Here is a 57,671-nt window from a genome sequence, read left to right on the forward strand (position 1 = left end):
CCCCGCCGCCGCCTCCGCCGCCCCCGCCGGTTGCAGAGTGCCAGCCGGGACCGTACATCGTGTTCTTCGAATGGGACAAGTCGGACATCACGCCTGATGCCGCCACCATTCTGGACAACGCGGTTTCGGCCTACAGCAGCTGCGGCAGCGCCCAGGTCATGCTTGCCGGTCACGCGGACAAGTCGGGTTCGGCGTCGTACAACGTCGGTCTTTCGCAGCGTCGCGCTGACGCGGTCAAGGCCTACCTGGCTTCGAAGGGTATCCCTGACGGCGTGATGACGACCCAGGCCTTCGGTGAATCGAAGCCCCGCGTCGAAACCGCCGACGGCGTCCGCGAAGTGCAGAACCGTCGCGTGGAAATCACCTACGGTCCGGGCGCAGGCATGTAATCGGATCGTCCTTCCTTCGGGATGGACAGCAAAAAGGAGGGGCCGGTCGAAAGACTGGCCCCTTTTTTGTTGGGGTTGGGGTGTTGTTCGGGCGGGGTTTTGGTGCGGTGGGTTTTGTCGGGGTGGGTTTTGGTCTGGTGGGTTCTGGCGTTTTGGGCCAACGGGGTGCAACTCGCCTAGGCGCTGAGACCGGCTCTAGCCGCTGACCGAACTAATCACTCTAATGGCCCATCTATGAACGGCTGGGCTGTAAAGACAGGCCTTTCCGGTCGTGGAGCAATGACGGGACGATCACGCAGCATTGCAAGCTGGTCGGGGCCATCACAGGGCCGCGCCGTTGCGGACTCCGGACTTAAGATACGGGAAAGGCAGCGATCGGAAAGAGCAATCGGCACCGACTTCATCCTCTCACCGCCTCGGCCCCGGTCCACCATCGAAGATCCGTGACTTGGCCATGGCGACGAAGGACGTCCTCAATCGCAGTCGCCAGTCGCTCCACCACCTCGACAGTTGATATCCGCTTCACCATCCAGCGCCGAACATAGGGTCGGCACGGCTCGATGAAGCAGAGATGACCATTTGGCCATTCTTCGTAATGGCCACAGCCGATCCTGAGCGGGAACGCGCTGTTTGCGATCTGCACGCATCAACCCTACTCTTCCCGATAAACGCGTTCAATTTGGTATCCGTGCCTGGGTAATCCTGCCGCCATCAGAGTAGCGACGGCCTTACCCTTTGGGGCAGACCCGTCTCCTGCCTGGTCAGACACTATGGTTGACCGCAACTCACAATGTGATCGCATCTGGTCGGCTTGCACCAGTCAGGCATCACCCGCAACTTGATGACGTCACATCCCCCCGGTTTGGCGAAGCGATGCCTTATGATTGCAGCACGGCGACGCCCTCGCCTTGATAGGCCGTTTCGTCCAATATGCCTTCGCGCTTGGCGACGAGGGTTGCGACGAGCACTTGGCCCGCGACATTGACGGCGGTGCGGCCCATGTCGAGGATGGGGTCGATGGCGAGCAGCAGGCCGGCGCCTTCGAGCGGCAGACCCAGGGTCGAGAGGGTGAGCGTCAGCATCACGATCGCGCCAGTGAGGCCTGCGGTCGCCGCGGACCCCAGGACCGACACGAAGACGATCAGCGCATAGTCGATGAAGTGCAGCGGGATGCCGTAGAAGCCGGCGACGAACATGGCGGCGAGCGCGGGGTAGATGGACGCGCAGCCATCCATCTTGGTCGTGGAGGCGAGCGGAATCGCGAAGGCGGCATAGCCCTTGTCCACGCCCATGCGTTCGGTGACGGTTTCCGTGACGGGCAGCGTGCCGACCGAGGAGCGCGACACGAAACCCAGCTGGATGGCGGGCCAGGCCTTGGCGAAGAAGGGGCCGGGGCGCAGGCCGTTGGCGATCAGCAACGTCGGGTAGACGACAAGCAGCACCAGCGCGAGGCCAAGATAGATGGCGGCGGTGAAGACGCCAAGCTGGGCGAGCGCGCTCCAGCCATAGGTCGCGATCGCGGTGCCGATCAGCGCGGCCGAACCGATGGGCGTCAGGCGGATGATCCAGCCCAGGATCGCGCGCACGACAGCAAGCAGCGAGCGCACGAAGGCGAGGAAGGGTTCGGCCTTGTCGCCGACCTTGAGCGTGGCGAGGCCCACGACGATCGAGATGACCAGCAGCTGGAGGATATTGAAGGACAGGCTGGTGGTGGCGGCGCCGTCGGTGATGCTGGTGCTGCCGGTCAGGGCCAGGCTGTTGCCGGGGACGAGGCCCTTGAGGAAATCGAGCCAGCCGCCATAGCTGTCGGGCTTGCCGACGGCGAGCGCGGTGCCGCGCAGACCCGCGCCGGGTTCCAGCAGCAGGCCGATGGCAAGACCGATGCTGACGGCGATCAGGCTGGTGATGGCGAACCACAGCAACGTCTGCCCGGCAAGGCGCGCGGCATTGTCCAGCGCCCGCAAATTGGCGATCGACGCCACGATGGCGGCGAAGACCAGTGGTGGCACCACCGCTTTCAGAAGCGAGACGAATATGGACCCGGTGGTCTTGAGCGCGGTGGCGAGCCAGTTGAGATCGCCGCCGGAACCGGCCCCCATTTGACGCGCGACGAGGCCCAGCAGCAGGCCGACGACCATGCCGACCAGAACCTGAAACCCGAAACTGCGAAAATTGAGGGCCATGACGCGTTCTTCCTTGGGGCAACCGGGCGTCTATATCGGCAAGCGGCATGGGGATTGCGCGCAAGCAATTCTTTCAGGGGGGTGAAGCTGGGTGATTGGCTGGACCCGATGGCTGTGCCAGACAGGTCTGATGATTTCGGGGAGCAGATATATGGGTTTGGGCAAGGCGTGTCTGGGACTGGCGCTGGCGATGGCGCCGCAGATGGCGCAGGCGGCCGCGGATGCGGGGGTCGCCAAGGACATATTGATGCGATCGGTCGCGTTTCGCACGGTCCAGGGGGCGGGGCAGGTGCCCAAGCTGGCGGGCTATTATGCCGACATATTGAAACAGGCGGGCTTTGCCGACGATGATGTGGTCATCACCCCGATGGGTGAGACGGCGACCTTCGCCGCGACCATCAAGGGGCGGGATGCGGCGCTCAAGCCCCTGCTGATGATCGGGCATATGGATGTGGTGGAGGCCGATCCCAAGGACTGGACCCGCGACCCGTTCGTCCCGGTCGAGGAAAATGGCTATATCTTCGGCCGCGGGGCGGAGGACAATAAATATGATGTCGCGATGATGGTCGCGACTCTGGCGCAGTTGAAGAAGGAAGGCTGGAAGCCGCGTCGGACCGTGACATTGCTGTTGTCGGGCGACGAGGAAACCGACATGGCGACGACGCGCGCGCTGGCTGCAAAATATCAGGACGCCGAAATGCTGCTCAACGGCGATGGCGGCGGCGGATTGCTGAGCGAAGAGGGGAAGCCCGTCCTGTATCAATTGCAGGCGGGCGAGAAGACCTATGCCGATTTCGAGATCGGCTTTACCGATGCGGGCGGCCATAGCAGTGCGCCAACGCCGGGCAACCCCATCTATCGCCTGGCGAAAGCGATCGACCGGATTGCGGCCTTTCAGTTTCCGCTGATGCGCAACGAATTGACCAAGGCGTCGCTGACCCTGTCCGCCGACCGGATCGGTGGCGAGGTGGGCGAGGCGATGCGCCGCTTTGCCGAAACCGGCGATCCAAAAGCGGCGGAGATATTGTCAAGCCGCCCGGAATTTGTCGGGCAGGTGCGCACGACCTGCGTCGCGACCATGGCGCAGGCCGGCCATGCGCTCAATGCGCTGCCCCAGAGCGCCAAGGTCAGCGTCAATTGCCGGATCTTCCCCGGCGTGGCGATCAAGGATGTGAAGGCGCAGCTGACGAAGGTCGTCCATGATCCGAGCGCCACGATCACGACTTTGGGCGATCCGACCGGCAGCGATGCATCGGCGCTTCGGGAGGATGTGATGCAGGCGGTGCGGGACGCCGTTCTGGCGCGTGCGCCGGGCATTGCGATCATGCCGGGCATGTCGGCAGGGGCCACGGACAGTGTCCATTTCCGCGCGCTGGGGGTGCCGAGCTATGGCGTGTCGAGCCTGTTCATGCGCGCGGAGGATGGCTTTGCCCATGGGTTGAACGAGCGTGTGCCGGTGGCGGGCATCCGGGAATCGCTGGAGCAGTGGGACCGGGTGGTCCGGGCGCTGGCGAGGTAGTTTTCATCTTCAAAAAAAATCCCGTCATTCCCGCGAAAGCGGGAACCCATCTCCTGACCTCGCCACCGAAGTTGACTTTCGGGAGATGGGTTCCCGCTTTTGCGGGGATGACGGCAATATTCAGCTATGGGTTTTACCCGCGGACGGCGATGCCGTTGGCGGCTGACAGGATCGCCTTGACCGAAGCGGTCGCCACGTCGCTGTCCGTGCCGATGCCGAAGACCGTGCGGCCGTCGGGCGTGCGGCATTCGACATAGGCGGCGGCGTTGACGTCGCTGCCCGCGCCGATGGCGTGTTCGCTATAATCGGCGATTTCCAGCTGGACGCCAAATTCGTCGCGCAGCGCCGCCAGCACCGAGGAGAGCAGGCCGTTGCCGCGACCGGAAATGCTGCGTTCGCCGCCCTTGTGACTGATCTTGCCGGTAAAGATGCGATCGCCCGCCTGGCCGCCTTCCTGATAGTCGATGAGGGCATAGGGCTGATCACTGGTCAGGCAATAATGAGCGTCGAAGGCTTCGCTGATGTCGGCGGCGTTGAGTTCGCGGCTGGAGCTATCGGCCAGGGCCTGAACCACGCGGGAAAAGTCCGCCTGCATCCGCTTGGGCAGCTTGTAGCCCTTGTCCTGTTGGAGAACCCAGGCGACGCCGCCCTTGCCGGACTGGCTGTTGACGCGGATGACCGCTTCATAGTCTCGGCCCAGATCCTTGGGATCGATCGGCAGGTAGGGCACGTTCCAAATCTGGTCGTTGCGCGCATCCTGCGCGGCAAAGCCCTTCTTGATCGCGTCCTGATGGCTGCCGGAAAAGGCGGTGAAGACCAGTTCGCCGGCATAAGGATGACGGGGGTGGACCGGCAGCTGGTTGCAATATTCGACCGTCTGAATGACGTCGTCAATATCGCTGAAATCCAGGCCAGGGTTGATCCCCTGCGTATACATGTTGAGCGCGACGGTCACGAGGTCGCAGTTGCCGGTGCGTTCGCCATTGCCGAACAGGCAGCCTTCGACGCGATCCGCGCCCGCCATGATGCCCAGCTCGGCGGCCGCGACGCCGGTGCCGCGATCATTATGGGTGTGGAGCGAGATGACGACACTGTCGCGGCGCGAGATGTTGCGGCAGATCCATTCAATCTGGTCGGCATAGATATTGGGCGTGGCGCATTCGACCGTGGCGGGCAGGTTCAGGATCAGCGGCCGCTCCGGCGTGGGCCGGAGTATCTCCATCACCGCCTCGCAACATTCCAGGCTGAAATCCAGTTCGGCGGTGGAGAAGGTTTCGGGCGAATATTCGAAATGCCAGTCGGTGTCGGGCTGGGCGGCGGCATGGTCGCGCAGCAGCTTGGCGGCGTTGACGGCGATGTCGCGAACCTGGCTGCGCTCCATCTGGAACACGATATTGCGCCAGGCCGGCGAAATCGCGTTGTAGACATGGACGATCGCCTGCTTGGCGCCGCGCAGGCTTTCAAAGGTCGTGGCAATGAGGTCGGCACGCGCCTGTGTCAGCACCTGCGGCATGACGTCGTCGGGGATGGCGCCGCCTTGCGCCAGGCCGGAGATGAAATCGAATTCAGTCGCGCCGGCGGAGGGGAAGCCGACCTCGATTTCCTTGACGCCAACCTTGACCAGCAGGTCGAAGAAACGCCGTTTCTTTTCGACGTTCATCGGATCGATCAACGACTGGTTGCCGTCGCGCATGTCGGTCGAGAGCCAGCGGGGCGGCGCGGTGATGACCCGGCTGGGCCACTGGCGGTCGGGCAGATCGACCTGGGGGAAGGGGCGATATTTCAGCGAAGGATCGGTCAGCATCATGGGATCGGATATTTCCTGCGGCGGACGCGCCTGTGCGTCCGGGGAGCGACTTGACTGTGATGGATGCCCTTAGGCGGATCAACGCTGCCCTCAGCCGGGAGGCAGCACAAAAGCCACGCCTAAGGGCGTGTAAGTCGTAGCAGGGGAAGGCGCGCGACGCTCTGCATGATGCGCGGTGCATACGCAAAACGGGGCCGACATGCAAGCCAGCCCCGTTTATCGGACATTTTATGTCGCGGCGTTACTGTTTCTCGAAGCCGGCGATGATCTTGAGTTCGATCGCGTCTCCTACCACCGGCACACCATAGCCCATGCCGAATTCGCTGCGCTTGATCGTGCCGGTCGCAACGAAGCCGACATTTTCCTTCTTGCTCATCGGCTGGATGCCGGCGCCGTAGAGTTCGGCGTCGAGCGTCACGGGCTTGGTCACGCCATGCAGGGTAAGGTTGCCCGTGATTTCAGCGCCGGTCGCGCCGTCAGGCTTGACGCTGGTCGAGACGAAGGTTGCGGTCGGGAATTTCGCGGCATCGAAAAAGTCGGGCTTCATCAGATGCTCGTCGAGCTTGGTGACGCCGGTGCGCAGGTTGGCGACCTGGAATTCCACTGACACCTTGCTGTTGGCCGGGTTCGCCTTGTCGAGGGTAAGCGTGCCGGTCGGCTCGGCGATGGTGCCCATATTGTTGGTAAAGCCCATATGGTCCCAGGCGAAAACGACCTGGGTATGGCCGCCATCGACCTTGTAGGTGCCGCCGGTGACTTTCGCGACGTCCTTCGTGCCGGGGGCAGAGGTCGGCATCTGCGCGACGAGGGCGGTGCCGCCGGCCAGCGCGATCAGGGCGGCGGCGGGGATCAGGAATTTCTTCATGGGGACAGACTCTCCGAAATGCTCAAGGGCGCGGCCATGATAAGCCGCGCCCCTGGCAAGTTCCAGAGCCATGAAGCGGAACGGATCGTTTCGATAAACCGCCGGTCCGCTTCACGATCTTCTCCCCAAGGACTGGGAAGAGTGCCGGATCAGTTCTTGTCCTTGTCCACCAGCTTGTTGGCGCCGATCCAGGGCATCATCGCGCGCAGCTTGGCGCCGGTTTCCTCGATCGGGTGGCGCTGGGCGGCGATTCGGCTGGCCTTGAGTTCAGGCTGGCCGGCGCGGTTGTCGAGCACGAAGTTCTTGACGAAGCGACCCGACTGGATGTCGGCGAGCACGCGCTTCATTTCCTTCTTGGTTTCTTCGGTGATGATGCGCGGGCCGGTCTTGATATCACCATATTCGGCCGTGTTGCTGATCGAATAGCGCATGGTGGCGATGCCGCCTTCATACATCAGGTCGACGATCAGCTTGAGTTCGTGGAGGCATTCGAAATAGGCCATTTCGGGCGAGTAGCCCGCTTCGACCAGCGTTTCGAAACCGGCCTGCACCAGCGCGGTGGTCCCGCCGCACAAGACGGCCTGTTCACCAAACAGGTCGGTTTCGCATTCCTCGCGGAAATTGGTTTCGATGATGCCGCTGCGGCCGCCGCCCACGCCCGAAGCGTAGGAGAGGGCGATGTCATGCGCGTTGCCGGTCGCGTCCTGATGGACGGCGATGAGGCAGGGGACGCCGCCGCCGCGCTGATATTCGCCGCGCACGGTGTGGCCCGGACCCTTGGGCGCGATCATGATGACGTCGACGTCCTTGCGCGGCTCGATGAGGCCGAAATGGACGTTGAGGCCATGGGCGAAGGCGAGCGCTGCGCCGGGGCGCAGATTGTCATGCACGTCGGCGGCATAGATGGCGGCCTGATGCTCGTCGGGTGCGAGGATCATGAAGACGTCGGCCCAAGCGGCGGCTTCGGCGTTGGGCAGCACCTTGAAGCCCGCGCCTTCGGCCTTCTTGGCGCTCGGCGAACCAGCACGGAGTGCAATGCAGACTTCGGCGACGCCGCTGTCGCGCAGATTCTGCGCATGAGCGTGACCCTGGCTGCCATAGCCCAAAATGGCGACCTTCTTGCCCTTGATCAGGCCGATGTCCGCGTCGCGATCGTAATAAACCTTCATGTCTCGTCTCTTCCCTCGAACAAATGCCCTCGCCCCGCTGGGAGAGGATATGAAATCTTGGTTCGGCGACGCCGGACCTAGATGATGATGGAGGAGGGGGCTTTGCCGATCGATGGCTCCCCCTCTCGCTGCTGCGACCAGGCGGGCAGGCCGCCAGGTCTCCGCAATTCTCTCCCCGAGGGGAGAGGCAATTCGGGTCAGTTTGCTTCCTTGCCCCGCATGAGGCCGACGACGCCGGTGCGGCCGACTTCGACAAGGCCGATCTGGCGCATGAGCGCCACGAAATTGTCCACCTTCTCGGTCGTGCCGGTAAGTTCGAAGATGAAGCTTTCGATCGTGGTATCCACCACCTTGGCGCGGAACACGTCGGCAAGGCGCAGCGCCTCGATGCGGTCCTCACCCGTGCCCGCGACCTTGACCAGCGCCAGTTCGCGTTCGACGAAGGGGCCGGCGTCGGTCAGGTCCGTCACCTTGTGCACCGGCACCAGCCGGTCGAGCTGGGCAATGATCTGGTCGATTACCTTGGGCGGGCCGCTGGTGACGATGGTGATGCGGCTGATCGCATGATCGTCGGTAATGTCGGCCACGGTCAGGCTGTCGATATTATAGCCGCGCGCGGTGAACAGGCCGGCGATCCGCGCCAATATGCCCGCTTCGTTCGAAACGGTCAGCGACAGGACATGCCGCTGGCTGAGTTCTTCCTGAATATGCATCAGATGGTTCCGTGATCCTGATGGTCTTCGGCCTGCCCGTCGGGCGCGGGCTTGTCATGGCGCTGCGAAATCATGGCGACGAAGGCGAAATGCCATTCGCCGTCCTGCCGATGGGCAAGGCGTGCGGGGAAGCCCGATACCGCGTCGAACATCCTTTCCAGCCTTTCCCCTACATAGCGGGGAGCGACCAGCAGTGTGCCGATATGCCGCTTGTTGAAATCGAACCCATGGTCGAGATGCACTTCCCATTCCTCATTTTCGGGATCGGCATGGTCCGTGGTCCAGCCGGTCAACTCGGCCGTGCCAGCCTGCCGTTCGAAATCCCATGGCTCCGACACATGAATGCGGAGCTTCAGATGCTGCGTCACATGCCTGTCCTTACACCAGCGCCTTGGCCTCATCGGACATGATGCCGGCGATCTGGTTGGGATCAAGCAGCATGTCGGTATGCGCCGCGCCCGACGGGATCATCGGGAAACAATTGGACAGCTTGGCCACGCGGCAATCGACGATCACCGGGCCGGGGGTTTCGAGCATCTGGCGGATGCCGCTTTCCAGATCATCCGGACCTTCGATCCGGATGCCGGTCCAGCCATAGGCCTCGCCCAGCTTCACGAAGTCGGGCAGACTATCGGAATAGCTGTTGGAATAGCGGCTTTCATAGGTCAGTTCCTGCCACTGGCGGACCATCCCCATATATTCATTGTTGAGGATGAAAATCTTGACCGGCAGGCGATATTGGATCGCGGTGCCCAGTTCCTGGATATTCATCTGAATGGAGGCGTCGCCCGCGATGCAGATGGTGATGCTGTCAGGATTGCCCATCTGCGCGCCGATTGCCGCCGGAAAGCCATAGCCCATCGTGCCCAGACCACCCGAGGTCAGCCATTTGTTGGGGGCTTCGAACCCGAAATGCTGGGCGGCCCACATCTGGTGCTGGCCGACTTCGGTCGTGATGATGACATCCTTGCCGGTCGAAATGCAGGCCTGATACAGGTCGGCGATCGCGCGTTGCGGCATGATTTCCGGCCCGGTTTCGGGATAGGACAGGCTGCGCTTGGCGCGCCATTGCGCAATGCGGGACCACCAGTCGGACAGATCCTGCTGCTGATGCCCGCGCTGTTTCCAGAGCGCGATCATATCGTCGAGCGCGCTGCCGACATCCGCGACCACCGCCAGGTCGACATCGACCGTCTTGTTGATCGAGCTGCGGTCAATGTCGATATGGATCTTGCGGCTATTCGGCGCGAAGGCGTCGAGCCGGCCTGTCACCCGATCGTCGAAACGCGCGCCGATGCACAGGATGAGGTCCGCCTGGTTCATCGCCCAATTGGCTTCATAGGTGCCGTGCATGCCAAGCATGCCGAGCCACTGGTCCGACGAAGCCGGGAATGCGCCCAAGCCCATCAGCGTCGACGTGACCGGCGCGCCGGTCAGGGCCGCGAGTTCGCGCAGCAGCGCGCTCGCCTGCGGGCCTGAATTGATGACACCGCCGCCGGTATAGAGGATCGGGCGTTCGGCCGCGGCCAGCATTTCGACAGCCGCGTCGATCGCAGCGGCGTCCGCCTTGGTCTGCGGACGATAGCTGGCGTGAACCTTGAGTTCCGGGCGCGCATAGGGCGCGGTCGCGATCTGCACATTTTTGGGAATGTCGACGACGACCGGACCGGGGCGGCCGGTGGTGGCGATATGGAACGCCTCATGCACGACGCCGGCCAGCTTCGCCGGGTCCTTCACCAGATAATTATGCTTGCTGCAATGGCGCGTGATGCCGACCGTATCGGCCTCCTGAAAGGCGTCGGTGCCGATCAGTTGCGTGGGAACCTGCCCGGTGATGACGATCATCGGGATGGAATCAAGCAGCGCGTCGGTGATGCCGGTGACGGCATTGGTCGCGCCGGGGCCGGAGGTGACGAGCACGACGCCGGGCTTGCCGGTCGAGCGCGCATAGCCCTCCGCCATATGCGTCGCGCCCTGTTCATGGCGAACGAGGACGTGACGGATCGTGGGGTGATTGTAGAGCGCGTCATAGATGGGCAGCACCGCGCCGCCCGGATAGCCGAACACGACTTCGACGCCCAGATCGACCAGGCATTCGACCAAAATGTCCGCGCCGCTCTTTTCGGCCACGATGAAACTCCTCTTGTTGCTGCAAGCCGCCTGTTTGCGCCGTGGTGAGGGCGATGGCAAGGCGCCTGCCTCTAGTGGACATAAAATGGCTGGTCAAGCGTTAATAGTGTAATAAAGTTGCTAATTCCTCAATAATATTGTCATCTAAATATCTCTCCTCGCGTCGCCAGCTTGCCGGGGGCTGGCGCGCGAACCAGGTATATTGCCGTTTGGCATATTGGCGCGTGGCGCGTTGGCCGCGCTCGATCATGGTGTCGCGGTCCATGTCGCCGTTCAGCCATGCGGCGATGTCCGGCACGCCGATCGCCCGCATCACGGGCAGGGCGGGATCGAGGTCGCGCGCGAGCAGGGCCTTTACTTCCGCCACGGCGCCCTGATCGAGCATCTGCATGAACCGCCGATCGCACCGGTCGACCAGCCACGGGCGAGGCGGCAGCAGGATAAGAGGGGCGAGGGCGATGCGATCGCCTATGCCGCCGCTTTTTTGCGCCTGCCATGCCTTGAGCGTACGGCCGGTCGAGCGGATCACTTCGAGCGCGCGGGCAACGCGCGCGGTGTCCGCAGGCGCGAGACGCGACGCAGCCTCCGGGTCTTCGTGGCGCAGCGCCTCATGCGCCTGCGCCACGGGCAGGGCGCGGACGGCAGCGCGGATGTCTGGATCAATGTCCGGCACGGGCGCGATTCCGTCGAGCAGGGTGCGCAGATAGAGGCCGGTGCCGCCAACGAGGATCGGAAGCTTGCCCTGGTCATGAGCCGCGTCGATTTCCACGCGCGCGTCGGCTGCCCAGCGCGCCGCCGAGCAGGCCTCCGCGCCGTCGATATGGCCGAACAGGCGGTGAGGCACGTCACTCATCTCCTCCGGCGAAGGGCGGGCGGACAGAATGGAGAGGTCCGCATAGACCTGGCTGGCGTCGGCGTTGATGACGATGCCGTCGGCCCGGCGGGCAAGGCGGATGGCGAGCGCGCTCTTGCCGCTGGCGGTCGGCCCGGCAATAAGCGCGACCCGTGGGCGGGATTCGCCGCTGCCTGTTTTTGGTTCGGGAGTAAGCATGTTCGTCGCGACCTTAGTGGCTAGTGGCTCAATGGGGCAGGGGGATATTGCCGAGGCCGCCGACCGGCTGCGCGATGCGGGCTGCGCGCCCAGCGATTGCTGCTGGCTGGACGTGGACAAGGCGGCCGACCTGTTTTTCAGCGTTGATCCGGCTGCCGCCCGCGCTGCGCTGGCCGCGGCAGGCAAAAGCATCGACGTCATCGTCCAGGCGAGCGAGACGCGCGCCAAGTCATTGCTGATCGCCGACATGGATTCGACCATGATCACCGTCGAATGCATCGATGAGCTGGCCGATTATGCCGGCATCAAGCCGCAGATCGCCGAGATCACCGAGCGGGCGATGCGCGGCGAACTGGACTTTGCCGGTGCGCTGCATGAACGAGTCGCGTTGCTGAAAGGCCTGTCCGACAGCGCCATTGACCACTGCCGCGCCGAGCGGGTGCGGATCATGCCCGGTGCCAAGGCGCTGGTGCGGACGATGAAGGCGCGGGGCGCGCGGACATTGCTGGTGTCCGGCGGCTTCACGCGCTTTACCGGACCGGTTGCAGCCGAGATCGGGTTTGATGCGCATGTCGCCAATGTGCTGGATATCGCCGACGGGGCCTTGCTGGGCACGGTCGAGACGCCGATCGTGGACGCTGCGCGCAAGCGGGCTGAACTGGACGCCGCCATTGCAGGGGGCGTCGATCGGGCGCTGACGCTGGCGGTCGGCGATGGCGCCAACGACATTCCTATGATCGAGGGCGCGGGGCTGGGCGTGGCCTATCATGCCAAGCCCCGGACGCGGGAAGCCGCCGCCGCGGAGATCGTTCATGGCGACCTGTCGGTGTTGCTCTATGCGCAGGGCATCGCGTCCGGCCAGTGGGTGGTTGCGTAGTCGGACCGGCGGCTCGGGTCGGATCAGTGGCCCGGCCCGAACAGCATCCAAAGCGCCATCGCCATCATCATCAGATTTTCGGTCAGGGAGAAAAAGCCCAGCGGCACATTGCTGCTGCCCCCGACGCAGGCGCATTTGAGTTCCCGCTTGTCGAGATAGACGGCCTTGAAAACGGATGCCGCGCCGATGCTGCCAATGAATAGTGCCACCGGGATGGAAAGCCAGTCCAGCGCCTGCGTCAACATCAGCAGTCCTGCGCCCAGCTCCAGAAACGGGTAAAGTTGACCATAAGGCGGCAGGCGGCGGGCCAGCAGGTCATAATTCAGGAACATGGTGGAAAATTGCTCCGCATCCTGCAATTTCAGCATGGCGAGCAGGACCATGGCGATAGCGATGAATCGCTCCACCGTCACCAGCGACAGGAATGGCAGGCCCGTGAGCCAGTCAACCGCCAGCGCCAGCAGCCCCGCGATCGCGAACACGGTGAGCACGGGCACATAGCTGGTGGCGTCGGGATCGCGCACCTTGAGGCCCAGATAGCGTCGCAGATCGTCATGGCCGCCGATACGCTGGCCATCAATGAAGGTCTGCGGCGTCGTCTTGACGCCGTGCTGCGCCTTGAAGGCATCGGTTTCTTCGCGGGTTTTGAGCCAATGATCCTCGACCCGATAGCCATGGCGTTTCAGCAACCAGCGGGATTTGATGCCATAGGGGCAAATGTGGCTGGGCATCACCATGCGATAAAGGCTGGCGGTTTTGTCTTGGTGCTGGGCCATGGCGCATCCTTGCATTGAGAGGGGATGGATGCTCCCCATATAGGGTCCGTACCATGGTACGGAGTCAAGGCATGGGTGAAACGATTTCCGGGCTCGCTCGGTCGGCCGGTGTAAACGTGGAAACGGTCCGCTATTATCAGCGCCGTGGGCTGATCGCGACGCCGCCGCGCGGTCGAGGCGTACGGCGCTATGGCGCACAGGATGTGCGGCGGCTGGGCTTCATCCGGTCCGCGCAGGCGGCCGGTTTCACGCTGGATGAAATAGCGGAATTGCTGGAACTGGACGCTGGGCAGGATCGTGCGAGGGCGCGCGAATTAGCCGCCGAGCGGATCGCCGCGCTGGACGCCAGGATCACGGCGTTGCAGCAGGCGCGGTCCGCGCTGGAGCGGCTTGCCCGGCAGTGCCATGAAACGGAGGAGGGACCGTGCCCGATCCTCACGGCATTCGAAACGTGAGGGAATGGGAACGGGCCGTAAGACGCCTATTCCAGTCCCGCGACCAGCCCGTCGATCGCGCCCTGAAGAATATAGCTGGCGGCGAGTTTATCCACCAGCTCGTCGCGGCGCGCGCGGCTGGCGTCGGCCTCCAGCAAGGTGCGGGTGACCGCCTGCGTCGACCAGCGCTCGTCCCAGAGCAGGATGGGTAGGCCAAGGTCGGCGATATTGTGCGCGAAGGCGCGGCTGGCCTGCGCGCGCGGTGAAAAGCTGCCGTCGAGGTTGAGGGGAAGGCCGATGACGACGCCCTTCACCTGCTGCTGGTCGATGAAGGCGGCCAGGCCGATCTTGTCCTTGCCGAATTTGCCGCGGGTAACGGTGTAGGCGGGGCTGGCGATCGTCCAGGCCGCGTCGCAGAGTGCTAGGCCGATGGTCTTGGTGCCCACGTCCATGCCGATCAGCCGCCCACCATGGGGTAAAGCCTGTCGGAAGTCCGCGCGATCTGTCGTCACCATTGTCATGCCGGTGCCTGTGTCACCGATCGCGGCGAATGTCACTCGCCGCGAAAGGCCGCCAGCCTTTTTAGCGCATCCTCCCGCACATTGCCCCAGAACAAGCTATAGTCATAGACGTGGTAATTATTGCCCGGCAGGGTGAAGGGCCCCATGTCGACCGGCTCCCCGATCATCAGCACGCCACTGGTATCGCAGCGCGCCGGCACGATGCCGGGGACCAGCTTGGGCGGCTGACCTTCTTCGCGCGCGTCGAGCGTTCCCTTGTTCGCGCTGGCCGGCGCCTGGCCGTTGAAGGCGCCGGTAATGGGATTGGTGCAGAGCATGTGCGTGCCCTTGCGCGGGCGGCCGGTATAGCCGCTCTTGCGTTCAAAGCTGTCGACCACGGCGGAGGGGTCGGCCGGTTCGGCGTAGCTTTGCCAGCTGACGATGCAATGCGCTTGGTCGCGGCGCGCGCAGGCGGGCAGGCCGAGCGCAGGCAGGTCCGCCTCCACCGAAACGGGCCAGCCCACGACATAGGCGGCGACGATCCGGTCCGCAATCGGCTTGCCCGCGACTTGGTTCCGCAGCAATTCCAGCAGGTGACGCGAGCCTTGGCTATGTGCGGCAAGGATGAGCGGGCCTTCCGGGTTGGCTTTGAGGAAAGCCGCAAAGGCCTGGCGCACATCGCCATAGGCGGCCGCCAGCGCCTTGTCGCCTTCCGGTCCCTGCGTCAGGAACGCGCCATAATTGGCCTGGCGATAGCGCGGCGCCCAGATGGCGCCCGCGCCGTTGAAGGCGCTGGCCTGGCCGGCGACGAAGCGGCGCGCGGTGGCATTGGCCTCCACATTATCCAGCGCCGCGTTCCAGTGCGCGCTGCCGAAGGTGGTGATGTAGCTGGTGGGATGGATGAAAAAGACCGCAGCCTGGCCCCTTTCCTTGGAAACGGGCGTGCCCGCAGGCGTCCAGAGCGCCGGATTGTCCTTCGCTATGTCCGGTCGCGCGATCCACATCGTCGCGTCGGCATAGGCATCGGCCGGCAGGGGCTTGAGCGGTTCGAAAGGCTCGCGTGGCACCATCACGGCGCGGATCAGCGCATTTCCCCAAAGTGCGTAAACCGCGCTCGCGCCGATCGCCAGCACGACCAACGCCGCGACGACATAGAGGAATTTGCGCGCCACCCTTTTCTCTCCGCCCTTTTGGAACATTTCGCTCCCTTGCCGCCTCATGTCTGGCGCAAGGACGGCACCCGCGCAAGAGGCGCGAAAGCGGCTTGATGGCGGGCGGTGCCGATGGTAGCGGCAACCCATGTCGATAGACCTTCAGACCGTGAAAAAGATCGCCAGCCTGTCGCGCATTTCCGTGACGGATGCCGAGGCGGAGGCGATGGTGCCCGAACTCAACAACATTCTGGGCTGGGTGGAGCAACTGGGCGAGGTGGACGTGACCGGCGTGGAGCCGATGACGGCCGTCATCCCCAACCAGCAGCGCCTGCGCGACGATGTCGTCACCGATGGCGATGTGCGCGACAAGGTGCTGGCCAACGCGCCGCAAGCCGAACATGGCTTTTTCGCGGTGCCCAAGGTGATCGAGTGACCTTCTTTGTCGCCATTCGCCATGAACTGGTCGAAGGGCTTCACTTCTCTTCAAGGAAGGACTGGGCTTCGACAGGCTCAGCCCGAACGGGGTTAGAGTTTTGACTGATCTGACTGATCTTACCGTAGCCGACATTCGCGACGGATTCCGCGCCGGCGATTTTTCGGCGCGCGAGGTGGCGGAGGCGTTCAACGCCAATGTCGCCGCGGCCAAGGCGCTCAATGCCTTCATCGTGGAAACGCCGGAAAAGGCGCTGGACGCGGCCGATGCCGCCGACAAGGCGAAGGCCGCCGGCGAAACGCTGGGTGCGCTTGCCGGCGTGCCGATCGGCATGAAGGACCTGTTCTGCACCCAGGGCGTCCAGACCACGGCGGCCAGCCACATGCTGGAAGGCTTCGTGCCCACCTATGAATCGACCGTGTCCGGCAAGCTGTGGGCGGCGGGCGCGGGGATGCTGGGCAAGCTCAACCTCGACCAGTTCGCCATGGGGTCGTCGAACGAGACGAGCTATTATGGCAATGTGATTTCGCCCTGGCGGCGCGGCGGAGGCGACAATGCGGCGCTGGCACCCGGTGGCTCTTCGGGCGGTTCTTCGTCTGCGATTGCCGCGCGGCTGTGCCCGGCGGCGACCGGCACCGACACGGGCGGTTCAATCCGTCAGCCCGCCGCCTTTACCGGCATCAGTGGCATCAAGCCGACCTATGGCCGCTGCTCGCGCTGGGGTATCGTCGCCTTCGCTTCCTCGCTCGATCAGGCGGGGCCGATGGCGCGGACGGTGCGCGACAACGCCATCCTGCTGGAGGTCATGTCGGGCTTTGACCCCAAGGATTCGACCAGCCTTGACCTTCCCGTCCCGCAGTGGGAGGCGAATTTGTCGAGCGATCTCAAGGGGAAGAAGGTCGGTATTCCCAAGGAATATCGCCCCGAAGGCCTGAACCCGGAAATCTCCGCCTTGTGGGATCGCGGCATCGAATGGCTGAAGGATGCCGGCGTCGAAGTCGTGGACGTGTCACTGCCGCATACGCAATATGCGCTGCCGACCTATTATATCATCGCGCCAGCCGAAGCCTCTTCCAACCTCGCCCGCTATGACGGCGTGCGCTATGGCCAGCGCGACTTGCCCGATGGGGCGGGCTTGCAGGACATGTATGCCGCGACCCGCGCCGCCGGCTTCGGCCCGGAGGTCAAGCGCCGCATCATGATCGGCACCTATGTGCTGTCGGCAGGCTTCTACGACGCTTATTATACCCAGGCGCAGAAGGTCCGGGCGCTGATCGCGCGCGATTTCGACCTGGCGTTCGAAAAGTGCGACCTGCTGCTGACGCCGACCGCGCCGAGCGCCTCCTTCGCGCTGGGCGAGAAGCAGGCCGATCCGCTGGCCATGTATCTGAACGACGTCTTCACCGTGCCGGCGTCGCTGGCGGGGCTGCCGGCGATGGCGGTGCCGGGTGGGCTGGATTCGGCGGGGCTGCCGATCGGGTTGCAGGTGATCGGCAAGGCGCTGGACGAGCAAACGGTTTTGAACGCATCGCTGGCGCTGGAAGAACGGGCCGGCTTCACGGCGCGGCCGGACAAGTGGTGGTGACCTATACTCCCGTTCGCCCTGAGCGTGTCGAAGGGCTGCACTTTTCTTCAAGAAAGGACTGGGCTTCGACAAGCTCAGCCCGAACGGAAACAAGACCATGAGTGACTATCGCATCCAGGGCGCAACCGGAGAGTGGGAGGTCGTGATCGGCCTGGAGGTCCATGCGCAGGTGACGTCGAACGCCAAGCTGTTTTCCGGCGCGGCGACGGCGTTCGGCGCGGAGCCCAACACGCAGGTCAGCTTGGTCGACGCGGCCATGCCCGGCATGCTGCCTGTGCCCAACCGCGAATGCATCCGCCAGGCGGTGCGCACCGGCATGGCGATCGACGCGCAGATCAACAAATGGTCGCGCTTCGACCGAAAGAATTATTTCTACGCGGATCTGCCGCAGGGCTATCAGATCAGCCAGCTCTATCACCCGATCGTGGGCGAGGGCGCGATCGATATAGTGCTTGACGAGAAGAACCCCGAAACCAGCACCAAGCGCATCGGCGTCGAGCGCATCCATATCGAGCAGGATGCCGGCAAGCTGATGCATGACCAGCACCCCACCAGTTCCTATGTCGACCTCAACCGGTCGGGCGTGGCGCTGATGGAAATCGTGTCGAAGCCCGACATGCGTTCGCCTGCCGAAGCCGGAGCCTATCTGTCGAAGTTGCGGACGATCCTGCGCTATGTGGGGTCGTGCGACGGCAATATGGACCAGGGTTCGATGCGCGCTGACGTCAACGTCTCCGTGCGCAGGCCCGGCGAGCCGTTCGGCACGCGGACCGAGACGAAGAATGTGAACTCCGTCCGTTTCGTCATGGCCGTGGTCGAGCATGAGGCGAACCGGCAGGTCGACGTGCTGGAGGCCGGCGGCAGCATCGTGCAGGAAACGCGCCTCTACGACCCCGATCGCAACGAGACGCGCTCGATGCGGTCGAAGGAAGATGCGCACGACTATCGCTACTTCCCCGATCCTGACCTTTTGCCCTTGGAACTGGACGACGCGTTTCTGGAGGAATGCCGCCAGTCGCTGCCCGAACTGCCGGACGCCAAGCGGGCGCGCTATGTGAACGATCTGGGCTTGTCCGCCTATAATGCGACGACCCTGACCGCCGACGCCGACACCGCCCGCTGGTTCGAAGCGCTGCTGGCCGAAGGCGCACGCATCCAGAAGAAGAGCGAGGGAGAAGTCGCCAAGGCCTCGGCCAACTGGCTGCTGTCGGAGCTTTATGGCGCGCTCAATCGCCTGGGCAAGTCGCTGGACGAAAGCCCGGTCGGGCCGGAAGAGGGCGCTGAACTGCTGGCGCTGGTGGCAGACGGCACGATCAGCGGCACCATTGCCAAGCAGGTGTTTGAGATCATGCTGGAAACGGGCGCGCGCGCGCCGGCCATCGTCGAGGAAAAGGGCCTGAAGCAGACGTCCGACACGGGCGCGATCGAGGCCGCGGTCGCCAAGGTGCTGGCCGACAATGCTGACAAGGTCGCGCAATATAGGGGCGGCAAGGAAGCGCTGTTCGGTTTCTTCGTCGGCCAGACGATGAAGGCGATGCAGGGCAAGGCTAATCCTCAGGTCGTCAACGAAATGGTGAAGAAGGGTCTGGCTGGCTGAGCCGGCCCGATCATTCGGAGCAATGCCAAAGGGGCGCTTGGCCGGGCGCCCCTTTTTTTATGCCCACGCCAATGGGCAAAGAGAAGGGGCGCCGCCGGGGGACCAGCGACGCCCCTCTTTATGTTCGGCGCCCTTGGGGAGGGATATGTGCCGAAGCGGAAGCGGCGGACCGGGAGGGTCTGTGGGGTGTGGCCCGCCGCTTCAAAGGTCAGACGTCACAGGACGAAGTTAACCGTCGCGCGAAATGAGATGGCGACGTGATTTTGTTGTTCCTCCGCGCCAAATTCGCCGCCGACGCGGAACGTGTCCGTGCCGCCATAGAGGCGCGCGCGGCCGGTCCAGCCATTGGTGCGATCTTCCGCCACCAGCGTGAACTGGTCACCATCCTTGAAATAGGCGGTGGTGTCGCCGAGCGATCCGCCGATGATCTGGCGCCGGCCGCCCTCCAGCTCCAGCCGGACCCAGCCGTCAGCCGGATCAAGACTACCGAAATCATAGCCGGCCGTGATCGTGCCGTTGGCAGTGGTTTCGTCGCTCGTGCGGCCAAGCACCGTCAGATTGAAGGCGTCGCCACCCCCGGTTTCGGCATAACCATCTTCCTTGAGCCGGTAATAGTCGATGCCGACTGCCGGACGCAGGCTGAAACGGTTGAACTGCATCTGATAGGAGAGGCCGGCTGTCGCGGAATAGAGATCGCCATCCCATTCGCCGTCAGCGGTGCGCGTCACGTCGCCATTTTCGAAATGGCGGCTGCCCGAGAAGTTGATCTTGGCCGCAGACAGGCGGGCAAAGGCTAGCAGCGGCCCCCATTGGCCGCGCCAGTGCGCCGCCAGTTCATATTGATCGGAATCCACGGCATTGTTCGAACCGCTGGAATCGCTGCCATGAATATAGGCGAAGGACCCGCCAAATGCGCCCAGATCGGTCAGATATTCCACGCCGCCGCCAGCGCCCCAGCCATTGATGTCGTAGGACGCCGTGCTGCCCACGCTCTTGGCGCTGCCGAAGGCGACCTGTTGCAGCCAGAAGCCCAGGCGACCGTCCTTGGTGCGGTAGATGCCATTGGGGTCCGACAGGATACGGGCGGTCGCGCGCGATCCCGACGTGACCGCTTCAAAGGTGCCGCCGGCATGGTCAGGCAGCATCTGGCGCAGATTGGCGTTCAGCGTCGTGCCGTCCGCTATGCCAAGATAGGCATCGGCAATGTCGCTGTCATTATCGAGCGCGTTGAAGATCGCGTCATAGGCGCGGGCCACCGACCCGCTCAGCCCCAGTTCCGCGACGCTTTTTGCTGCAATCGACAGGGTGACGGTGCCAGCGGACCTATCGCCCGTCACGCTGCCCTTGAAAATATAGGGTAGCAGGGTTTCGGTATCGAGTGCCGGCGCGCCACTGAGCGATCCGGCGCGGACGATGACATAGTCTCCCTCCGATCCGCTGACCTGAGCCAGGTTGACCTTGACCTGCGATCCGCTGGCAAAGCTTGCCGCGCCCGCCACGTCGTAGAGCGTGCTGGTTCCTTCCCCTGCATCAATGGTGACGCCGATGGTGGATGTACCGCTGGCGGCGAGGGAGTTCAGCGCGATTGTTCCGCCGTTGGTGGCGTTCAACATGCCGCCATTCAGCACCACGTCGATATTGCCGGCGTTGCTGATCGCGCCGGACAGGCTGGACGTGCCCCCCATCGTCAGCGTGCCGGAGCCGTTGCCGAAGTCGACGGCGCCGACGATCGCGGCGGTGTCCGCCAAGGTCAGGTTGGCCGATCCGGTCCCGAAGCTGGTATTGCCGGTCAGCGTAGTGCTGCCCGAAAGCGCCATGCTGTCATCCCCAGCGCCCAGCGCGACATTGCCGGTGATGGTGCCGGCCGACACCATCACGCTGTCATTGCCGGCACCTAGGCGAACGTCACCGATGATGACAGGCGCGCTGGCGTCCTCGTCCGCCCGGCCTTGGGTCAATGTTACGCCGTTGTCATTGGCACTCAGGTCAATTGCAACGTTGGAAGCGCCGCCCGACGCGGAGATGGTTCCACTGTTGCTGAGATTGGAAACGGTGCCGGAGTTGTCCACGATGGCGATGGCCGTGCCGGCTTCATCATCCAGCGCCGCTGATGCCACGGTTCCACTGACGATCAGCTGTTCGACATTTGCGCCCGCATCGATCACGATGGCACGCGCGGCGGTATTTTCTTCCGACGAGCCCGTCGCACCGATTGCGCCGCTGACTTCGATCGTCCCGGCACTGGCTCCTGACCCTAGTCGGAGGGCCGTGGCGTTGCTGTCATAGGACACCGCCGCGATCGTCCCGTCTACCAATATGCCTTTGGCTATGTCGACATTGCCGCCCAGCCCGCCGATGACGAGGCCATTGGCGTCAACGCCGTCATAGATGCCATAGCCCGCTATGGTGCCGTTGACGATCAATCCATAGCCCGATCCACCTGCGGCCACGGCGCCGATCGTCGTGTCCACATCCACCGCGCCGACCTGAACCGAAGCGGATGATCCATAGGTCACGATCGAGGCCGACCCTTCGGTGCTGTCGGTCAGGCCGTCATCGTCGATGTCGGTGTCATCTTCATCATCGTCGTCCCCTGCGACCGGCGGCACGTCGAAGATGACGCCACCGCTGACATTGCCGGCGATCACGAGAGCCGATCCGCCCTGAAGCAAATCATCGTCGTCCAGAATATCGGTGTCACTGGGCCGGGTGGTGTAGCGATAGCCGTTGCTGACGATCGATCCCTGGATCTTGACCGCGCCGTCCACGTCGCCCAGCAGCGCCGCGCCGACGCTGTTTTCGCCTGTCGCGCTGATGGCGCCGCGCAAGGTGACGTCACCGATCACGTCATTGGCGATCACGCCATAGCTGTTGTCGCCCACCACCGTGATCGAGCCGCTGGTCGCGAGGTCGCCGGTGAGCGCGCCATCCAGACGGATGCCGGCCGAATCATTGCCTTCGATGCTGATGGTGCCGCTATGGGTGATGTCGCCGTTATGGCCAGCGCCCGATTGCACCCAGATGCCCTTCTTGTTGCTGCCCTCTGCAAAGGGGCCATCCGTATCGCCGTCGTCATCATCGTCTTCGGCCGTATAATCCTCTGTCAGCGTGATCGTGCCGCTGTTGGTGATGTCGCCGGTGGTGCCGGGCGCGATCAGAATGCCGGTGACGTTATCAGCGTCGTTGATCGTGATCGTGCCTGCGTTTGATATGTCGTTATTGCTGTCCACCGTTACCCCGGTGCCGCTGGTCAGCGTGACCGACCCGGCCGATGTGATGGTGATGTCGTCCGCCGATCCGTTGGCCACGGTCGACGTCCTGACAGGTGCGGTGGTCGCTGACGTGATCTGGGTTTCCGCCGCTGCGTCCGCGCCGGCCAGTGCCACCAGAACCGGGGCGATGGCCGTACAGGCCAAAAGATGTCGCATGATGTCTCCTCTGCGTGCCGCGCTGCAGTTGTTGTGAAAGGCGCGCGTGCGCATGGGACGTCGCCGAAGCGGGCTTCCCGTCCGGCGCTGCGATGAATGGATGTTCAGGCTATCGTCAGAAGGCGAAATCAAGCCCCAAGCGCACGCTTCGCGGACGCAGCGGGGTATAATAGTCCGACCGTAGGTCGAAAGGCGTGCCAAGTGAGAAGCGATTGCCATTGCTGTCGAGCAGGTTGGTGATCGACAGCGAATATTGCAGCGGACCGTGCCGAAGGCTGGCGGTCAGGCTGGAGTCGACATAATCGCCCTGCGTCTGACCCAATATAGGCCCGACGCCCAGTCTGGATTTCCCGACATAGCGCGCCGCGCCATTGAGATGCAGGGCCATGTCGCCGTCCAGGACCATCCGATAATCGACCGCCAGACGCCCCCCCAGATTGGCGACATTGGGCAGCGACAGGGATTCGCCATCAAACGACAATGCGCGGAGGAATTGCGCGGGCCGGCTGAGTTTGCTGTCATTATAGATGAAGCTGCCGTCGAGCGTCAGGGCCGTCAAAGGCCGCAGCACGATCCGGCCTTCCACCGTGTAAATCCGGCCATCGCCGATGTTGGCGGTCGTCGGCAATCCGATCCGGTCCGTCACGTCCGCCTGGATATCGCGCCAGTCGGTATAGGCGACATTGGCGCTGAGCGCGAGCGGATCGCGACCGGGCATTCCCTTGCGAAATCCCAGCTCCACGGTGGACACGCGGTCATTCTGGTAACGGCGCACCCTCTGGTCATCGACGGCAAGGCCGCCGGGCCGAAAACCCTGCTGGAACCGGGCATAGAGCGTGACATCGGGAATGGCGTCCGTCAGCAGCGATGCCGAGGGCAGGAAGATCGTCTCATTGCGATCCGCCTGTGCCTCGGCGCGGGCGAGGTCGGCCGATGACAGGGCGGCAATCGGGTCCAGAGCCTCACCCGACAGCCGGCTGTTGGTCAGCCGACCGCCGACCGTAGCGATCAGCCCCCGGATCGGTTCAAACGACGCTTCACCGAACAGAGTCGCTTCCTTAACCCGATTGCGCACACCGGTCGCGGGCGCAGGCATGCCGCGTCCGAATACCGGCACGTTCGGAATAATTTCCGGCAGGACCGGGGCTGTTCCAAAGGACGTCAGTGACCGGTGAATGTCCGACGTGCTTTGCAGATAGGACGCGCCCAATATCCAGCCCAGACCATTGTCGAGGTCGCGAACCAGCCGGTTTTCGGTCGAGAAAATGTCGACCTTGTTATCCTGGCGGAACAGCGCCGGTGCGCCGCCGGGTTGGGTGGCGTCATAGCTTTCGGCGAGGTCATGGCGGACAAGCCCGGTGGAGGATACGAAGCGCAGATTGTCCCACTGGCGTTCGATCCGCACATTGGCGAGCAGATAGTCGGAGGAATAGGGCTGGGTGACGGCCGACGCGCGTTTCAGGCGGCCAACCGAGCGGGTCGCATATTGCGCATCGTCGCCGGCAATATGTTGATAGACGCCGCTGAGGTCGATGGTCCAATTCTCGTCCGGCGCAAAACGCAGCGCGGCGCGGCCGCCCCATGTCCGCACCCGGTTGACGTCTTCCTTGTCGCGATTGACGTCATCGATATAGCCGCCTTCCTGCACGCCATAGCCGACCAGTCTCAACGCCAGCTTTTCCGCGACGATCGGGACGTTCAATGTCGCCGACAGGTCGCCCCCGGGATCGCCATGCTGCGTGGCCGACACACCTGCCGACATCTGGCCGCCATATTCGCCCAGATTGGGCGCATTGGGCATGATCCGGATGATGCCGCCCAAGGAACCAGCGCCGTATAATGTGCCTTGCGGCCCTTCCAGCACTTCCACCCGGCCGACATCGTAAAGTTTGAGGTCGGGGTCGGGCGCTGCGTAATTGAGGCGCATGTCGCCCAGATATTGGCCGGTCGTCGCCTGGGTCGGGCCAGCCACGCCGGAATCGGCGATGGCCCGGATGAAGAGCTTGTTGCGGCCATTGCCGGCGTGCGTGGAGCTGAGGCTCGCGATCCGAGCGAGCAGCGTCGCACTGCCATTGGCGGCTTCAGCGCTCGTGAAGACGCTGTTGTCCAGCGTTTCGACCATCCCGGCATAGCGCGGCAGAGGCGTGTCGCGCTTGGACGCGGTAACGATGATCTCGACCGGATCGGCTTCGGGCGCGGGCAGGGCGGGTATGGCAGGCGCTTGAGGGGGGCGTGAGGGCGTTTGGTTCGGCTTGCGCTCCAGGCGCCATGTGCCGCCGGCAATGCGGCGCGCCCTGACGTTCGTGCCGTCGAGCAGCCGTCTGAGTGCCACCTCGAGCGACATCTGTCCATTCAGACCTTTTACCGGTAGCCCGGCCACCGACTGGTCCGACATGCCGATGCTGGCCCCGGTTTGACGGCCGAGCGCGATCGCTGCCTCGCCCAGCCTGCCGGGAGCGATGCTGATCCTGTGTCTCTCCGCCGCCTGTACGGGCGTTGCGGTCGCCGTAACGGCGGCGGCGACGAAAAGGAGGTCAGTCTTGCGGCGCATTCCCTTCCTTGGACGATGCCGGCTTCAGCACCCAACCGCCGTCTTTTGGAACGGCGGAAAGCCCCATCAATGGCGCGGCACCGGAAAAGAACCGTGCCGGATTTTTGTCCAGCTCGATTGTCCCGGTAAAGCGCATCGCCTGCGCAGAAGCGGTCGTCATTACGCGAATGCCGAGCGATCGGCCGATATCCTGGCCGATGTCGCGGATGGTCGCATTGTTGTAGACCAAGCGCCCTTCGCGCCAGCTCGCGACCGCAGCGGGCGCGACATCCATGACCCGCAAGCCCTCCGCATCGTCTGCAAGTGCGCGGCCGGCCGGCAGGGCGATCGCCTCTGCCTGCGGATTGTAGATCACCTTGCCCTCGGACACGCCAATGCGGGTCGCCTTGTCGGTATGGACAATGTTGAATATCGTGCCAGCGTCCTCAAAGACAGCATCGCCGACGCTGACACGGAAGGGATCACTGGCGTCGTGTCGGACGGTGAAGGCGGCCTCGCCCCGGTCCAGCGCGGCGAAACGTGCGTCGTTGCGATCAAGGCGCAGCTGGGTATCGCCGTTGAGATCGATCGTCGTGCCATCGTCAAGCGCGACACGGCGCGTTTCGCCGGGCCGCGTAGTCACGCTATAGATATCGGCACGGTTCATCATGCCGATCGACACGGTGGCGACCAGAGCGGCGGCGATCGCCCCGCCAGCCGCCCAGCGCCAGACCGGACGGCGCGGCTGCGCTATGTCATTGGCGGGGCGGGGCAGCGTGACCGGATCAGCAGGGATGATGGCGTGCAGTTCCGCGTCCTGGACCATCAAGGCGTCATAGGCTTGGCCCCGCGCGGGGTCGCCCTCCAGCCAGATGGTGAAGGCCTCCCAGTCGTCAAATCCCGGATCCCGCGTGCGGATCACCCACGCGAGCGCCTCCTCATTCACCATGGCTCCAGCCCTGTTCCTATTATGCCCCTTGATAGGCCTGACGCCGCCGAGCCGCTCATTCCGTATCCAGTTTCTGCTTGAGCGCGATCATCGCACGATAGGCCTTTTGCAGGTCCTTCTCCACCGTGGTTAGACTTACACCCAATTCTTCGGCGATCACCTTCTGCCCGACGCCTTCGATCCGGAAACGACGGAAGACGAGTTCGACCCTTGGCCCCAGTGCGCGCAGAACGCTGCGTGCTTCATCCAGCCGCTGGTTCAGGATCAGCCGGTCGTCCACGGGGACGTCATCGCTCGGGTCGGCCATGACGCCGCCTGCGCCCCCGGCCCAATCCTGCTCACGCCGTTCCCGCCGGGTCGAGGACCGGTACCGGTCGAGCATCAGATTGTTCGCCATACGGTAGAGATAAGGCAGCGGGTCGGCCACCGGACCAAGATCCTTGGCCTCCAGCTTCATCCACATATCCTGCAACAGGTCTTCAGCGTCGTCGCCCGCGCCGCGCGCGCGCAAAAAGCGCAGCAGCGCGGCGCGGTGCGTCATGAATATCGCGGAAAGGCCGGTGGCCATGCCTGTTCTGGGTCCAATGCGTGCGATCAGGCCGGATGCCATAGAGGGGGCGACGGGGTGTTGGCAATCGCCAAGCTGTTTACGTTGCCGCAAGCGTGCTTTAGCGCCGCAGGTTATGGCAAGGCGATGAGGGATGCGGATGCTTGACGGGTTGGACAGGGCGGCAGCGCTAGCAGCGGGCATGGACGCGGACCGGCTGGATGCGCTCGTGACGTTTCTCGATCAACACTATGTCCAGAGCGGCAAGCTGCCCCACATGCAGTTTTTTCTGTCCCGCGATGAGGCGCCGCTGCTATCGGTGACGCGCGGCGCGGCGCGGGAAGACGGGACCCCGCTGCACCCCGATGCCCTGTATCGCATCGCGTCAATGACGAAGCCGGTCACGTCGGTCGCCTTCATGATGCTGGTGGAGCAGGGACTGGTGGCGCTGGACACGCCAGTCACGGACGTCATTCCCGAATTTGCGGACTTGCGGGTCGGCGGCGCACGCGAAAGCCGGCCAGCGCGGCCAATGCAGATGATCGACCTGCTGCGGCATACATCGGGCCTGACCTATGGGTTGCAGCGCCAGACTGCGATCGACGCGCGCTATCGGGAGATGGGACTGGACGAGTTTCAGCAAAAGCGCAGCTCCGACCAGTTCATCGCCGATCTTGCGAGCTTGCCGCTGGAATTTTCTCCGGGAGAGAGATGGAATTATTCGGTGTCGACGGACGTGCTGGGCGTCGTGATCGAGCGTTTGACGGGGACGGACCTGCAAAGTCATTTCGAGCGTGCCATCTTCACGCCGCTGGGCATGACAGATACCGGCTTTGTGCTGCCGGCCGATAGGGCTGCCCGCATGACCGACGCCTGGCGGCTGGAGGAAAGCGGCCTGCGGGTTCCGGCCGATCTGGGCGCGCGCAGCAATTGGCGACGGAGCGGATGCTTTTTCTCAGGCGGGGGAGGGCTGGTGTCGAGCGTCGCCGACTATCACCGGTTCGCACGCATGTTGCTGCGCGGCGGCGAACTCGATGGCCAGCGCTTGCTGTCGGAGGAGACGGTCGCGTCGATGCGAACCAACCAGTTGCCCGGCGGCAGCGATCTGGCGGGCATGTCCAGCGCGATGTTCAGCGAAGCGGACTATCAAGGCGTGGGCTTTGGCCTGGGCTTCGCCATGGGACTGGAAAAGGGCGAATATTATTGGGGCGGCGTGTTTTCGACCTATTTCTGGATCGATCCGGTAGAACGGCTGATCGGGATATTCATGACCCAGCTCCTGCCATCCAGCGCCTATCCCGTGCGGGCACAGATGCGCGCGGCCGTGTCAGAAGCGATCGTCCGGTCACGGCGCGACTGACGGATCAAAAGGTCACGTGACAAGTTCTTGCTGCACCGCCGAAATGCTGATGGCGCTGGTCCTGCGGCTATGCCATCATCATGGGTGATTCAGCAGGGGGACGTCACGCCATGAACCTTGAGGGCCAGACCAAACTTCCCAGGCCCGCGCCGCGGCAGGTCGATCCCGAATTGCTGGCCCGTGAAATCGTCGAGCGGCTGACCTATCGCATCGGCAAGGATGCCGCTGCTGCCAAGCCCCATGACTGGCTGCATGCCGTCATCCTGGCAATCCGCGACCGGGTGATCGACGCCTGGATCGAATCCACCCATAAAACCTATGAGGCGCAGGGGCGGCGGGTCTATTATCTCAGCCTGGAATTTCTGATCGGGCGATTGATGCGCGATGCCGCGTCCAACATGGAGATGTTGGACGATTTACAGGCGGCACTGACTTCGCTGGGTGTCGACCTCGACATCATTGCCGCGTTGGAGCCTGACGCAGCGCTGGGCAATGGCGGCCTGGGCCGGCTTGCCGCCTGTTTCATGGAAAGCATGGCGACGGTGGACGTGCCCGCTTATGGCTACGGCATCCGCTATGTGAACGGCATGTTCCGGCAGGAAATCAGCGACGGTTGGCAGGTGGAATTGCCGGAAAACTGGCTGGCGCACGGCAACCCGTGGGAATTCGAGCGGCGCGAGGCGAGCTACGAGGTCGGCTTTGGCGGTCGCGTCGATCCGGCCGACGGGGAAGATGCCGGCCCGCATCAGATGCACTGGCGGCCGGGCGAGCGTGTCATCGCGACCCCCTATGATACGCCGATTGCAGCCTGGCGCGGCAAGCGCGTCAATACGCTGCGCTTGTGGGAGGCGCAGCCCATCGACCCAATCCTGCTCGACAAGTTCAACGCCGGCGACCATCTGGGCGCCTTGTCCGAAAGCAACCGGGCCGAAGCGCTGACCCGCGTGCTCTACCCGGCGGACTCTTCGCCTGCGGGCCAGGAATTGCGGTTGCGCCAGGAATATTTCTTCTCCTCCGCCTCTTTGCAGGACATAGTGCGCCGGCATATCCAATATTTCGGCGACATACGGACCTTGCCGGACAAGGCCGCGATCCAGCTCAACGACACGCACCCGGCAGTGTCGGTCGCTGAATTGATGCGCATCCTGCTCGACGATCATGGGCTTGATTTTGACGAAGGGTGGGACATTACCCGCCGCACCTTCAGCTATACCAATCACACCTTGTTGCCCGAGGCGCTGGAGAGCTGGCCGGTGCCGCTGTTCGAGCGCCTGCTTCCGCGCCACATGCAGATCGTCTATGCGGTGAACAGCCGGCTGCTGGCGGAAGCGCGCCGGTCCGGGCAGTTTGATGACGGCGCGATCGGCGCAATTTCCCTGATCGACGAGCATGGCGGCCGCCGGGTGCGCATGGGCAATCTCGCCTTTACCGGGTCGCACAGCGTCAACGGCGTGTCGGCGCTGCACACCGACTTGATGAAGGAAACGGTGTTCGCGGACCTGCACCGCCTTTATCCCGCGCGCATCAACAACAAGACCAATGGCGTTACCTTCCGCCGCTGGCTGATGCAGTGCAATCCGGGTCTCACTGCCCTTATCCGTGATGCCATCGGCGATCGGTTTCTGGACGACCCCGAAGCGTTGCGCGATCTTGATCGCTTCGCCGACGATGCGGGCTTTCAGGAGCGATTCTTCTCGGTCAAGCGCGCCAACAAGGGGGCGCTGTCCGACCTGCTGCGCAAGCGGGTCAATGCGCGGATCGACCCGGCGGCGCTGTTCGACATCCAGATCAAGCGCATCCATGAATATAAGCGCCAGTTGCTCAACATCATCGAGGCGGTGTCGCTTTATGACCAGATTCGCTCCCACCCCGAACGCGACTGGTCGCCGCGCGTCAAGCTGTTCGGCGGCAAGGCCGCGCCCAGCTATCATAATGCCAAGCTGATCATCAAATTGGCCAATGACGTGGCCCGCGCCGTCAATCACGATCCAGCGGTGCAGGGGCTGCTCAAACTGCAATTCGTGCCCAATTACAATGTGTCCATGGCGGAAATGATGATCCCGGCCGCGGACCTGAGCGAACAGATTTCGACGGCGGGCATGGAAGCGTCCGGCACCGGCAACATGAAGTTCGCGGTCAATGGCGCGCTGACCATCGGCACGCTGGATGGCGCCAATGTCGAAATGCGCGATCATGTCGGCGAGGATAACATCATCATCTTCGGCCTGACCGCGCAGGAGGTGAATGAGAGGCGCGCCAATGGCTATAATCCTGGCGAGGTGATCGGCCAGAGCCGAGAACTGGGTCAGGCGCTCGACGCCATCGCCAGCGGTGTCTTTTCCCCCGACGATCCTGATCGCTACAAGGCGTTGATCCAGGGCATATATGACCATGACTGGTTCATGGTCGCGGCTGATTTCGACAGCTATTCGGCGGCGCAGCGATCTGTCGACGCCCTATGGAAGGATGAAGGGCTCTGGGCGAAGAAGGCGATCCACAATGTGGCGCGCATGGGCTGGTTCTCGTCCGATCGAACGATCCGCGAATATGCGACCGACATATGGAAGCTGCCGGCATGACGCAGGGGCGCAGATAGGCGATGCTGACGCGGGATCAGATCGACCGATTGGTTACGGGTCGGGAGGATGATCCCTTCGCCACCATGGGCGTGCATCCGGCGGGCAAGGGCTTCACCGCCTGCGTGATGGTGCCGGACGCGACAGGCGTCACGGCCCTGACGCTGGGGGGCAAGACCGTCGGGGAATTGGCCTGCATTCATCCCGATGGTCTGTTCGGCGGCAAGGTGTCGGTGAAAAAGCGCCAGCCACTGCGATATGTCGCGCGGTATCCCGACGGCAGCGATTACGCGCTGGTCGACCCCTATGGCTATGGCCCGGTGCTGGGCCCCATGGACGATCATTATTTCGCCGAAGGATCGCACGAACGGCTGTTCGACAAGCTGGGCGCGCATGTCATCCATCATGAAGGAATTGGCGGCACGCATTTTGCGGTCTGGGCACCCAATGCCTTGCGCGTTTCGGTCGTCGGCGACTTTAATCGCTGGGACGGGCGCCGGGGCCTCATGCGCCGCCGGGGCGATGCGGGCGTCTGGGAAATCTTCCTGCCCGAAGTCGGTGCGGGCAGTGCCTACAAATTTGAAATTCTCGGCGCGAATGGCGACCTGCTGCCGCTCAAGTCCGATCCGTTCGCCTTCCAGTCCGAATTGCGCCCTTCCACCGCCTCCATCGTCGCGCCGCCGCCTGCGCATAGATGGGGCGACGATCGGCATCGGACGCATTGGCGGGGCGCTGACCCCCGCCGCGAACCCATCGTCATCTACGAAGTCCACGCCGGATCATGGCAACGCGACGCCGATGGCCATTTTCTGTCCTGGGATGAATTGGCCAATCGGCTGATCCCCTATGTCGTGGGCATGGGCTTCACCCATATCGAATTTCTGCCGATCAGCGAGCATCCCTATGACCCCAGTTGGGGCTATCAGACGCTCGGCCTCTATGCGCCCAGCGCGCGTTTTGGGGATGTGGAGGGCTTTGCGCGATTTGTGGATGGCGCGCATCGCGCGGGCATTGGCGTCATTCTCGATTGGGTGCCCGCCCATTTCCCGACCGACGAACATGGGCTGGCGCGCTTTGATGGCACCGCGCTCTATGAACATGCCGACCCGCGCAAGGGCTTCCACCCCGACTGGAACACCGCCATCTACAATTATGGTCGGCGTGAAGTGGCGCAGTTTCTGGCCAATAATGCGCTATTCTGGGCGGAGCGCTACCATGTCGATGGGCTGCGCGTGGATGCGGTCGCCTCCATGCTCTACCTCGATTATTCGCGGCAGCCGGGGGAATGGATTCCCAACGACCATGGCGGCCGCGAAAATGTCGAGGCCGTGGCCTTTCTCCAGCAGATGAACAAGGCGCTCTATGGCGCGCATCCCGGTGTCATGACGATCGCCGAGGAGTCCACCAGCTGGCCAGGCGTTTCGCGCCCTGTCGATGCGGGTGGGCTAGGGTTCGGGTTCAAATGGAATATGGGCTTCATGCACGACACGCTGCGGTATTTGCAGCGTGACCCGGTGCACCGCGCGCACCATCATGACGACATCACATTCGGGCTGCTCTACGCCTTTGACGAAAATTTCGTCCTGCCGCTCAGCCATGACGAGGTGGTGCATGGCAAATCGTCCCTACTGCACAAGATGGCGGGCGATGACTGGCAGAAGTTCGCTACACTCCGCGCCTATTATGGCCTAATGTGGGGCTATCCCGGCAAGAAGCTGCTGTTCATGGGGCAGGAATTCGCCCAGCGCGATGAATGGAGCGAGGCGCGTGCGCTCGACTGGCATCTGCTCGACCATGCGCCGCACCGGGGGGTGCAGCGTCTGGTTGCCGACCTCAACCATCTGTACAGCAGCCGGCCTGCACTCCACGCCCGCGATTGCGAGGCGGAAGGCTTCGAATGGGTGCTGGTGGACGCGCGCGCGGATTCGATCTTCGCCTGGGTGCGGCGCGCGCCCGGTGCGCTGCCGATCGTCGTTATCAGTCATTTCACGCCCGTTCTGCGTCACGCTTACCGCATGCGCCTTCCTTCCGGAGGGCGCTGGCGGGAAGTGATGAACAGCGATGCGCAGGATTATGGCGGCGGCGGTGCCGGCAATATGGGCGCGGTGACGGCTGATGAGGAAGGGTGGGCGAACATCACCATCCCGCCCTTCGCCACGTTGATGCTCGAACTGGAATTTTGACAAGCTGGCGGGCGCATTCGGGCGACCTGCGGGCGGGTGAATGGAGAGGCGGATGCAGACGAAATATCAGCCCATAGCGCGCGATGCGATGGCCTATGTGCTGGCCGGGGGGCGCGGCAGTCGTCTGGCGGAACTCACCGACCGGCGCGCGAAACCCGCGGTGCATTTTGGTGGCAAGGCCCGGATCATCGACTTCGCCCTGTCCAACGCGCTCAACAGCGGCATTCGCCGCATCGGCGTCGCAACGCAGTATAAGGCGCATTCGCTGATCCGGCACCTGCAACGCGGCTGGAATTTCCTGCGCCCCGAACGCAATGAAAGCTTCGACATTTTGCCCGCCAGCCAGCGTATTTCCGAAAGCCAATGGTATGAAGGCACCGCCGACGCCGTCTTCCAGAATATCGATATCATCGAAGCCTATGCGCCCGAATATATGGTCATCCTGGCCGGCGACCATGTCTACAAGATGGACTATGAGCTGATGCTCCAGCAGCATGTCGACAGCGGCGCGGACGTCACGGTCGGCTGCCTGGAAGTGCCGCGGATGGAAGCTGTCGGCTTTGGCGTCATGCATGTGGACGAGGCCGACGTCATCACCGCCTTCGTCGAAAAACCGAAGGACCCGCCCGCCATCCCGGGCCAGCCCGATACGGCGCTGGCGTCCATGGGAATCTATGTCTTCCGCACCCGTTTTCTGATCGAGCAGCTGTGGCGCGACGCGGATGATCCGACGAGCAAGCGGGATTTCGGCGGTGATATCATCCCTTATATCGTGAAGCACGGGAAGGCGGTGGCGCATCGTTTTTCCAGCAGCTGCGTGCGCGCCGAGAGCGAATTGGAGCCATATTGGCGCGACGTGGGGACGATCGACGCTTACTGGCAGGCAAATATCGACCTGACCGACGTTGTCCCCTCGCTCGATCTCTATGACCATAGCTGGCCGCTCTGGACCTATTCGGAAGTCACGCCGCCTGCGAAATTCGTCCATAACGAGGATGGTCGGCGCGGGTCGGCGACATCGTCGCTGGTCGCTGGCGGCTGCATCGTGTCAGGGTCGTCGCTGCACCGTAGCCTGCTGTTTTCCGGCGTACGCACGCACAGTTTTTCGTCCGTGACGGACAGCATCATCATGCCCGGCTGCGAGGTAGGGCGGGGCGCACGTCTGCACAAATGCGTGGTCGATTCCGGTATCCTGATCCCGCCTGGCCTCATCATCGGGGAAGATCCGACGCTCGACGCCCAACGTTTTCGCAGGACCGACAGCGGCATCTGCCTGGTGACACAGCCGATGATCGACCGTCTGGAGGTTTGACCGGTCCATGACGATGCAGCTGTTGTCCGTCGCGTCGGAAATCTATCCCCTCGTCAAGACGGGAGGGCTTGCCGACGTTGTCGGAGCCTTGCCGGCCGCACTGGCGTCGCAGGGGGTGGCCGCCCGCACCCTGGTGCCCGGCTACCCGTCCGTCCTGGCTCGGCTGGGCAAGACAAAAGCTGTGCGCCGCTATGATTCGCTGTTTGGCGAAAAAGCGGCCTTATTGGCAGCGAAGCTTGATGGACTGGATCTGCTGGTGCTCGACGCGCCCGCCTTTTTCGCGCGGGACGGCGGCCCCTATGGCGGCCCGGACGGCACGGACTGGCCCGACAACTGGCGTCGTTTTGCTGCACTGTCCCGCGTCGGCGCGGACATTGCAGAAGGGGCGATCAAGGACTGGCGGCCGGACATCGTCCATGTTCACGATTGGCAGGCGGCGCTAACCGCCGCCTATATGCGCTTTGGTCCGGCCCATGCCGTGCCCAAGCTGGTGACGATTCACAATCTCGCTTTTCAGGGGCGCTTTGCCGCAGACATCTTTCCCGCACTTGGCCTGCCGCCGGAAGCCTGGGGCGTGGATGGCGTCGAATATTATGGCGGTGTCGGCTATCTGAAGGCCGGCCTGGTTTCAGCCGACGCGATCACCACGGTAAGCCCCAGCTACGCGCAGGAAATCCGGTCGCCCGACCATGGCATGGGTCTGGACGGGCTGATCAACGGGCGCATCGACCGGCTGCATGGCATATTGAACGGGGTCGATACCGACATCTGGAACCCGGCCGAAGATCCGTTGATCCCGCGCCGGTTCAGCGGCCGATCATTGGGCGCGCGGGCGGGTAATCGCCGGGCGCTGGAGGAGGCCTTTGGGCTTGATCAGGACGACGCGCCGCTCTTCATCATCGTCAGCCGGCTTACCTGGCAAAAGGGCATGGATCTGATGATCGATGCCATCGACCATCTGGTCGGGCTGGGTGGTAAGCTGGCGCTGTTGGGGTCGGGAGACCGGGCGCTGGAGGGCGCATTTCTGGCGGCGGCAGACCGGCATCGCGGGCGGATCGCCGCGCGGATCGGCTATGACGAACCCCTGTCGCATCTGATGCAGGGGGGGGGCGACGCGATCCTCATCCCGTCGCGATTCGAACCCTGTGGGCTGACGCAGCTCTACGGGCTGCGCTATGGTTGCCTGCCGGTGGTGGCGCGGGTTGGCGGTCTGGCCGATACGGTGATCGACGCCAATGATGCGGCGGTGAACGCCGGCGCGGCGACCGGCATCGTCTTTGCCCCGAACGACCCGCTGGCGCTGCACGGAGCGATTGCCCGCACGGCTCGCCTGCACCGCGACCGGCCGATCTGGCAGGCGATGCAGCGGGCCGCCATGCGCGCTGATGTGTCCTGGACCAGCAGCGCCGCGCGTTATGCGGCGCTGTATCGCGACCTGCTGGCGGAGGCGGCGTGAGCATAGGCGCCAGGCCGCCGCAGGTGACGGCAAGCGGAACGATGTTTCGCGTCCATGCGCCTGACGCCAGCGCGCTGTGGCTCTGCCTGTTCGACGCGCACGGGGGCGAAACCCGCGTGCCGATGCGGCAAGAGGGCGATGGGGTGTGGCAGGTCGAGGCGGCGGGCGTCGGCGTTGGCGCGCGCTATGGCCTGCGCGCCGATGGCCCCTATGATCCGCCCGCTGGCCTGTGGTTCGACCCCGACAAGCTGCTGCTCGATCCTTATGCGACGGCGATCGACCGGGCCTTCATCTATGATCCGGCATTGGCTGCGCCGCGCGGGGCCGGGCCAGACACCGCGCCGATCATGCCGAAGGGCGTCGTCGAAGCGCAGCTGCCGAGCGTGGCCCACCGATCGCCCCTCTTTAGGCCGGGCGGCCTCATCTACGAATTGCATGTGCGCGGCTTTACCATGCGTCATCCTGAGGTGCCGCCGGCGCAGCGGGGGACCATCGCAGCGCTTGGTCATCCGGCCGTGATAGCGCATCTCAAAGCCCTGCATGTTTCCGCTGTGGAACTCATGCCCCTCACCGCCTGGATCGATGAGCGGCATTTGGGTCCGCTCGGCCTTACCAACTATTGGGGCTATAATCCGGTCAGCTGGTTCGCGATCGATCCCCGGCTGGCGCCGGGCGGTATGGCCGAACTGCGACAGGCGGTAGACGCGCTGCATGAAGCGGGAATCGGCGTCATCCTCGACATGGTCTATAATCATGATGGCGAAAGCGACCGCGATGGCCCGACGCTGTCCTTGCGCGGCCTCGATCCGCGCAGCGCATTCCGTCATGCGGCGGGCGGAAGCCTGATCAATGATACAGGCACCGGCAATAGTATCGCCTGCAACGCACCGGCGATGCGCGCCCTTATTCTGGCGTCGCTGCGGCATTTCGTTCAACAGGCGAGCGTCGATGGCTTCCGCTTTGACCTGGGGCCGGCCCTCGGGCGGCTGGACCATGGCTTTGATCCGCGCGCACCATTGCTGGAAGAGATGCGGGCCGACCCGGTTCTGGCCGATCGGATATTGATTGCCGAACCTTGGGATATTGGACCGGGCGGTTATCAGCTGGGCCATTTTCCGGACTCCTGGTTGGAATGGAATGACCGCTATCGCGACGACATGCGGCGTTTTTGGCGCGGGGACGCAGGGACGATCGGGGCCTTCGCCACCCGCCTGGCTGGATCAAGCGACATATTCCCGAACGGCCGCACCCGGACGGTCAATTTCCTCGCAGCGCATGACGGTTTCACCCTGGCCGACCTGACGGCGTATGCAGCGCGCCATAATGAAGCCAATGGCGAACAGAATCGCGACGGCCATGGCGAAAATTACAGCTGGAACAATGGCGTCGAGGGAGCGAGTGACGATTCCGTTATCCGCGCCGCACGCCAGCGCGACATGCGGGCGTTGCTAACCACGCTTTTCTGTTCGCGCGGAACGATTATGCTGTGTGCGGGGGACGAATTTGGCCGATCGCAACAGGGCAATAACAATGCCTATGCTCAGGATAATGCCATCAGCTGGATCGACTGGGAGGGCCGCGATCAGGCCCTTGAGGCGGAGGCCTTTGCTTTGGCAGCGCTGCGGGCGGATGAGGCCGATTTGCACGGCATAACCGCCTTGACCGACGACGATGTGGACTGGCTCGATGAAACGGATAGCCCGCTGACCGTGGCGCAGTGGGAAGAGCCCGAACGCCGCCGGCTTGTGTTGCGCTACCGCGCCAGCGGATTGGCCATTTGCGTCAACGGCGCATCGGAGGCCTGTCGCTTCAGCCTGCCGCATGGCGATGTTGATGTGGCCGCGCGAAGCATCGGGGTCAGTCGACCGGAACGCTGAACAGGTCGGGTCGGCGTAACCGCAACGCCATCAGCAATATTGCCAGCTTTCCATCGGCGATCTCCTTGCGCGCCATCATGGTCCAGAGGGCGTCCAGCGGCAATTCGTGCACGCTGATATTTTCCTGTTCCTCAATCACGCCGCCGCCTGCCGCCACGCGGTCCCGCGCGGCGTAGGGGGCGAGGAAATAATCGATCTTTTCCGTGACGACGCTGGGAATGCTCCAGATTTGTCCCAAATGCGCCAATTCGCTCAAGCGGACGCCGGCTTCCTCCATCGCTTCGCGCCGTGCGCAATTGGCAGGGTCATCCTCCAATATGCCGGCGATCGCCTCCATCATGTCGGGCAGGCCTGCCAGCATGACGGGCGTGCGCGGCATGGATACGGTAAGGGCCAGGCGGCGCTCAGGATCATAGGGCAGCACGGCAACAGCGCGGCGCATTTCCACCACATGCCGGTCGACTTCGACGCCATCGTTGGCGCGCAACCGAACCATGCGCAGGTTGAGCCAGCCCTCATAAAGTAGGGAGGTGGAGATGATCTTCATCGCGCTCCACGAGACTGTGGTGAGTCCAGCTGGGTTCGAACCAGCGACCTACTGATTAAAAGTCAGTTGCTCTACCGACTGAGCTATGGACCCCCGAAGCGGTGGACGACGCCCTAAAGGGGGCGGCGCGGATGGTCAACCACTTGTCGGCCGCTTTGGTTTCGCTTTTTTGAGCCGGGCGCTCAGCTGACGGATGGTGAGGCCGCTGCGGGGATCGCGCCAGCCCGACGCGATGAAAGATAGCGGCGTCAGTACGAAGCTGCGGCTGCGAAAGGCGGCGTGCGGCACCGTCAGTTGGCGTTCCCGCCATATGCCCCCCGACCAGAGGATGATGTCGATATCCATGGTGCGCGCGCCCCAGCGCCGGTGGCGTCGTCGGCCAAGGCGCGCTTCCATGTCCTGAAGACATTGCAGCAGGGCCGGAGGCGATAGCGGGGTTTCCACCAGGATCGCGGCATTGGCATAACGACGCAGCGACGGACCCAGTGGCGGGGTGTCGATGATGGGCGACATGGCGATCACTCGCATCCGCCCGCCGATCAGTGCCATGGCTTCCTCAAGCAGTCGTGGCGGCGTGCGTTCGGCCGACAGCGCCCGGTTCGACCCCAGCGCCAGTGCGTAGACATTGGTGCGGCCATCTGGCCTTGTATCCGCCATAAACCAGCGCCTATCTGCAGTGCGTGATAGTGAAAAGCCCCCTTGCTTCGACCGAGCCGCCGCATGATTGTCCGCGCTGTCCCCGTCTTGTCGCCTTGCGGGAGGAATGCCGGGCCCAGCATCCCGATTGGTGGAATGCGCCGGTCCCCGCCTTTGGCGACCCGCTGGCGCGCATTGCGATCATCGGACTGGCGCCCGGTCGGCAGGGGGCGAACCGCACCGGCAGGCCGTTCACCGGCGATTATGCCGGCGATCTGCTGTTTGCGACGCTGGCGCGCCATGGTCTGGCCGAAGGGAGCTATGACGCGCGGCCGGACGATGGCCTGGTTCTGCGGGACGTGATCATCATCAATTCCGTCAAATGCCTGCCGCCGCAAAACAAGCCGGAGCCGGCGGAAATCCACAATTGCCGCCCGTTCCTGGCCGATGGGGTGGCGGCTTTGCCTAATGCGCGCACCTTCATCGCGCTGGGCCAGATTGCGCATCAATCAGCGGTCAAAATTCTGGGCGGCAAATTGCCCAAAGCGCGTTTCGCGCATCTTGCGGAGCATCGCATGCCCGATGGCCGCATCCTCATCGATAGTTATCATTGTTCGCGCTACAACCAGAATACCAGGCGCTTGACGGCCCAGATGTTCGACGCGGTGTTTGCGCGCGCGGTCGAGGTGGCCACGGCCCCTGATTGAGCGGCTTTCGGCGGAAAAGCAGTGTGGTGAACGAAAAAGGGGCGGCCCCATGAGGAGCCGCCCCTTTTTGTAAATCGTCGGTCCCGAGGACTTAGCGCGAATAGAATTCGACGACCAGGTTCGGTTCCATCTTCACCGGATAGGGCACTTCGTCCAGCGTCGGCACGCGGACATAGGTGACCTTGGCCGCGCCGTCGGGCGAGACATAGTCGGGAATGTCGCGCTCGGGCAGGCTCTGCGCTTCCAGGACCAGCGCCATTTCCTGCGCCTTCTTGCCCAGGGTGATTTCGTCGCCCGGCTTTACCAGACGCGAGGCGATGTTGCACTTCACGCCATTCACATAGATGTGGCCGTGGCTGACGAGCTGGCGGGCCGACCAGATGGTGGGCGCGAACTTGGCGCGATAGACCAGCGCGTCGAGGCGGCGTTCCAGCAGGCCGATGAGGTTCTGGCCGGTGTCACCCTTCATGCGGGCGGCTTCAACATAGTTCTTCTTGAATTGCTTTTCGGTGATGTCGCCATAATAGCCCTTCAGCTTCTGCTTGGCGCGCAGCTGAATGCCATAGTCGGACATCTTGCCCTTGCGGCGCTGACCATGCTGGCCGGGGCCATATTCACGCTTGTTCACCGGGCTCTTGGGACGACCCCAGATATTCTCGCCCATCCGGCGGTCGAGCTTGTACTTGGCGCTGGAGCGCTTCGACATATGTCTTTCCTTCGATATGCTAACAACGTTGGTCCCGGTATCGCCTGTTTTCCGTATTTCAGGGACAGGGCCGCCGCTTCACCGGGATGCAGGGCCAATCGCGAAGCGGCGCCTATGACGCCAAGGGGCTGGCCTGTCAAGCCCTCGACAGGGCGGGGCGGCGGGCCTAAGCCTCCGGCGCATGAACCCCGACAGCTATACCAGCATGAGCGAAGTGCGCGCCGGTGTCGACGAGATCGACCGGCAGATCGTCGCGCTGCTCGACCTGCGCTTTGCCCATATGCGCGCGGCGGCGCGGATCAAGCCCGATCGCGGCGCGGTGCGCGACGAAGCGCGCAAGGCGCAGGTGATCGCCAATGCCCGAAGCCAAGCCGAACGGCTGGGCGCGCCCGCTGATGTCATAGCCGATCTGTGGGACCGGCTGGTCGAGGCGTCCATCGCTTATGAGATGGAGGAATTCGACCGGACACGCGGCTGAGCGCGCTTCGCACCGGCGGGCTTGATTGCGAAGTTCACACCGTCGCGGGTCCGCGCAATTGCGTGGATCGAGACCTCTGGCGTTGATTTCGCAATAGGAGATTTTTTGCGAAGTCAGGCGCGTGGAGCAGGAGCAGACCGTCAGAAAGAGCCGATCGCTCAGTGTAGCATTGGGTCATCCCTGTAGGACAGGCCAGGGGCCTAGCGCCCCGTCTGTGCCTGAAACCATGGGATCATCCGCGTGATCGCATCCGCAACCCGGTCGGTGGACACGGCAAAGCTGAAACGGATGAAGTGGTGTCCGTCAACGGGGTCGAAGTCGATCCCCGGCGCGGTGGCCACCCCGGTTTCGCGCAGCAGCCGTTGGCAAAAGCCCAGGCTATCGTCGGTCAGATGGCTGATATCGGCATAAATGTAGAATGCCCCGTCGGGCGGCGCGATGCGGGCCAGGCCCATGGCGGGCAGCGCGTCGAGCAGCAATTGCCGGTTGCGGCGATAGCTGGCGACATGGCCCTCCAGTTCGTCCGCACAGTCGAAAGCGGCCAATCCGGCGCGCTGCGCCAGGACGGGCGGGGTCAGGAACAGATTGCCCATCCGCGCGCGGGCCGTGTCGATCAGCCCTGGCGGCACGACCACCCAGCCAAGCCGCCATCCGGCCATGCTGTAATATTTGGAAAAGCTGTTCACGATCACGGCGTCGGGTGCATATTGCAGCATCGAATGGGCCGGTTCGCCAAAGCTGAGGCCATGGTAGATTTCATCGGAAATGATGCGAATGCCCCGGTCGGCGCAGACGGCGGCGATCCGCGCCAGTTCAGTGGGCGGAATGATCGTGCCGGTCGGGTTGGCGGGACTGGCAAGGATCAGGCCATCGGGTGCAGGGTCGAGCGCGGCGAGCGCGTCGGCGCTGATCTGATAGCGTTCGGCCGGGCCGCAGGCGACCTCGACCGGGTCCAGATAGAGCGCCTTCAACGTATTGCGATAGGCGACATAGCCCGGCCTTGCCGTCGCCACCCGCGCGCCGGGGGCGAACAGGCTGGTGAGCGCCAGCACCAGCGCGGGGGATGCGCCACAGGTCAGGATAATCTGTTCGGGATCGACGGTGACGCCATAGCGATCCTGATAATCGCGGGCCATGCGCTGTTTGAGGGCGGTGCTTTCCCAATAGCCCATGGGTTCGGTGTCGAGCACATGATGCGCGACCGCGATCGCCTGGGCAGGCGCGCCGGTCGATGGCTGGCCGAACTCCATATGCAGGATCGAGCGGCCCTGTTCTTCCAGCGCATGCGCTTCCCGGCTGATGGCAATGGCGTGGAAGGGGGCTATGTCGGCGACTTTATTCATGGATAACCTGCGTTAATTTCGGCAACATGGCCGTGGCTGTGGCGTTGGGCATGGCATGAGCCAGACCCTCTTGACCGTCCTGCAATATTATGGCGCGGGGGCAGCGACGCTCGCCGCGCTGATCGTGTCGCTCAACCTCGGCCGGCAGATCACGGGATGGGCGTTCGTGCTGTTCGTGACAAGCTCCATCGCGCTCATTGCCTGGGGATTTCTGGACGAAAACAGCGAAGGCATTGGCTGGCAGAATGTCGCCCTGCTGTTCATCAACGCGATCGGGGTATGGCGCTATCTGATTTCCGGCCACGATCCGGCGGACTGAAAAAACGTCAGTTTTCGGCGATCCAGACCTCGACTGGCACGTCATCCTGCAAAAGCGCGAGGCGGATCGGCAATTCCTCGACCGGCCCGCCTGCCAGCGCGCGGTCATAGACTGCCTTCTTGGCGGCGCCGCTGATCTGGAGGAAGATATGGCGGCTCTTGAGGATCGCGCTCGCGGTCAGCGACAGGCGCTGGTGTGGCGCGGCCGGGGGGGTGGCGGCGATGGTCAGAGCATCGGTGGCAAAACCTTCGGCCAGCTCCTTGCCCTCTGGAAAGAGCGAGGCGGTATGCCCGTCATCGCCCATGCCCAGCAGCACGATGTCGAGCGGCCAGGGCAGGGCGGCAAAGCTGGCTTCCACATCCGGCTGGCCCGCATAAGCATCCGCAGCCTCATTTTTCATCGGCACGAACCGCGCCTGCGCCGCCGGTCCTTGCAATAGCGTGTCGCGCACCAGACGTTCGTTGCTGTCCGCGCTGGCCGGATCGACCCAGCGTTCGTCCACCAGCGTGACGATCAGCTTGCTCCAGTCGAGCGTGGCCGGAGCCAGCGCTTCGAGCACCGGCCTGGGCGACCGGCCACCCGACAGCGCGATGGTCGCGACCCCGCGCGCGGCGATGGCGTCAGACAATAGGGCGGCGATCCGGTCGGCGATGTCGGCGGCGGCCTGCGCCCCGGTGGCGAAGAAATATTCGGTCGGCATGGGTCACTCCGCGTCGTCAGGAAGCGTGCAAATGTCCACCCAGCTTGCGCCGGTCAAGGCCGCGAGCCGATCGGGCGTCAATTCGACCGACGCCGTGCGCGATCCCGCCGCCGGAAAGACGGTGGCGAACGCCCGGAGCGAGATGTCGCAATAGATGGGAAGGGGCATCGTGAGGCCGAAGGGGCAGACGCCGCCGACCGGGTGGCCGGTCAATTCCTCCACCTCATGCGCGCCCAGCATGCGTGGCTTCGCTCCAAGCGCGGCCTTGGCCTTGCCGTTCGACAGTCGGGCGTCGCCGCGCGCGCAGACGAGTACGACCTGATCCCCCACGCGCAGCGACAGCGTCTTGGCGATGCGCGCCGGCTCAACGCCGAGCGCGGCTGCGGCCTCTATGACCGTCGCTGTACTGACGCCCTGGTCGATGATCGATATGTCCGGGGCGTTTGCGGCGAAGAAGGCGCGGACGCTCGCTTCGCTCATGCGCGGTCGCCAAGCTGGCGCTCCCAGGCCAGCGCATGGGCGACGATCTGGTCCAGATCGGCATGGCGCGGCGTCCAGGGGAAGGTTTCTAAAATGGCTTTGTTGTCCGAGATCAGCCTGCCGGGATCGCCCGCGCGCCGGCCGACCATGACGCGCTTGATCGGGTTGTTGGTCGCCCTGTCGACCGCGTCCAGCACCTCCAGCACCGAAAAGCCCCGGCCATAGCCGCAATTGAGCAGATGGTTGCGCGTCGGCTGCGCCATCAGCGCTTCGAGAGCGAGCAGATGGGCGGCGGCGAGGTCACTGACGTGGATATAGTCGCGCACGCCCGTGCCGTCGGGCGTGTCGAAATCGGTGCCGAAGATGCTGACGCTCTCCCGCTTGCCCAGCGCCGCTTCGACTGCCACCTTGATAAGGTGGGTGGCGCCGGCGGTCGACTGGCCGGTGCGCCCCTGCGGATCGGCGCCTGCGACGTTGAAATAGCGCAGCGCGCAGAAATTCATCGGATGCGCCGCCGCCACGTCGCGCAGCATATGCTCGGTCATTAGCTTGGACATGCCATAGGGGTTGATCGGGCATTGCGGCGTATCTTCCCGCACCGCCTCCACGTCCGGCGTCCCATAGGTGGCGGCGGTCGAGGAAAAGATGAAATGTGGCACGCCGATGCGCACCGCGCTTTCGATGAGGTCGCGCGTCTTGGCGCTGTTGTTGTGATAATATTTGAGCGGGTTGCTGACCGACTCCGGCACCACGACGGACCCGGCGAAATGCATGATCGCGCGCACGCCATGGTCGCGCAGTGTCGCTTCCACCAGAGGCTGGTCGGCAATGTCGCCGCGCACCAGCGGGACGTCGCCGGGCACCGCCCAGTCGAAGCCGGTGACGAGATTGTCGATAACGACGATGCCGTAGCCGGCATCCCTGAGCGCCAGCACGGCATGGCTGCCGATATAGCCCGCGCCGCCCGTGACCATGACCATTGGCTTGTCGCTCATAAAGAAAAGGTCTCCCCAGCTGATGCCGGGGAGACCTAGCGAAAGGGCGTTAAGATTTATAGGCCGTTCAGGCGGCCGCCTTCATGGATGCGGGCTTGTAGAAGGTCGCGCCGCTCGCCGCCATGTCGCGCAGCTGTTGCGTGGGAGCAAAGCGCGGCCCGTGCGCCGCCGCCAACCGATCGAGCGTGGCGACGACATGGGTGATGCCGACCGTGTCCATATGGCTGAACGGCCCGCCGGTATAGGGCGCAAAGCCCCAGCCGAAGATCGCGCCGATGTCGCCATCCTCGGGCGTCTCCAGCACGCCTTCCTCGAAACAGCGGGCGCATTCGATGAGCTGGCGATAGAGGAGGCGCTCCTTCACCGCCTCCACGTCAGGCTGCTCGGCCGCGCGCGGGAACATTTCGGCGAGGATGGGCGAAAGATGCTTCTTCGCGCCTTCGGGATAATCATACCAGCCCTTGCCATTTTTGCGGCCGAGGCGTCCGGCGTCGGTCATCCTGACCATGATGTCGTCGGATCCTTGCGGAACATAGGCGTCGCCCAGTTCCTTCTTGGCCGCGGTCATGATCTTGACGCCCAGTTCGATCGACACCTCGTCGCTGACGGCGAGCGGGCCGGTCGGCATGCCGAGTTGCTTGCCGGCATTTTCGATGAGCGCGGGGTTGACGCCTTCGCCCACCAATTCAGCGCCTTCCTGCACATAGGTGCCAAAGCTGCGCGAGGTGTAAAAGCCGCGGCTGTCATGCACGACGATCGGGGTCTTCTTGATCTGCGCCACGAAATCCAGCGCCTTGGCGATGGCCGCCGGACCGGTCTTTTCGCCCAGGATGATTTCGACCAGCGGCATTTTTTCCACCGGCGAGAAGAAATGGACGCCGATGAAATTCTCCGGCTTGCTCCATGCGTTCGCCAGCTTGGTGATAGGCAGCGTCGACGTGTTGGACCCGAAGATGGTGTCGGCGCCCAGCACCTCCTCGACCTTCTTCGTGACCTCGGCCTTGATGCCGACATCCTCGAACACCGCTTCAATGACGAAGTCCGCACCAGCCAGGTCGGCATAATCGGTCGTCGGGGTTACGCGGGCCAGCGTGGCTTCCAGCTTTTCAGGCGTCATGCCCCGGCCGAGACGCTTCTTCAGCACTGCCTCGACATGGGCCTTGCCCTTTTCCGCATAGGCCTGATCGCGGTCGAACAGCACGACTTCCATGCCCGCCTGCGCGGCAACGGTCGCGATGCCCGCGCCCATCATGCCCGCGCCCAGCATGGCGAGCTTCTTCGTCGGCGCCTTGGCCTCGTCCCTGGGACGGCGCGCGCCGCGTTCGGCAGCTTGCTTGTTCACGAACAGGGTGCGGATCATGTTCGACGCCTGGGGATCGGCGGCGACCTTGGCGAAATATTTGCTTTCGATCCGGATGGCGCGGTCCATCGGCAGGGTGATGCCTTCATAGACGGCCGACAGCAGGGCGATCGGCGCGTTCATGTTGCGCTGTGTCTGCTTGAGCGTCATCGGCAGCGCACCCGCCATCGTCTGCACGAAGGCAGGGTTGAAGCCGCCCGCGCCGCCCGGAACCTTGAAGCCCTTGATGTCCCATGGCTGCGTATGCGCGCTGGGGTTGGCCTTCACCCATTCGCGCGCCGCGTCGAGCGCGGTGCCCTGCGGCACGACCTGATCGACCACCTTCATCATGGCGGCGTCGGCCGGGCGGAACATCTTGCCCTGGAGCATGTACATCAGCGAGGCCTGCACGCCCATAATGCGCGGCAGCCGCTGCGACCCGCCGCCGCCGGGGAAGAGGCCGATCAGGATTTCGGGCAGGCCCAGCTGCGTCTTGGAACTATCGCCCACGAAGCGGCGATGACAGGCGAGCGCCAGTTCGAACCCGCCGCCAACGCATGTGCCCTCGATCGCGCAGGCAACCGGCTTGCCGCAGGTTTCCAGCCGGCGAAACAGCTGGTTGAGCGTGAACACCTTGTCGAAAATGTCGGCTGGGGCGGGGCGATCCCCGCTGCCGCTGCTGAGCATTGATCCGAAATATTTAAGGTCCATGCCGGCCATGAAGCCGCTGTCCTTGCCCGACGCGATGACCGCGCCCTTGATGCCGTCCTCCGACGCGATGCGCGTGATCGCGGCGTCGAGGTCGGCCAGGAAATCGGGGCCGATGACGTTCATCGACTGGCCAGGCACGTCGATCGTCAGGGTGGCGATGCCGTCGGCATCGGTGGTGAAGTTGATGGTGTTCATGATGCAGCCTTTCCCATCTCCGTTCGTGCTGAGTAGGGTCTGAGCTTGTCGAAGACCCATATCGAAGCATTGGTCCTTCGATACGCCATTTCGACTTCGCTCAATGGCTACTCAGGACGAACGGACTATATTTCTCAAATACGCTCGATGACGATGCCGGTGCCCATGCCTGCGCCCACGCACAGGTTGACGAGCGCGGTGCCCTTGCCGGACCGTTCCAGTTCGTCGAGCGCGGTGCCCAGCACCATCGCGCCGGTCGCGCCCAGCGGATGGCCCATGGCGATCGCGCCGCCGTTCACATTGATCTTAGCGTGGTCGAGGTCCATCGCCTGCATGTAGCGCAGCACCACCGAGGCGAAGGCTTCGTTCAGTTCCCACAGGTCGATATCGTCCTTGGTCATGCCGGCGCGTTGCAGCAGCTTGCCCGCGACAAATTCCGGCCCGGTCAGCATGATCAGCGGTTCCGACCCGATCGACGCCATGGCCTTGATCTTGGCGCGTGGCTTGAGGCCATATTTTTCGCCCATATCCTTGTTGCCGACCAGCACGGCGGCGGCGCCGTCGACAATGCCGCTGCTATTGCCGGCATGATGGACATGGTTGACCTTTTCCAGTTCGGGATAGCGGAGCAGGGCCACGGTGTCGAAGCCCGGCATATCCTCACCCAGGGCGGCGAAACTGGGCTTGAGCGCGCCGAGCGACTGCATCGTCGCGTCCGGGCGCATATGTTCGTCATGGTCGAGCACGACCTGCCCGATCACATCCTTCACCGGCACGATCGACTTTTTAAAACGCCCTTCGTCCCACGCTTGCTTGGCGCGCTGCTGGCTTTCGACGGCATAAGCATCCGCGTCGTCGCGGCTGATGCCGAACTTGGTGGCGATGACGTCCGCGCCAATGCCCTGCGGCGCGAAATAGGTCTTGTAGGCGACCGCCGGGTCCATCGCCCAGGCGCCGCCGTCCGACGCCATCGGCACGCGGCTCATCGATTCGACGCCGCCGCCGATCGCGAACATCGCTTCACCTGAAAACACCTTGGCCGCCGCCATATTGACCGCTTCGAGGCCCGATGCGCAGAAGCGATTGATCTGAACCCCCGGCACCGTTTGCGCATAGTCGGCGTTGAGCACGGCCACGCGCGCGATGTCCGCGCCCTGTTCCCCCACGGGACTGACGCAGCCCAGGATGACGTCATCGACATCGGCGGTGTCGATCTGGTTGCGGTCGCGCACCGCCTCCAGCACCTGCGTCGCCAGTTGGATGGGGGTGATTTCATGCAGCGACCCGTCAACCTTGCCCCGGCCCCGGGGCGTGCGGACGGCGTCGTAAATATAGGCTTCCATTGTCATTCCCTCTCCATGGGGTCCTCGTGGCGCGTCGCCAGATGAACGGGATCTGCCCGCAAATGTATTTACGTTTACGTAAAGTGCAAGTGTCTAATGCCAATCGCCTGGCCGAATCGCCAGGCCGTAGCGGCAGGGTATCGCCGCCGGTCACACACAGCCAAAGCGTTCGTGAAGGACTGACCCGAAAAACATCTTGATGATCGAATCTGCTAGCCGCTAGCGCGGAAACCTGACCGTCGTCATGTCGTTATGGTCGAGCGGCCAAGGCAATAGGGGCAATCATGAATTTGACGTCAGTGCCGGATTGCGCTTCATGAAACCAGTGTCCGATACATCTTCCGCCAGCCCAGCCTCCCCTTTTTCCATACCTGTATTTCGCGCGATCTGGCTGGCGAGCCTTGCATCGAATTTTGGCGGATTGATCCAGTCAGTTGGCGCGGCGTGGATGATGACGTCGCTGTCCGCGTCGCCCTTGCTTATAGCCTTGGTTCCGGCTGCGACCACCTTGCCCATCATGCTCCTGTCTCTCTGGGCCGGGGCGGTCGCGGACAATCTGGAGCGGCGGGTCGTGATGATGGCGTGTCAGGCCTTCATGCTTTTAGTGTCGGCGGTTCTGGCGGCAACGGCATGGGCCGGGTGGATGACGCCCTGGCTGCTCTTGGCTTTTACGTTCCTGCTCGGCTGCGCGACCGCCATCAATGGACCTGCCTGGCAAGCTTCAGTCGGTGATATGGTGCCACGCGCTATCCTGCCGAGCGCGGTGGCGATGAACAGCATGGGTTTCAATCTGGCGCGCAGCCTTGGCCCGGCCTTAGGTGGTGTCATCGTCGCCACGGCGGGCGCGGCGGCAGCATTTTTAAGCAATGCTGTCAGTTATATCGGGCTGCTGATCGTATTGGCCCGGTGGCGGCCGGAAACGCCGCCAAAACTGCTGCCGCGCGAACGGCTGGGCGTCGCGATGATGGCGGGGCTGGGTTATGTGGCGATGTCGCCAAAAATCCAGTTGGTGTTATTGCGCGCTGGTGCCTTTGGCATTGGCGCTGCTGCCGTATCCGCCTTGATGCCGCTGGTCGCGCGCGACTTGCTGGGCGGCGGGGCCTTGACCTTCGGCGTCACCAGCGGCGCCTTCGGATTTGGCGCGGTGCTGGGCGCGCTGTCCAGTCGCCGCCTGCGCGCCCGCTATTCGGTCGAGGGCATCGTGCGATCGGCGGCGCTTGCGCTGGCGCTCGGAACGGCGATGACGGCGGCGAGCAGCTGGTTATGGGTGGCCTTGCCCGGCTATATGCTGGCTGGCGCTGGCTGGGTGCTGGCGCTGTCCACATTCAACGTGTCCGTGCAGATGTCCGCGCCGCGCTGGGTCGTCGCGCGCGCGGTCGCCCTGTATCAGATGGTCGCGTTTGGTGGCATGGCGGGCGGTGCCTGGCTGTTCGGCTGGATCGCCGAACATCGGGGCGTGGTCATGAGCCTGTACGCCGCGGCAGGAGTACAGTTTCTCGCCGCGATACTGGGCCTGTGGCGTCCGCTGCCCCAGATTGGCGACGACAATCTGGACCCGCGTGGCGATTGGCAGGAACCGGATACTGTCGTCCCGGTCGAACCCCGCAGCGGCCCGATTATCGTCACCATCGAATATCGCATTCCCGCCGGGTCGGTCGTGCCCTTCCTCGCCGCCATGAGCGAGCGCAAGCGCATCCGCAAGCGCGACGGCGCGCATGGCTGGCAGTTGCTCCGCGACCTGGGCGAAAGTGACCTGTGGGTCGAGCGCTATCATGTGTCGACCTGGCTCGATTATATCCGCCACAATCAGCGCCGCACCGTCGCGGATATTGCCAATAGCGATGCCATTCATGCCCTGCACGATCGGCCCGAACCCCCGGTCGTCCATCGCCGGCTGGAGCGGCAGACCGGTTCCCTCCCGCTCAGCCGATCGCCGGACGCGCGGGAAATGGGGGAAGGCTGGATCGACCCGACGCGATCGAGTTGATCAGCCCGCCGTGGCGAGATCGTCGGGCGTGTCGATGTCACGCAGGATGCCGGCTGGCGCTTCGATCTGCAATCCATGGCTCAGCAGTGCGCGTGCCCCCTGATCGCCGCGCAGCGCGAGCAATTCGGGAAAATGCTTGCGGCCGATAAAGGCCGGCGGCGAAGACGAAAAGCCGTCCGTCGATGCGACCACCGACCGTATGTCCTCGGCCGCCAGGCAGATGTGATTATAGTGGGTCTGCGGCACGTCGGGCATGTCGGCGAGGCAGATGAGGATGCCGCGCACGTCCCGGTTGGGCATGACATGGCGCACCGCGCGCACGATGCTGCCCGACATGCCGTCCTGCGGCCGATCATTGACGATGATGCTGTAGCCGCGCCGGTCGAGCTTGCGATGTATCACCGGGGCTTCATCGATCGGGCGTGTCACCGCGACGAGTTCGGCGAAGGCCATGGAGGCGACGGTTTCCAGCACATGGGCCGCCATCGGCTTGCCGCGCAGGGTCGCCATCAGCTTGTCCTCCTCGCCAAAGCGGGAGGATGTGCCAGCGGCAAGCAGCACGGCGGCGATATGTTCAGTGCGCATAGGGCGAGGCGAATGTCATGTTTATGAGGCGATCCCGTTTGCATCGCGATGTGCCATCGGGACGATGCCAAGTCCAGTATGTGGAAAGGACTGGTCAGGCTGGACCCCAATTGCCATATGCGGGGCCGATAAGCAAAGGAGCGGCAAAAGCCCATGGCATGTGACATTGACGCGGAAACCGTTGGGGCAGGCAAGGAACCCGTGCCCGCGGAGGTCAGCGAGGCCATTCGCACGCTGATCCGCTGGGCCGGCGATGCGCCAGAGCGCGAGGGCCTTGTGGAAACGCCTGAGCGCGTGGCGCGGGCCTGGCGCGAATATTGCCGCGGCTATGGGGATGATCCGGCCTATCATCTTTCGCGCATCTTCCACGAAGTGGGCGGTTATGATGATATCGTTCTGCTAAAGGATATACCGTTCCAGTCGCATTGCGAACATCATATGGCGCCGATCGTGGGCAAGGCGCACATCGCCTATCTGCCCGGCGACTATGTCGTTGGCATTTCCAAGCTGGCGCGCGTGCTCCACGCCTATGCCAACCGGTTGCAGGTGCAGGAAAGGCTGACGTCCGAAGTCGCCAATTGCATCCAGGAGCATCTGAAGCCCCAGGGGGTCGCGGTCGTCATCGAAGCGACTCATGGCTGCATGACCGGGCGGGGCGTGCGTACGCCCAATGTCATCATGAAGACGAGCCGCATGCTGGGCGTCTTTCGCGATGACGAAAAATCGCGCGAGGAAGTGTTGAAGCTTATCGGCGCATGATCGAGCCGGAGGAAACGGGATATCGCCCGCTGGGGCGCGCACGGGCCGATGCGGAGCCGGTGGGCAAGCCGCTGGCGGCCAAGCGCTTGGCACTGGTGACGGGCGGGCACCGGCGGCTGGGCGGGATCATTTCCGCTGCTCTGGCGCGGGCCGGCCATTCGCTGGCGATCCATGGCAGCCATGACACGCGGCTGGATTCCCACCTGGCGCTGGCGCTGGAAGAGGAGGGGACGGAATGGGACGGCTTCGTCGTCGACTTCGCCGACCCCGAAGGTGCGGAGGAACTGGTGGCGAAGGTCGCCGAGCGTTTCGGAAGGCCGCCCGACATATTGGTCAACAGCGCGGCGATGTTCGGCCAGGATCGGCTGGAATCCGTCACCGCCGATGACCTGATGCGCCATTATGCCGTCAATTGCGCGGCGCCGGTCATGCTGACCAAGGCGTTTGCGACCGTTCCTGCCGGTGCGGTCGACCGGTGCATCATCAACATATTGGACCAGCGGATCGACCATCCTCATGGCGACCAGCTGGCCTATACGCTTTCAAAGCTGGCGCTGGCCGGGTTGACGCGGACCAGCGCGGCAAGCCTGGCGCCCAGAGTGCGGGTCAATGCGGTCGCGCCGGGCCTGACCATCGCGACGCCCGATTATGACGCGGCGCAGATGGAACGGCTGGGCGAGATGATGCCGCTCGCCCGCCTGCCGCAGGCCGACGAGATCGCGCAGGCGGTCCTTTATCTGACGGAAGCAAGCGCCGTCACCGGGCAGACGCTCTACGTCGATGGCGGCGCGCACCTCAAAAGCTATGAGCGCGATTTCATGCATCTGTGCCGGTGACATTGGCACAAATGCGAGGGGGTGAAGGCTGGCGATCCGCGGCGCACCGCCATAAAGCGGTCCTGAACATAGATAAGGGAGATGGCGATGACCTATGAAACGATCCTGGTGGAACAGCGCGACGCGGTAACGCTGATCACGCTCAACCGGCCGCAGGCGCTCAATGCGCTCAACAGCCAGGTGCTGGCTGACCTGACTGCGGCTTTCGCGGCCTATGATGCGGATGCGACGCAGCGCTGCGCCGTGCTGACCGGCAGCGGGGAAAAGGCCTTTGCCGCAGGCGCCGACATCAAGGAAATGGTCGACAAACCGGCGGCCGACTTTTTCCTGGAGGATTTCTTTTCCGGCTGGCAAACCGGCGTCGTTGCCACGCGCAAGCCGTGGATCGCAGCCGTCAACGGCTTCGCGCTGGGCGGCGGGTGCGAACTGGCGATGATGGCGGACTATATCATCGCGGCCGACACGGCGAAATTCGGCCAGCCTGAAATCAAGCTGGGCGTCGCGCCTGGCATGGGCGGATCACAGCGGCTGGCCCGCGCGGTGGGCAAGGCGAAGGCGATGGACCTGTGCCTCACTGGCCGGATGATGGGTGCCGAAGAAGCCGAGCGTGCGGGTCTGGTGAGCCGCATCGTGCCGGCGGCACAGTTGCTGGATGAAGCGATCAAGGACGCGGTCCTGATTGCATCCATGCCGCCCATGGCGACGATGGTGAACAAGGAAATGGTCAACATCGCCTTCGAAACCGGGCTGGCGCAGGGGCTGCTGACCGAACGGCGGCTGTTCCAGATCCTGACCGCGACCGAGGACAAGAAGGAAGGCATGACCGCCTTTGTCGAAAAGCGCGCGGGCGTCTGGAAGGGGCGCTGAGGCGATTTTGTTGCCATGATGCAACAGCGGACACATTTATGACGGACAGATAGCGGCTCGGCGCGCCAACCTCGTTTCAACAGGCAACTGAAACGACTGGTGGGCGCGTCCAAGGCCCGGCCAGCGACCATGGGAGAGGGGGTGCGGATCGTCGCGCCACCTGATCGGCTCGCACTAGCCAGGGAGCCTCTTCATGTCCGTCCGTTTGTCCCTTCGTCGTTCCGCGCGCGCCGCTTTGTTGCTGGCGAGCGCCACCGGTGCCTTGAGCGCAGCGCATGCGCAGGAGCCGGCGCCTGCCGACGAGGATCTGATCACCGTGACGGGCCGGCGCGTATCGCAATCGTCGGAAGCGATCGGCGAGGACAAGATCAGCAACGTCGTCGCGGTCACGCGCGAGGCGCTGCTGTCCGCGCCGTCGGGCATTTCGGGCCTCAAGATGCTGGAGCAGCTGCCCGGCTTCAACGTCCAGACCGATGGCGCGCTGGGGCTGTATGAGTTTGGCAACAGCGTCCAGACCCGCGCCTTCAACCTCGACCAGATCGGCTTCGTGGTCGATGGCATCCCGACCGGTCGTAGCGACGCCTTTGGCGGCAGTCCGGTGTTCCGCTATGTCGACAATGAAAATCTGGGCGTCGTGGAAGCAGCGGTGGGCGCTGGCGACGTGTCCTTGCCCAGCTATTCGACGCTGGGGCCGGTGGTGCAATATAATAGCATCGCGCCGCAGGAGGACATGGGCCTGTTCGTGTCGCAGAGCTTTGGCGACTTCAACATGAAGCGCACCTTCATTCGCGCCAGCACCGGACGCGTCGGCCCGTTCAAGGCCTATATCAGCCGCACCAAGCTGGACACCGACCTGTGGCGTGGGCCGGGTTCGGTCGATCGCGAACATTGGGAAGGGCAGATCCACGCCGACCTGGGCGGAGACAGCTGGGCGCGGTTCAAATTCGTGTCGAACGACTTTTTCGATTATGATTCGCCATCAATGTCGCGTGCGCTCTATAATTGCACGACCACGGACATTGCAGGTCGTTGCGGCCGGGACGCGGCCTATATCGAAAATGTGCCGAACACGACGCCGGGCTTTGAACCGACCGTTCCGGGCGTCTATTATTCCAACAGCAATTATGCGCAGGTCTACAACCTCGCCATCAATGTGCGGAAGGACAAGCTGTATGGCGCAACCTTCCATGCCGGGATCGCCGATGGCGTCTGGGCCGAATCCACCCTCTATTGGGAGGATAAGAGCGGCTATGGCGTGTCGCCTGACACCTATGCCAATTCGCTGGCCCGCTATACCGCGCAGGCCGCTGTCGGATTGCCCGTCACCGCGCCCAAGGGCGTGGAATTTGGCCGGTCGGGCGTGGGCGGCGACCGTTATGGCATCACGACAAAGCTGCACTGGGAGATGGGCGTCAATACGGTCGAAACCGGCATGTGGGCGGAAGTCGACAAATATCATCGCACGCAGGCGCGCTATAACACCGTCGATGGCGCTCCCGATGGCGCGCCGCTGCTCGACGAGCTTGTCTATCTGCGGCGCGATTATCGCTCGAAGCGCGATACGCTCCAGATATTCCTGAAGGACACGCTCAAGCTTGCCGACGAGCAACTGGTGCTGGACCTGGGCTTCAAGGGCCTGATGATGGACTATCGCTATGATGGTTATCGTGACTTTGCCGACTATTATCTGACGGTGGGCGGCGTTGCGGTGCCGGGCTATGGCCCCAGCGTCAATCGCGCCCAGTATCGCGATATGTTCCTGCCGATGGCGGGTTTGCTCTACAAGATTGACGGCCACACCCAGGTCTTTGCCTCCTATGCCGAGAATATGGCGCTGCCCAAGGGTATGGACGACATTTATTCCGCCATCCGCGCCGGCGGCGCGCTAGTGCCGCAGCCGGCGCCGGAGCGTTCGACCAATATGGAGGTGGGCATCCGCACCAACCAGGGCCAGCTTTATGCTTCGCTCGCGGGCTATTACACGAAGTTCAAGAACCGCATCCAGTCGATCACGACGATCCTGCCGGGCAGCGGCGGCGCGGCGACCGAGACATTTTACCAGAATGTCGGCCGGGTGCGCGCCTATGGCGTCGAATTCAGCGGCACCTACAAGCCCGCCTTCCTCAATGGGCTGGCCTATGGCAATCTCAACGTCACCTATAACAACGCCAAGTTCAAGGATGACATTCCCGCCGCCACGCCGATCGAGATTGCGGGCAAATATATTCCCGACAGCGCGAAATGGATCGTCGGCGGCGGCGTGACGATCGAGCCGGCCAGCTGGCTGGTGGCCAATATCTCGGGCAAATATACCTCGAAGCGCTGGTCGACCTTTACCAACACGCCAGGGTCGAGCGTGCCTGGCTTTACCGTGTTCAGCGCCTATGTCGACATTGGCGACGGCTGGACCTTTGGCCCGATCAAGAGCGTGAAGGCGCGGTTCAACATCGACAATCTGTTCGACAAGGATACCCTGTCCTATATTTCCTCGTCGGTGACCGGCGACGGTTTCTTCCGCCCGCTCAGCCCGCGCACCTTCCAGTTCACGCTGACGGGGGAAATCTGATGCGGATGATGAGGATGGGGGCGGCGCTGATGGCGCTGCTCCCGGCGGTAGCGATGGCGCAGGGACCGGTGGTGTCGAAGCAGACCTACCAATTGCATCAGAAGCTGCTGACGCTCGACAGTCATCTCGACACGCCGGCCTCGCTCGATCTGCCCGGCTGGTCGATCGACGAAGAGCATGACGTGCTGCATGATTTCACGCAGGTCGACCTGCCGCGCATGAAGAAGGGCGGGCTGGATGGCGGCTTCTGGGCGATCTACACGCCGCAGGGGCCGGTAACGATCGAAGGGTTCCGCAAGGCGCGTGACTTTGCGATCCTGCGCGGCCTGTCGATCCGCAATATGGTGGCGGCCGATCCCGCCAATTTCGCGCTCGCGACAGAGGCGAAGGATGCCGCGCCCATTGCCGCCAAGGGCAAACGGATCGTCTATATGTCGATCGAAAACGCCTATCCGCTGGGCGAGGATGTGTCGTTGCTCGACACATTTTACGCCATGGGCGTCCGCGTGGTGGGGTTTGCCCATTTCGCGCATAACCAGTTTGCCGACAGTTCGACCGACCCGTCCGGCAAGCCGCGCTTTGGCGGCCTGTCGCCGCTGGGCAAGGAATTGCTCAAGGAAATGAACCGGATCGGCGTCGTGCCCGATGCCTCGCACAGCAGCGACCAGGTGCTGGACGACCTGCTGGCACTGTCGACGACCCCGGTGCTGCTCACCCATTCGGGCTGCAAGGCGGTCTATGACCATCCGCGCAATATCGACGACGCGCATTTGAAGGCGCTGGCGGCCAGGGGCGGGGTCATCCAGATGAACGCCTATGGCGCCTATCTGCGCGCGTCCAAGCCGAACCCGCAGCGGCAGGAGGCATTGAAGGCGCTCTATGGCCAGATGCGCGAAGGCGCGAAACTGTCAGCGGAAAAGCGCGCCGAACTGCTGGCGAAGCGACAGGAGATCGACCGCCTCTACCCCGATACCGACCGGCCGAGCTTTGACGATTTCATGAAGCATATGCTCCATGCGCTGGAGGTCGTCGGTCCGGATCATGTCGGCATCGGCGCGGACTGGGATGGCGGCGGCGGTGTTGTCGGCATGGAGGATGTCGTCGACCTGCCCAAGATCACCGCCGCGCTGCTCAAGGCCGGTTACAGCGAGGCGGACGTCCAGAAAATCTGGTCTGGCAATGTCCTGCGCGTGCTGGCGGCGGCGGAGGCGGGGAAAGCCCAATAGGCGCGCGTTCGCGCCTATTTCCCCTCCAGCATCTCGATCATCAGGGAGAAGTCGCGCGCGGCCTCTCCCTGGTTCGCAAGCATCTGGTAGAGCGCCTCGGCCGCGTTGCCCATCGGCACCGACGCGCCGACCGACGCGGCCGCCGCGCCCGCCAGTTTAAGGTCCTTCAGCATTAGCCCCACGGCAAAGCCGCCTTGATAGCCATTGTCTGCGGGCGTTTGCGGACCGACGCCGGGCACGGGACAATAACTGGTCATCGACCAGCTCTGGCCTGACGACACGCTGCTGATGTCGTAGAAGGTCTGCGGGTCGAGGCCGAGCTTCCTGGCCATGGCAAAGGTTTCGCAGGTCGCCACCATGGTCGCGCCCAGCAGCATGTTGTTGCAGATTTTCGCCGCCTGCCCATTGCCGGCGCCGCCGGCGTGGATCACCGCCTTGCCCATGGCGGACAGGATCGGCCTGGCGCTGTCGAAGGCCGTATCCGTGCCGCCCACCATGAAGGTGAGCGTGCCGCCATTGGCCGCAGCAATGCCGCCCGATACCGGCGCGTCCACCATGGCGAACCCGGCGGCGACGGCCGCTTCGCTGACGCGCCGCGCGGTGGCGACGTCGATGGTGGAGCAGTCGAGGAACAGCGCGCCGGGCCTGGCCGCACCGAATATCTCGCCGGTATAGACCGCCTCGACATGGGTGCCGGCCGGCAGCATGGTGACGACGGCGTCGGCCCCCGTCGCGGCGTCGGCGGCACTGGCCGCGCGCACCGCGCCATGGCTCTCGGCCCTCGCCAGCGCCTCTTCCGACAGGTCGAAAGCGCGCACGGCATAGCCGTTCTTGAGCAGGTTGGCGGCCATGCCACCGCCCATATTGCCAAGGCCGATGAAGGCGATCGTCTGGGTCATGTCGGCATCCTCTCTGCGGTTATGGCTCTCTGGGGTGTTGGGGATCA

50 protein-coding genes and 1 tRNA gene (1 of these 51 running past the window's edge) are annotated in these 57,671 nt (G+C 63.7%); 22 read left to right on the plus strand and 29 right to left on the minus strand.

What is annotated here, in order from left to right; all coding sequences use genetic code 11:
* The coding region (locus RLDS_RS36880) for an OmpA family protein (RefSeq protein ID WP_021225487.1) at positions 1-389 on the plus strand (389 nt) is incomplete at its 5' end.
* Between the two features lie 878 nt (positions 390-1,267).
* Here RLDS_RS36880 and RLDS_RS36885 read toward each other — a convergent pair.
* Complete coding sequence (locus RLDS_RS36885) at positions 1,268-2,572, minus strand: dicarboxylate/amino acid:cation symporter (protein WP_021225488.1); 1,305 nt, start codon at positions 2,570-2,572, stop codon at positions 1,268-1,270.
* A 151-nt stretch (positions 2,573-2,723) separates the two neighbouring features.
* Here RLDS_RS36885 and RLDS_RS36890 point away from each other — a divergent pair, with 151 nt between their 5' ends.
* Positions 2,724-4,091, plus strand: coding sequence for a M20/M25/M40 family metallo-hydrolase (locus RLDS_RS36890; protein WP_021225489.1), 1,368 nt, complete (start codon positions 2,724-2,726; stop codon positions 4,089-4,091).
* A 133-nt stretch (positions 4,092-4,224) separates the two neighbouring features.
* On the opposite strand, the gene leuA is transcribed toward RLDS_RS36890, so the two are convergent.
* The 7 genes from leuA to miaA all read right to left on the minus strand — a co-directional run bounded on the left by leuA (position 4,225) and on the right by miaA (position 11,826).
* Positions 4,225-5,898 (minus strand): 2-isopropylmalate synthase, encoded by a 1,674-nt coding sequence (leuA, locus tag RLDS_RS36895; RefSeq protein WP_021225490.1) that lies wholly within the window; start codon positions 5,896-5,898, stop codon positions 4,225-4,227.
* 241 nt (positions 5,899-6,139) lie between these two features.
* Positions 6,140-6,763: a YceI family protein gene (locus RLDS_RS36900; RefSeq protein WP_021225491.1), complete on the minus strand. Its 624-nt coding sequence runs from the start codon at positions 6,761-6,763 to the stop codon at positions 6,140-6,142.
* A 149-nt stretch (positions 6,764-6,912) separates the two neighbouring features.
* Positions 6,913-7,932: a ketol-acid reductoisomerase gene (gene ilvC / locus RLDS_RS36905; protein ID WP_021225492.1), complete on the minus strand. Its 1,020-nt coding sequence runs from the start codon at positions 7,930-7,932 to the stop codon at positions 6,913-6,915.
* 197 nt (positions 7,933-8,129) lie between these two features.
* The gene (ilvN, locus tag RLDS_RS36910; protein WP_021225493.1) at positions 8,130-8,645 is read right to left on the minus strand and encodes an acetolactate synthase small subunit; all 516 of its coding nucleotides are present in this window, start codon (positions 8,643-8,645) and stop codon (positions 8,130-8,132) included.
* Entirely contained in the window at positions 8,645-9,013 is a 369-nt protein-coding gene (locus tag RLDS_RS36915) for a hypothetical protein (RefSeq protein ID WP_021225494.1), read from the minus strand. The genes ilvN and RLDS_RS36915 overlap by 1 nt, the downstream gene beginning before the upstream one ends.
* Before the next feature lie 10 nt (positions 9,014-9,023).
* Complete coding sequence (locus RLDS_RS36920; protein WP_021225495.1) at positions 9,024-10,775, minus strand: acetolactate synthase 3 large subunit; 1,752 nt, start codon at positions 10,773-10,775, stop codon at positions 9,024-9,026.
* Positions 10,776-10,875: 100 nt separating this feature from the next.
* Positions 10,876-11,826: a tRNA (adenosine(37)-N6)-dimethylallyltransferase MiaA gene (gene miaA / locus RLDS_RS36925; protein ID WP_021225496.1), complete on the minus strand. Its 951-nt coding sequence runs from the start codon at positions 11,824-11,826 to the stop codon at positions 10,876-10,878.
* On the opposite strand from miaA, the gene serB reads away from it, so the two are divergent.
* Positions 11,825-12,703 (plus strand): phosphoserine phosphatase SerB, encoded by an 879-nt coding sequence (serB, locus tag RLDS_RS36930; protein WP_031297821.1) that lies wholly within the window; start codon positions 11,825-11,827, stop codon positions 12,701-12,703. The genes miaA and serB overlap by 2 nt on opposite strands.
* Before the next feature lie 23 nt (positions 12,704-12,726).
* On the opposite strand, the gene RLDS_RS36935 is transcribed toward serB, so the two are convergent.
* Positions 12,727-13,479 carry a MauE/DoxX family redox-associated membrane protein gene (locus RLDS_RS36935; protein WP_021225498.1) on the minus strand — a complete coding sequence of 251 codons (753 nt, stop codon included), beginning with the start codon at positions 13,477-13,479 and terminating at the stop codon, positions 12,727-12,729.
* A gap of 71 nt (positions 13,480-13,550) precedes the next feature.
* Between RLDS_RS36935 and RLDS_RS36940 the strand changes: the two genes are divergently transcribed.
* Positions 13,551-13,934 carry a MerR family transcriptional regulator gene (locus RLDS_RS36940; RefSeq protein ID WP_021225499.1) on the plus strand — a complete coding sequence of 128 codons (384 nt, stop codon included), beginning with the start codon at positions 13,551-13,553 and terminating at the stop codon, positions 13,932-13,934.
* A gap of 26 nt (positions 13,935-13,960) precedes the next feature.
* Here RLDS_RS36940 and ruvX read toward each other — a convergent pair whose 3' ends face one another.
* A complete protein-coding gene (ruvX, locus tag RLDS_RS36945) occupies positions 13,961-14,434 on the minus strand; it encodes a Holliday junction resolvase RuvX (RefSeq protein WP_031297822.1) in 474 nt (157 codons plus the stop codon).
* Positions 14,435-14,466: 32 nt separating this feature from the next.
* Entirely contained in the window at positions 14,467-15,585 is a 1,119-nt protein-coding gene (locus tag RLDS_RS36950; protein ID WP_031297824.1) for a DUF3089 domain-containing protein, read from the minus strand.
* 127 nt (positions 15,586-15,712) lie between these two features.
* On the opposite strand from RLDS_RS36950, the gene gatC reads away from it, so the two are divergent.
* The 3 genes from gatC to gatB all read left to right on the plus strand — a co-directional run bounded on the left by gatC (position 15,713) and on the right by gatB (position 19,182).
* Positions 15,713-16,000 (plus strand): Asp-tRNA(Asn)/Glu-tRNA(Gln) amidotransferase subunit GatC, encoded by a 288-nt coding sequence (gatC, locus tag RLDS_RS36955; RefSeq protein WP_021225502.1) that lies wholly within the window; start codon positions 15,713-15,715, stop codon positions 15,998-16,000.
* Between the two features lie 100 nt (positions 16,001-16,100).
* Complete coding sequence (gatA, locus tag RLDS_RS36960; RefSeq protein WP_021225503.1) at positions 16,101-17,585, plus strand: Asp-tRNA(Asn)/Glu-tRNA(Gln) amidotransferase subunit GatA; 1,485 nt, start codon at positions 16,101-16,103, stop codon at positions 17,583-17,585.
* 97 nt (positions 17,586-17,682) lie between these two features.
* Positions 17,683-19,182, plus strand: a complete 1,500-nt coding sequence (gene gatB / locus RLDS_RS36965) for an Asp-tRNA(Asn)/Glu-tRNA(Gln) amidotransferase subunit GatB (protein WP_021225504.1) — start codon at positions 17,683-17,685, stop codon at positions 19,180-19,182.
* A 215-nt stretch (positions 19,183-19,397) separates the two neighbouring features.
* On the opposite strand, the gene RLDS_RS36970 is transcribed toward gatB, so the two are convergent.
* From RLDS_RS36970 to RLDS_RS36985, 4 genes are all read right to left on the minus strand, one after another.
* Entirely contained in the window at positions 19,398-22,610 is a 3,213-nt protein-coding gene (locus RLDS_RS36970) for an autotransporter outer membrane beta-barrel domain-containing protein (RefSeq protein WP_021225505.1), read from the minus strand.
* Between the two features lie 115 nt (positions 22,611-22,725).
* Positions 22,726-25,161 (minus strand): TonB-dependent receptor domain-containing protein, encoded by a 2,436-nt coding sequence (locus RLDS_RS36975; protein ID WP_021225506.1) that lies wholly within the window; start codon positions 25,159-25,161, stop codon positions 22,726-22,728.
* Entirely contained in the window at positions 25,145-26,089 is a 945-nt protein-coding gene (locus tag RLDS_RS36980) for a FecR family protein (RefSeq protein ID WP_021225507.1), read from the minus strand. Before RLDS_RS36980 ends, RLDS_RS36975 begins: the two co-directional genes overlap by 17 nt.
* A 55-nt stretch (positions 26,090-26,144) precedes the next feature.
* Positions 26,145-26,657, minus strand: a complete 513-nt coding sequence (locus tag RLDS_RS36985) for an RNA polymerase sigma factor (protein WP_021225508.1) — start codon at positions 26,655-26,657, stop codon at positions 26,145-26,147.
* A 133-nt stretch (positions 26,658-26,790) separates the two neighbouring features.
* On the opposite strand from RLDS_RS36985, the gene RLDS_RS36990 reads away from it, so the two are divergent.
* The 6 genes from RLDS_RS36990 (at position 26,791) to glgX (ending at position 37,400) form a co-directional block, all read left to right on the plus strand.
* Positions 26,791-27,996, plus strand: a complete 1,206-nt coding sequence (locus RLDS_RS36990; protein WP_021225509.1) for a serine hydrolase domain-containing protein — start codon at positions 26,791-26,793, stop codon at positions 27,994-27,996.
* Positions 27,997-28,106: 110 nt separating this feature from the next.
* Positions 28,107-30,575, plus strand: coding sequence for a glycogen/starch/alpha-glucan phosphorylase (locus RLDS_RS36995; protein ID WP_021225510.1), 2,469 nt, complete (start codon positions 28,107-28,109; stop codon positions 30,573-30,575).
* A gap of 20 nt (positions 30,576-30,595) precedes the next feature.
* On the plus strand, positions 30,596-32,755 hold the full coding sequence (gene glgB, locus RLDS_RS37000) for a 1,4-alpha-glucan branching protein GlgB (RefSeq protein WP_021225511.1): 2,160 nt from the start codon (positions 30,596-30,598) through the stop codon (positions 32,753-32,755).
* A 52-nt stretch (positions 32,756-32,807) separates the two neighbouring features.
* A complete protein-coding gene (gene glgC / locus RLDS_RS37005; protein ID WP_021225512.1) occupies positions 32,808-34,067 on the plus strand; it encodes a glucose-1-phosphate adenylyltransferase in 1,260 nt (419 codons plus the stop codon).
* Positions 34,068-34,074: 7 nt separating this feature from the next.
* Complete coding sequence (glgA, locus tag RLDS_RS37010; RefSeq protein WP_021225513.1) at positions 34,075-35,523, plus strand: glycogen synthase GlgA; 1,449 nt, start codon at positions 34,075-34,077, stop codon at positions 35,521-35,523.
* Positions 35,520-37,400: a glycogen debranching protein GlgX gene (gene glgX, locus RLDS_RS37015; RefSeq protein WP_021225514.1), complete on the plus strand. Its 1,881-nt coding sequence runs from the start codon at positions 35,520-35,522 to the stop codon at positions 37,398-37,400. Before glgA ends, glgX begins: the two co-directional genes overlap by 4 nt.
* On the opposite strand, the gene RLDS_RS37020 is transcribed toward glgX, so the two are convergent.
* From RLDS_RS37020 to folK, 3 genes are all read right to left on the minus strand, one after another.
* The gene (locus tag RLDS_RS37020) at positions 37,381-37,947 is read right to left on the minus strand and encodes an NUDIX domain-containing protein (RefSeq protein WP_021225515.1); all 567 of its coding nucleotides are present in this window, start codon (positions 37,945-37,947) and stop codon (positions 37,381-37,383) included. The genes glgX and RLDS_RS37020 overlap by 20 nt on opposite strands.
* A gap of 17 nt (positions 37,948-37,964) precedes the next feature.
* A tRNA-Lys gene (locus RLDS_RS37025) sits at positions 37,965-38,040 on the minus strand.
* 42 nt (positions 38,041-38,082) lie between these two features.
* Positions 38,083-38,604: a 2-amino-4-hydroxy-6-hydroxymethyldihydropteridine diphosphokinase gene (gene folK / locus RLDS_RS37030; protein WP_021225516.1), complete on the minus strand. Its 522-nt coding sequence runs from the start codon at positions 38,602-38,604 to the stop codon at positions 38,083-38,085.
* A 23-nt stretch (positions 38,605-38,627) separates the two neighbouring features.
* Here folK and RLDS_RS37035 point away from each other — a divergent pair, with 23 nt between their 5' ends.
* Positions 38,628-39,290 (plus strand): uracil-DNA glycosylase, encoded by a 663-nt coding sequence (locus RLDS_RS37035; protein WP_031297827.1) that lies wholly within the window; start codon positions 38,628-38,630, stop codon positions 39,288-39,290.
* A gap of 91 nt (positions 39,291-39,381) precedes the next feature.
* Here RLDS_RS37035 and rpsD read toward each other — a convergent pair whose 3' ends face one another.
* Entirely contained in the window at positions 39,382-39,996 is a 615-nt protein-coding gene (gene rpsD, locus RLDS_RS37040; protein ID WP_021225518.1) for a 30S ribosomal protein S4, read from the minus strand.
* A gap of 181 nt (positions 39,997-40,177) precedes the next feature.
* On the opposite strand from rpsD, the gene RLDS_RS37045 reads away from it, so the two are divergent.
* Positions 40,178-40,474, plus strand: a complete 297-nt coding sequence (locus RLDS_RS37045) for a chorismate mutase (protein WP_021225519.1) — start codon at positions 40,178-40,180, stop codon at positions 40,472-40,474.
* 200 nt (positions 40,475-40,674) lie between these two features.
* Here the strand turns inward: RLDS_RS37045 and RLDS_RS37050 are convergent, their stop codons facing one another.
* Entirely contained in the window at positions 40,675-41,817 is a 1,143-nt protein-coding gene (locus RLDS_RS37050) for a pyridoxal phosphate-dependent aminotransferase (RefSeq protein WP_021225520.1), read from the minus strand.
* A gap of 55 nt (positions 41,818-41,872) precedes the next feature.
* Between RLDS_RS37050 and RLDS_RS37055 the strand changes: the two genes are divergently transcribed.
* A complete protein-coding gene (locus tag RLDS_RS37055; RefSeq protein WP_021225521.1) occupies positions 41,873-42,136 on the plus strand; it encodes a hypothetical protein in 264 nt (87 codons plus the stop codon).
* 7 nt (positions 42,137-42,143) lie between these two features.
* Here RLDS_RS37055 and pgl read toward each other — a convergent pair whose 3' ends face one another.
* The 6 genes from pgl to RLDS_RS56930 all read right to left on the minus strand — a co-directional run bounded on the left by pgl (position 42,144) and on the right by RLDS_RS56930 (position 48,382).
* Positions 42,144-42,836 carry a 6-phosphogluconolactonase gene (pgl, locus tag RLDS_RS37060; RefSeq protein ID WP_021225522.1) on the minus strand — a complete coding sequence of 231 codons (693 nt, stop codon included), beginning with the start codon at positions 42,834-42,836 and terminating at the stop codon, positions 42,144-42,146.
* 3 nt (positions 42,837-42,839) lie between these two features.
* Entirely contained in the window at positions 42,840-43,316 is a 477-nt protein-coding gene (locus RLDS_RS37065) for a YbaK/EbsC family protein (RefSeq protein WP_021225523.1), read from the minus strand.
* Entirely contained in the window at positions 43,313-44,311 is a 999-nt protein-coding gene (gene galE, locus RLDS_RS37070; RefSeq protein WP_031297828.1) for a UDP-glucose 4-epimerase GalE, read from the minus strand. The genes RLDS_RS37065 and galE overlap by 4 nt, the downstream gene beginning before the upstream one ends.
* 67 nt (positions 44,312-44,378) lie before the next feature.
* Positions 44,379-46,556 (minus strand): 3-hydroxyacyl-CoA dehydrogenase NAD-binding domain-containing protein, encoded by a 2,178-nt coding sequence (locus tag RLDS_RS37075; protein ID WP_021225525.1) that lies wholly within the window; start codon positions 46,554-46,556, stop codon positions 44,379-44,381.
* A 134-nt stretch (positions 46,557-46,690) separates the two neighbouring features.
* Positions 46,691-47,899 (minus strand): acetyl-CoA C-acetyltransferase, encoded by a 1,209-nt coding sequence (locus RLDS_RS37080; RefSeq protein WP_021225526.1) that lies wholly within the window; start codon positions 47,897-47,899, stop codon positions 46,691-46,693.
* A 282-nt stretch (positions 47,900-48,181) separates the two neighbouring features.
* Positions 48,182-48,382 (minus strand): hypothetical protein, encoded by a 201-nt coding sequence (locus RLDS_RS56930; protein ID WP_236616832.1) that lies wholly within the window; start codon positions 48,380-48,382, stop codon positions 48,182-48,184.
* Between RLDS_RS56930 and RLDS_RS37085 the strand changes: the two genes are divergently transcribed.
* Complete coding sequence (locus RLDS_RS37085) at positions 48,285-49,886, plus strand: MFS transporter (RefSeq protein WP_236616833.1); 1,602 nt, start codon at positions 48,285-48,287, stop codon at positions 49,884-49,886. The genes RLDS_RS56930 and RLDS_RS37085 overlap by 98 nt on opposite strands.
* Here the strand turns inward: RLDS_RS37085 and RLDS_RS37090 are convergent, their stop codons facing one another.
* A complete protein-coding gene (locus RLDS_RS37090) occupies positions 49,887-50,471 on the minus strand; it encodes a nucleotidyltransferase family protein (RefSeq protein ID WP_021225529.1) in 585 nt (194 codons plus the stop codon).
* A 153-nt stretch (positions 50,472-50,624) separates the two neighbouring features.
* On the opposite strand from RLDS_RS37090, the gene folE reads away from it, so the two are divergent.
* From folE to RLDS_RS37115, 5 genes are all read left to right on the plus strand, one after another.
* Positions 50,625-51,230: a GTP cyclohydrolase I FolE gene (folE, locus tag RLDS_RS37095; protein WP_021225530.1), complete on the plus strand. Its 606-nt coding sequence runs from the start codon at positions 50,625-50,627 to the stop codon at positions 51,228-51,230.
* Positions 51,227-52,066, plus strand: a complete 840-nt coding sequence (locus tag RLDS_RS37100) for an SDR family oxidoreductase (RefSeq protein WP_021225531.1) — start codon at positions 51,227-51,229, stop codon at positions 52,064-52,066. Before folE ends, RLDS_RS37100 begins: the two co-directional genes overlap by 4 nt.
* Before the next feature lie 87 nt (positions 52,067-52,153).
* A complete protein-coding gene (locus RLDS_RS37105; RefSeq protein ID WP_031297830.1) occupies positions 52,154-52,933 on the plus strand; it encodes an enoyl-CoA hydratase-related protein in 780 nt (259 codons plus the stop codon).
* A gap of 193 nt (positions 52,934-53,126) precedes the next feature.
* Complete coding sequence (locus RLDS_RS37110) at positions 53,127-55,499, plus strand: TonB-dependent receptor (protein WP_021225533.1); 2,373 nt, start codon at positions 53,127-53,129, stop codon at positions 55,497-55,499.
* A gap of 14 nt (positions 55,500-55,513) precedes the next feature.
* The gene (locus RLDS_RS37115) at positions 55,514-56,725 is read left to right on the plus strand and encodes a dipeptidase (RefSeq protein ID WP_031297832.1); all 1,212 of its coding nucleotides are present in this window, start codon (positions 55,514-55,516) and stop codon (positions 56,723-56,725) included.
* A 14-nt stretch (positions 56,726-56,739) separates the two neighbouring features.
* On the opposite strand, the gene mmsB is transcribed toward RLDS_RS37115, so the two are convergent.
* Together mmsB and RLDS_RS37125 are read right to left on the minus strand one after the other, a co-directional pair.
* On the minus strand, positions 56,740-57,624 hold the full coding sequence (gene mmsB / locus RLDS_RS37120; RefSeq protein ID WP_021225535.1) for a 3-hydroxyisobutyrate dehydrogenase: 885 nt from the start codon (positions 57,622-57,624) through the stop codon (positions 56,740-56,742).
* 44 nt (positions 57,625-57,668) lie between these two features.
* A protein-coding gene (locus RLDS_RS37125; protein WP_031297833.1) for an enoyl-CoA hydratase/isomerase family protein crosses the window boundary here: on the minus strand, positions 57,669-57,671 show its end. It continues 1,083 nt past the right edge of the window; only the last 3 of its 1,086 coding nucleotides appear in the window; its start codon lies off the right edge, out of view; the stop codon is at positions 57,669-57,671.

Origin of the sequence: Sphingobium lactosutens DS20, from assembly GCF_000445105.1 — a bacterium.
GTDB classification, from domain to species: Bacteria; Pseudomonadota; Alphaproteobacteria; order Sphingomonadales; family Sphingomonadaceae; genus Sphingobium; species Sphingobium lactosutens.

Excerpts from the sequence above, each read along its gene's own strand:
- RLDS_RS36885 (WP_021225488.1), bottom strand. The coding sequence starts at position 2,572 with ATGGCCCTCAATTTTCGCAGTTTCGGGTTTCAGGTTCTGGTCGGCATG.
- RLDS_RS36890 (WP_021225489.1), top strand. The coding sequence starts at position 2,724 with ATGGGTTTGGGCAAGGCGTGTCTGGGACTGGCGCTGGCGATGGCGCCG.
- leuA (WP_021225490.1), bottom strand. The coding sequence starts at position 5,898 with ATGATGCTGACCGATCCTTCGCTGAAATATCGCCCCTTCCCCCAGGTC.
- RLDS_RS36900 (WP_021225491.1), bottom strand. The coding sequence starts at position 6,763 with ATGAAGAAATTCCTGATCCCCGCCGCCGCCCTGATCGCGCTGGCCGGC.
- ilvC (WP_021225492.1), bottom strand. The coding sequence starts at position 7,932 with ATGAAGGTTTATTACGATCGCGACGCGGACATCGGCCTGATCAAGGGC.
- ilvN (WP_021225493.1), bottom strand. The coding sequence starts at position 8,645 with ATGCATATTCAGGAAGAACTCAGCCAGCGGCATGTCCTGTCGCTGACC.
- serB (WP_031297821.1), top strand. The coding sequence starts at position 11,825 with ATGTTCGTCGCGACCTTAGTGGCTAGTGGCTCAATGGGGCAGGGGGAT.
- miaA (WP_021225496.1), bottom strand. The coding sequence starts at position 11,826 with ATGCTTACTCCCGAACCAAAAACAGGCAGCGGCGAATCCCGCCCACGG.
- RLDS_RS36935 (WP_021225498.1), bottom strand. The coding sequence starts at position 13,479 with ATGGCCCAGCACCAAGACAAAACCGCCAGCCTTTATCGCATGGTGATG.
- RLDS_RS36940 (WP_021225499.1), top strand. The coding sequence starts at position 13,551 with ATGGGTGAAACGATTTCCGGGCTCGCTCGGTCGGCCGGTGTAAACGTG.
- ruvX (WP_031297822.1), bottom strand. The coding sequence starts at position 14,434 with ATGACAATGGTGACGACAGATCGCGCGGACTTCCGACAGGCTTTACCC.
- gatC (WP_021225502.1), top strand. The coding sequence starts at position 15,713 with ATGTCGATAGACCTTCAGACCGTGAAAAAGATCGCCAGCCTGTCGCGC.
- gatB (WP_021225504.1), top strand. The coding sequence starts at position 17,683 with ATGAGTGACTATCGCATCCAGGGCGCAACCGGAGAGTGGGAGGTCGTG.
- RLDS_RS36970 (WP_021225505.1), bottom strand. The coding sequence starts at position 22,610 with ATGCGACATCTTTTGGCCTGTACGGCCATCGCCCCGGTTCTGGTGGCA.
- RLDS_RS36975 (WP_021225506.1), bottom strand. The coding sequence starts at position 25,161 with ATGCGCCGCAAGACTGACCTCCTTTTCGTCGCCGCCGCCGTTACGGCG.
- RLDS_RS36980 (WP_021225507.1), bottom strand. The coding sequence starts at position 26,089 with ATGGTGAATGAGGAGGCGCTCGCGTGGGTGATCCGCACGCGGGATCCG.
- RLDS_RS36985 (WP_021225508.1), bottom strand. The coding sequence starts at position 26,657 with ATGGCCACCGGCCTTTCCGCGATATTCATGACGCACCGCGCCGCGCTG.
- RLDS_RS36990 (WP_021225509.1), top strand. The coding sequence starts at position 26,791 with ATGCGGATGCTTGACGGGTTGGACAGGGCGGCAGCGCTAGCAGCGGGC.
- RLDS_RS36995 (WP_021225510.1), top strand. The coding sequence starts at position 28,107 with ATGAACCTTGAGGGCCAGACCAAACTTCCCAGGCCCGCGCCGCGGCAG.
- glgB (WP_021225511.1), top strand. The coding sequence starts at position 30,596 with ATGCTGACGCGGGATCAGATCGACCGATTGGTTACGGGTCGGGAGGAT.
- glgC (WP_021225512.1), top strand. The coding sequence starts at position 32,808 with ATGCAGACGAAATATCAGCCCATAGCGCGCGATGCGATGGCCTATGTG.
- glgA (WP_021225513.1), top strand. The coding sequence starts at position 34,075 with ATGACGATGCAGCTGTTGTCCGTCGCGTCGGAAATCTATCCCCTCGTC.
- RLDS_RS37020 (WP_021225515.1), bottom strand. The coding sequence starts at position 37,947 with ATGAAGATCATCTCCACCTCCCTACTTTATGAGGGCTGGCTCAACCTG.
- folK (WP_021225516.1), bottom strand. The coding sequence starts at position 38,604 with ATGGCGGATACAAGGCCAGATGGCCGCACCAATGTCTACGCACTGGCG.
- rpsD (WP_021225518.1), bottom strand. The coding sequence starts at position 39,996 with ATGTCGAAGCGCTCCAGCGCCAAGTACAAGCTCGACCGCCGGATGGGC.
- RLDS_RS37045 (WP_021225519.1), top strand. The coding sequence starts at position 40,178 with ATGAACCCCGACAGCTATACCAGCATGAGCGAAGTGCGCGCCGGTGTC.
- RLDS_RS37050 (WP_021225520.1), bottom strand. The coding sequence starts at position 41,817 with ATGAATAAAGTCGCCGACATAGCCCCCTTCCACGCCATTGCCATCAGC.
- RLDS_RS37055 (WP_021225521.1), top strand. The coding sequence starts at position 41,873 with ATGAGCCAGACCCTCTTGACCGTCCTGCAATATTATGGCGCGGGGGCA.
- pgl (WP_021225522.1), bottom strand. The coding sequence starts at position 42,836 with ATGCCGACCGAATATTTCTTCGCCACCGGGGCGCAGGCCGCCGCCGAC.
- RLDS_RS37065 (WP_021225523.1), bottom strand. The coding sequence starts at position 43,316 with ATGAGCGAAGCGAGCGTCCGCGCCTTCTTCGCCGCAAACGCCCCGGAC.
- galE (WP_031297828.1), bottom strand. The coding sequence starts at position 44,311 with ATGAGCGACAAGCCAATGGTCATGGTCACGGGCGGCGCGGGCTATATC.
- RLDS_RS37075 (WP_021225525.1), bottom strand. The coding sequence starts at position 46,556 with ATGAACACCATCAACTTCACCACCGATGCCGACGGCATCGCCACCCTG.
- RLDS_RS37080 (WP_021225526.1), bottom strand. The coding sequence starts at position 47,899 with ATGGAAGCCTATATTTACGACGCCGTCCGCACGCCCCGGGGCCGGGGC.
- RLDS_RS37090 (WP_021225529.1), bottom strand. The coding sequence starts at position 50,471 with ATGCGCACTGAACATATCGCCGCCGTGCTGCTTGCCGCTGGCACATCC.
- folE (WP_021225530.1), top strand. The coding sequence starts at position 50,625 with ATGGCATGTGACATTGACGCGGAAACCGTTGGGGCAGGCAAGGAACCC.
- RLDS_RS37100 (WP_021225531.1), top strand. The coding sequence starts at position 51,227 with ATGATCGAGCCGGAGGAAACGGGATATCGCCCGCTGGGGCGCGCACGG.
- RLDS_RS37105 (WP_031297830.1), top strand. The coding sequence starts at position 52,154 with ATGACCTATGAAACGATCCTGGTGGAACAGCGCGACGCGGTAACGCTG.
- RLDS_RS37110 (WP_021225533.1), top strand. The coding sequence starts at position 53,127 with ATGTCCGTCCGTTTGTCCCTTCGTCGTTCCGCGCGCGCCGCTTTGTTG.
- RLDS_RS37115 (WP_031297832.1), top strand. The coding sequence starts at position 55,514 with ATGGGGGCGGCGCTGATGGCGCTGCTCCCGGCGGTAGCGATGGCGCAG.
- mmsB (WP_021225535.1), bottom strand. The coding sequence starts at position 57,624 with ATGACCCAGACGATCGCCTTCATCGGCCTTGGCAATATGGGCGGTGGC.